This is a genomic window from Candidatus Symbiopectobacterium sp. 'North America' (assembly GCF_015762685.1).
Lineage (GTDB): Bacteria > Pseudomonadota > Gammaproteobacteria > Enterobacterales > Enterobacteriaceae > Symbiopectobacterium.
Window position 1 is genome coordinate 1 of sequence record NZ_PEHF01000073.1, and the last position, 57,671, is coordinate 57,671.

Below are 57,671 nucleotides of genomic sequence, written 5' to 3' on the forward strand. Positions count from 1 at the left end.
CTCTCCTGAAAGAAAAACACCCTGTCAGCGTACCGCTACAGGGTGGGGGTGACCATCTCATTAGCTCTCAATGTTGAGGGCTTTTTCCTATTTCCATTTAGATGCTGTTAATCATCCAGGAAGCTGCGCAACACTTCGGAACGGCTTGGGTGACGCAGCTTGCGCAGCGCCTTGGCCTCAATCTGACGAATACGTTCACGCGTCACGTCAAACTGTTTGCCCACCTCTTCCAGCGTGTGGTCGGTGTTCATGTCGATGCCGAAACGCATACGCAGTACTTTGGCTTCGCGCGCCGTCAGGCCAGCCAGCACATCGTGCGTGGCTGAACGCAGGCTCTCTGACGTTGCAGAGTCCAGCGGCAGCTCCAGCGTGGTGTCCTCGATGAAGTCGCCCAGATGTGAATCTTCATCATCACCGATCGGTGTTTCCATGGAGATCGGCTCTTTGGCGATCTTCAGCACCTTGCGGATTTTGTCTTCCGGCATCAGCATGCGTTCGGCAAGTTCCTCTGGTGTCGGCTCACGGCCCATTTCCTGCAACATCTGACGCGAAATACGGTTCAGCTTGTTAATCGTTTCGATCATGTGAACAGGAATACGGATGGTACGCGCCTGATCGGCGATAGAACGGGTGATCGCCTGACGGATCCACCAGGTGGCATAAGTAGAAAACTTATAGCCACGACGGTATTCAAACTTGTCTACGGCCTTCATCAGGCCGATGTTACCTTCCTGAATCAGATCCAGGAATTGCAGACCGCGGTTGGTGTACTTCTTGGCGATAGAAATCACCAGACGCAGGTTCGCCTCGACCATCTCTTTCTTGGCGCGGCGTGCCTTGGCTTCACCGATCGACATGCGACGGTTGATGTCTTTCACTTGCTCGATAGTCAAGCCGGTTTCTTCTTCGATCTGATGCAGCTTCTGCAAACTGCGCTGCACGTCTTCTTCCACTTCAACCAGCTTCTCGCTCCAGGGCTTGTTCATGGCCTTGGCGGCGGAGAACCAGGTGTCATTGGTTTCGTTACCAGTGAACAGCGTGACGAAGTTTTTCTTCGGCATTTTGCACTGCTCAACGCACAGCTTCATGATCAAACGCTCTTGCGTGCGAACGCGATCCATCATGGTACGCATGCTGTTGACCAGGAAATCGAACTGCTTCGGCACCAAACGGAATTGCTTGAAAATATCAGAGAGCTTCAGGATCTCTTCCGCGGCCTTAGCGTGGTTACGGCCATGGGCTTTGATCGTTTGACGTGTGACTTCGTACTGTTCACGCAGCTCGGTAAATTTCTGACGTGCCAGCTCTGGATCGATGCTGTTGTCTTCTTCTGCATCGTCGTCGTCTTCGCTCTCCTCGTCGTCATCATCATCGTCCATCTCTTCGCTGGACAATTCAGAGCCGACGTGGGTTGCGGTAGGCGCAAGATCTTCTTCGGCGTTAGGATCGACAAACCCGGTGATCAGATCGAAAAGGCGGCTTTCTTCGGCCTCGACGCGATCGTATTGTTCCAACAGGTAAGTGATCGCTTCAGGATATTCGGCAACAGAACACTGAACCTGGTTTATACCGTCTTCGATCCGCTTGGCGATGTCGATTTCACCTTCGCGGGTGAGCAACTCAACGGTGCCCATTTCACGCATGTACATGCGCACCGGGTCGGTAGTACGCCCAATTTCGGACTCTACGCTTGAGAGCACCTGAGCAGCGGCTTCTGCGGCATCTTCATCGGTGTCAGACGTAGTTTCTGCCAACAGCAGGTCATCCGCATCCGGTGCTTCTTCCATCACCTGGATGCCCATGTCATTAATCATCTGGATGATGTCTTCGATCTGATCGGAATCGATGATATCTTCCGGCAGATGGTCATTGACCTCAGCATAGGTCAGGTAGCCTTGCTCCTTACCACGGGTGACAAGTAGCTTCAGCTGTGACTGCGGGTTTTGCTCCATAAGACGGTATCCACACTTCAGAGTATTAGGTTGGTGTCGGTCAGCATAATTATACCGGTCATCTTTCACGATGCAGGTGCCTTTCGTTCGCCTGTTCGCTGAAAGCTATTGGGTATAGCCAACAATAACATTCGGGGTCTTTCTTCTTCTCGCCGCAGCCCCTTCTAGCGGCTTTGGCAGGGCTTCACCCTGCTGGTTATCGGCAATTAAGCCTCTGTAATCAGTTCTTTCTTGTAAGCGCCTGGTTCAGCATGTGCACTTCGTTACGTTCTTCTGCGGTCAACCCCCGCAAACGTGACTGTGCTATCAATGCTTCCAGCCGCTCCTCTAAGATATGGTTATATAGGGTAGTCAGGGTATCGATAAACGTCTCTTCTACCTTGTCCTCAACGATCATGTGGTTCCAGGTTGCCATGGTTTCAAGCTGTGGGCCTGATTTATTCTCCCGGTAAAGCTCCAGAAGCTGCCCCGTTGTCAAACCGGGCTGCGTATGGCACGTTTTCACCAGCTCAATAAACAGTGGCACACCGGCCATCTTCGATGCTGCCAACCCCTCAGGGGTCGTCACCAATGCTGCCAACTGCGGATTTTGTACCAGCAACCCTATTAGTATACGCATAGTTGTGCGTTTTAGTTGGGGTGGCTGGTAAGGCTGCGCCTGTTCTGCCGTTTTTGGCAGCAGTTTATCCAGTTGGCGATCGTCAAGAATCCCCAGTTTGTTGCCGAGCTGTTGACGTAGATACAGCCGCAGGGTTTCTCCCGGCACCTGACCAATCAACGGCAATGCATCTCTTCCGAGCTTGGTTCTGCCCTCGGGAGAGCTCATATCCACTTGCTGTTGCAGGGTATCAAACAAGAACGTGGAGAGCGGTAGTGCCTGCTCCATCCTCTGTTCAAACGCTTGTTTACCCTCTTTACGCACCAGAGTATCCGGATCCTCTCCATCAGGGAGAAACATAAAGCGCAACTGACGACCATCATTCAAATAGGGTAGCGCCGTTTCCAGGGCGCGCCAGGCGGCATCTCGGCCTGCGCGGTCACCGTCATAGCAGCAAATCACCTGATCGGTAACGTGGAACATCATTTGAATATGGTCCGCGGTCGTGGCGGTGCCCAGTGACGCGACGGCATAATCAATACCGAATTGCGCCAGCGCCACCACGTCCATATAACCTTCAACCACAAGAAGACGTTTTAGTTCCGTGTGATTTTGTTGCGCTTCGTAAAGGCCATACAATTGGCGGCCTTTATGAAAGATTTCAGTTTCCGGCGAGTTCAGGTATTTGGGCAATCCGTCTCCCAGCACGCGCCCGCCAAAGGCGATAACGCGGCCGCGCTTATCGCGGATCGGGAACATGACGCGCTCACGGAAGCGGTCATAGGTACGTCCTTGCTCATTTTTAACCAGCATTCCCGCATCGCTCAGGGTTTCACGATCTTCATCGTGACGACCAAAGCGCTTTAATACGTTGTCCCACCCGGCAGGAGCGAAGCCGATAGCGAAGTGGCGAATCACTTCCGCACTCATGCCGCGTTGTGCCAGATAACCTTGGGCAGCGGCTGCCGTTGGCTGGTTTAACGCCTGTTGATAAAACTCGCTCAGTTGCCCCATCAGTTCATACAGGCTTTGACGCTGATGGCGTTCAAGCGCTGTGGTGCCAGTGCCGGATTCATAAGGCACTTCCAGACTGTGCATGGATGCCAATTCTTCGATACTTTCAACGAACTCCAAGCGATCGTAGTTCATTAAAAAATCGATGGCATTGCCGTGCGCGCCGCAGCCGAAGCAATGGTAAAACTGCTTATCACCGTTTACGGTGAAAGACGGGGTTTTCTCATGGTGAAACGGACAGCACGCGTGAAAGTTCTTGCCCTGCTTTTTGAGCTTCACTCGCGCGTCGATCAGATCGACGATATCAGTGCGTGCCAGCAGGTCATTGATAAAGACGCGTGGGATTCGTCCAGCCATAAGCTCCTGTTTTTAATACAAATAAACGATAGCTTATAAAAGACAACAAGCCGCGCTTCCTTTCGGAAAGCACGGCCTTCGTATGCAACTGCTAAGTCTGCGGATTAATCACGCGGTGGAGGCCAGGCCTCCAGAAATTAATACAGACGAGTGCGGCGTGCGTTTTCTCGAGCCAGTTTCTTCGCGTGACGTTTCACAGCAGAAGCTTTAGCGCGTTTACGTTCGGTTGTCGGTTTTTCATAGAACTCACGACGACGAACTTCAGCCAGAACACCCGCTTTTTCACATGAACGTTTGAAGCGACGCAGCGCTACATCGAACGGCTCGTTTTCACGTACTTTAATTACCGGCATGTGCCTCTCACCTTAATAATTCGGTATGTGCTGGCCTTGTGCCAGCCTTTTCAAAATGGTGCGGAATTCTACTGCAAACGTGATGCGCTTGTAAAGCATCGCGGCGATCATAAAACACCCAACGCGCACGCAGAGCAGAAAATCCAAATCGATAATGGTAGACTATCTGTTGTATGAAGCAAGTGGCAAGTGGATGTCAGCTTGCGTGGCAACGAACGTTAGGTAGAACGATGCGCATATTGGGTATTGAAACCTCCTGTGATGAAACCGGGGTGGCAATTTATGACACGGATGCCGGGTTATTGGCTAACCAACTGTATAGCCAGGTAAAACTACATGCTGATTATGGCGGTGTCGTGCCAGAGCTGGCCTCGCGCGATCACGAGCGTAAAACGGTTCCTCTGATTCAGGCTGCCCTGAAAGAGGCGGACCTGTCCGCATCAGGCATCGATGGTGTGGCCTATACTGCCGGCCCTGGACTGGTGGGCGCATTGTTGGTCGGCGCAACGGTCGGGCGTGCGCTGGCATTTGCCTGGGGCGTGCCGGCGATTCCAGTTCACCACATGGAAGGGCATTTGCTGGCCCCGATGCTGGAAGATAATCCGCCGGAATTTCCTTTCGTAGCGCTATTGGTTTCTGGCGGTCACACGCAGTTAATCAGTGTCACTGGCATCGGTGAATACCGGTTGCTGGGAGAATCGGTTGACGATGCCGCCGGTGAAGCCTTTGATAAAACGGCAAAGCTGCTGGGACTGGATTACCCGGGAGGCCCGATGTTGTCCAAACTGGCACAGCGTGGGGATGCCTCACGTTTTACCTTTCCTCGCCCGATGACCGACAGACAAGGGCTGGATTTTAGCTTTTCCGGTTTGAAAACCTTTGCCGCCAATACTATTCGTGCCAATGGCAATGATGATCAAACCCGTTCTGATATTGCGCGCGCGTTTGAAGATGCGGTGGTTGATACGTTAGCGATAAAATGTCGCCGAGCGTTGGATGAGACCGGCTTTAAACGTCTGGTGATGGCTGGCGGCGTCAGTGCCAACCGCACGCTGCGCGCTCGCCTGACAGAGATCATAGCTAAACGGGGTGGGGCGGTGTTTTATGCGCGGCCTGAGTTTTGTACCGATAATGGCGCGATGATTGCCTATGCGGGCAGTGTGAGGCTGTTACACAATCAAAGTCAGGAATTGGACGTGAGCGTGCGTCCACGTTGGCCATTGGCGGAGTTGCCTGCCGTTTGACCCAACCCCACGCCAGATACCCTAATCTGGCGTGAGTCACTGCGTCAGCACCCCTGGCGGGTCACTACAGTTCCTGTTCGAACAGCGTCAAAATGGCGTCGAACAACTGCTTAACGCTAAAGCCGCGTGCTGGCGTGGTGAAAATGGTGTCATCCCCGGCAATAGTGCCCAGAATCCCTTCTGATTTCCCCAGTGAGTCCAGCAACCTAGCGATCAATTGCGCAGCACCCGGACTGGTGTGAATAACCACAACCGCATCGTTATAATCGACATCCAGCACCAGATTTTTCAGTGGGCTGGTGGTGGTGGGTACACCCAGTTCCGCGGGTAGGCAATAGACCATCTCCATTTTGGCATTGCGCGTGCGCACTGCGCCAAATTTAGTCAGCATGCGTGATACTTTTGATTGATTTATATTTTCAAAACCGTCGTCTTGTAACGCCAACACGATCTCGCTTTGAGAACTAAACTTCTCTTCCTTTAACAGAACCTTGAACGCCTTGACCAAATCTTCCTGTTTCGTGGAGTTACGCATTCTGCACCGTGTGTTGTGATCGTTGATGTGTGCATTATGCAGTTGGGTGAATTTTTATGCAATATGGGCGCTTAAAGAAGTGACTCGGTAGGGTTCAGTACGATAATCGCACTAAAATGTTTAAACGACGTAAGTGATGAAAAAAAAATGAGCGTTTAGTCACATAAAAGTAAATAAAATGTTATCAAAATGAGGTTGTTTACTGGCTGCAGTTCGGTGTAATGTAGCCGCCATCGTACTGAACGTGATGCACGCTGCATTATTTACTCACTTACTTATAACTTTACTTATCTTACAAATCACTCGGCAGATTTTGATTTATTATTAATCACATAGTTTTTTCTTTTCCATGACCTGATATCGAGGTCTCGGCATTGCCGACATCCGTTCGGTAAACCGTTCAAACCTCCTGATTTTATTCATGTCTGGCGGTTTATTGCACAAATTCACGGCATTTTTACTTTTACGATAATAAGGAGTTTAGGATGAAAGTTGCAGTTCTCGGAGCAGCAGGCGGTATCGGTCAGGCTCTCGCGCTCCTGCTCAAAACCCAGCTTCCTTCAGGTTCAGAATTATCTCTTTATGACATTGCTCCGGTAACGCCGGGCGTCGCCGTTGATCTGAGCCATATCCCTACAGCAGTATCCATCAAAGGCTTTTGCGGTGAAGACGCCACCCCTGCGCTGGTCGGCGCGGACATCGTTCTGATCTCGGCCGGCGTCGCTCGCAAGCCGGGCATGGACCGCTCCGACCTGTTCAATGTGAATGCGGGGATCGTGCGCAATCTGGTTGAACAGATTGCCCGCACCAGCCCGAAAGCCTGCATTGGTATCATTACCAACCCGGTTAATACGACGGTGGCGATCGCCGCGGACGTACTGAAAAAAGACGGTGTGTACGATAAGAACAAGCTGTTTGGCGTAACCACGCTGGATATTATCCGCTCCAACACCTTTGTGGCGGAACTGAAAGGCAAGCTGCCGCAACAGGTTGAAGTACCTGTGATTGGCGGGCACTCTGGTGTGATGATCCTTCCCCTGTTATCACAAATTCCAGGCGTAACGTTCAGCGAGCAGGAAGTGGCGGATCTTACCAAGCGTATCCAGAACGCGGGTACGGAAGTGGTGGAAGCCAAGGCCGGTGGCGGATCGGCAACTCTCTCCATGGGGCAGGCGGCGGCGCGTTTTGGGTTGTCTCTGGTACGCGCTCTGCAAGGCGACGAAGGGGTAGTGGAATGTGCCTATGTGGAAGGTGACGGCGAGCATGCCCGTTTCTTCGCACAGCCGCTGTTGCTGGGCAAATCCGGCATCATTGAACGTAAGTCCATTGGCGCACTGAGCCCGTTTGAAAAACAGGCTCTGGATAACATGCTGGGCACCCTGAGACAGGATATCGAATTGGGTGAATCCTTTGTGAGTGGCTCAGTACGTGGTTAATCGGTGTCTTAACGCCAGATGGTGATAAGCCGGAGAGAAGGTGCTCTGGCTTTTTTATATCAGGATTTTGGGTGAGGATCGTCAGGTCTGATAAGTTTTTTCCTATCAATCAGCATGTTACTTTTCGGATCGTAGTAACGGCTGGGCCAGATTTCAGCAGGGTGAATGTTGATTGCCTCGGCGATGAGCCATTCTCCTTTGGGCCAGGGGCGTGATATCGCATTGGCTAGAGTGGAGGAGCTTAACCCCGCTTTTCGTGAGACTGCCGCCAGCGTGGTGCCTTTTTTACGGAGTGCGGCAATGATATCGGCAGGGTGCCATCGTGTTTCCTTGCGCTCATAATCTTTCCTTCTTGCTACAAGATAATGGTCCAGTGGTGGTATAAATAACGCTCGTCAGTTAAACGCATGGAATGCGTGAACGGAATTAGGAAAAAATATAGCATGATATTTCCAATAATCTCCTTAACGTAATCACTAATAAATTAAATTTTGTAATGCATCGCACTATCAGGATGAAAGGCTATGAAAAAAGAGTGGTTCACCACTGCTGAATTGCTGGGGATGGCGGGATTGCCTAAAACACGGCAAGGCGTAAATAAACGTGCTCGGGAAGACGGGTGGGAAAAACGCGGCCATAAAGGGGTTCAAGGGCGCGGCGTTGAATACTCCCTTTATAGCCTGCCAGAACTGGTGCAGCATTCGCTTTCACTGCAAGAAACCCCCCTCATCCTAAGCAGTACGTCAGGCCGATATGCTGGCCGTCTGGATTCAGATCTATCAACAGTGCTCTGAGCAAGAAAGAGAGGCGCTGATCGCGCATATCTTGCGTTACGGTATGGACTCTGTGTTGTCTCAGTTGCGGATTTCATCGTCAGATGACGCAGCGCCTGATGACCCCTCTGCTGCCTGAATCTATACTGATGCCCTATTTTTGCGGATAGTGTACACCCCGCTTGCCTGCCACTTTTTTCCCTTCTTTGTTCAGTTCTCGTTTCAAAGTCAGTGCGCGTTTTAGTCCAATATATAACACCTAATCGCTAATTTAATCGGTAACGGTTACGCGTTATTAGGAGATTTATTGTTGCTTATGTTTTCATTATTGAAAACCAAGGTTGCGGTATGGATCATCGACCGTCACCTTGGCGTGCGTTAATGCCTTTTATGGAGGATGTTACGAATGGAAAAAGCATGGTTGACGCCCCTGGAACTACTGGGTATAGCAGGTTTGCCAAAATCGAGACAGGGCCTTAACAAACGCGCAAGAGAAGAAGGCTGGGAAAAACGTAAACGAAAAGGGGTGCAAGGGCGGGCCGTTGAATATGCGCGAGAGAGTTTACCGCAGGAGGTGCGCAAGCGACTCCAGATTCGTGAGATGGCGGAAATGTCACCGCCAGCTTATACGACGCTTGCCAAACCGCTGCTGGCTTCCTGGATTCAGATATTTGAAAAACTCTCGATCAACGAGCAGGAAGCGTTGATCGATTTTGTGCTGCGCGAAGGCGCGATTGCCATGTTGTCACGCCTCGAGATCGCAAGCGATCCCAACGCATCGACAACATAGCGTACGGACGCATTAATAATCGCGTTGAACGGCAATATGTGCCAGGCCTTCCAGTGCCTCACGGAAGGGACTTGGCGGCAGCGCTTGAAGCGCGGAAATCGCTTTATCCGCCTCTTGCTCTGCACGCTGTCGGGTGTATTCCAGCGAGCCGCAATGCTGCATGGCAGCAAGCACCGGTTCCAGAAGATGGCGACCATTGCCCTCTTCGATCGCCTTGCGGATCATCGCACATTGCTCGCTATTGCCGTTACGCATAGCGTGTAACAGCGGCAGCGTGGGTTTGCCTTCGTTCAGGTCGTCACCGGTATTTTTACCTAAGGTTTTTCCATCGGCGCTGTAATCCAGCAGATCGTCAATCAGTTGGAATGCCGTGCCGAGATAACGCCCATATTCCTGCAACGCTTTTTCCTGCTCATCGGTGGCGCCCGCCAGAATCCCAGATGCTTGCGCTGCGGCTTCGAACAGGCGCGCTGTCTTGCTGTAAATGACGCGCATGTAACTCTCTTCGGTGATATCCGGATCGTTACAGTTCATCAGTTGCAGCACTTCGCCTTCAGCGATGACGTTGACCGCCTCAGACATTAGAGCCAGCACGCGCAGCGAGCCCAGGCTGGTCATCATCTGGAACGCGCGCGTATAGATGAAATCCCCAACCAGTACACTGGCCGCATTGCCGAAGGCGGCATTGGCCGTTTCCTTGCCACGACGCATATCTGATTCATCCACCACATCGTCATGCAGCAGCGTGGCGGTGTGGATAAATTCAATCAATGCTGCGACTGTCACATGTTTATCACCTTCATATGTCAGCGCGCGGGCGGCCAGCACGGCTATCATGGGACGAATACGTTTCCCGCCACCAACGATAATGTAATTGCCAATTTGGTTGATAAGTACAACATCTGAATTGAGTTGTGCCAGAATAACGCCATTGACGTCGTTCATATCATGGGCAGCTAATGCTGTGATCTGTTCTAGATTCATATCTGTGCCAGTGCTTTTTCTGTACGCCGTGGTTAGGGTCGGTTTCATAACGGCTTTAATGGTTATTGTGGACTGATTGTACTTGAAAAATGGCACAGATAAATGGTCGTGAAGAACCTGTACTCTTTTTCTTCAATTCTTTCGAATCTGCACTTGTCATCGGTAGGTTTTTTGCGTAGAATTTTCGCCCTATTGTGAATATTTATAGCGTGCTCGAATAATCAATATGAGTACGCGGAAAGCGGAGTTTTATATGTACGCAGTTTTCCAAAGTGGTGGCAAACAACACCGAGTAAGCGAAGGTCAAACCGTTCGCTTGGAAAAGCTGGACATCGCAACTGGTGAAGTTGTTGAATTTGAACAGGTTCTGATGGTTGCTGATGGTGAAGAAATCAAAATCGGCGTTCCTTTCGTCGATGGTGGCAAGATCAAGGCAGAAGTTGTTGCTCATGGTCGCGGTGAGAAAGTAACGATCGTTAAATTCCGTCGCCGTAAACACTACCGTAAGCAAGCGGGCCATCGTCAGTGGTTCACTGACGTGAAAATCACTGGCATCAGCGCTTAAGACTTAGGAGAGCGGATTAAATGGCACACAAAAAAGCTGGCGGCTCGACTCGTAACGGCCGCGATTCCAACGCACAATGCCTGGGCGTAAAACGTTTCGGCGGTGAAAGTGTTCTGGCTGGCAACATCATCGTTCGTCAACGTGGTACTAAATTCCACGCGGGCACCAACGTAGGTTGCGGTAAAGACCACACTCTGTTTGCTTTGGCTGACGGTAAAGTTCAGTTTGAAGTTAAAGGCCCGAAAAACCGTAAATACATCAGCATCTTAGCTGAGTAATTTTCGAGTTAGGTCTTACAGATATAAAGCCCCGCAATTCGTTGCGGGGCTTTTTACATTTCCATATCCCTTCACCACCCGCAATAAACTGAGAGAACCATGCAGACGAAACAGCAGGCTGGCATCGGGCTGAGCCTGGCCTTGACGACAGCAGTATGCTGGGGTGCACTACCCATTGCCATGAAGCAGGTGCTTGTTGTGATGGAACCCTATACCGTGGTGTGGTATCGGTTTTTTATGGCCTCGATCGGACTTGGGATCATTCTTTTCTCTCGTGGTCAGCTACCACCGTTGCGTTTTTTTTGCCATCGGCGCTGGTGGGTGTTGTTGTTGATTGCCACTGGCGGGTTGCTGGGTAACTTTGTGCTGTTCCGTTCCTCACTCAAGTTTTTAAGCCCGACCACATCGCAAGTGATTGGACAACTTTCCCCGGTGGGGATAATGTTCGCCAGCGTGCTTATTCTGAAAGAGAAAATGCGTGGCACGCAGATTATTGGTGCCACGATGTTGTTGTGCGGTATGTTGCTGTTTTTCAACGCTAGTCTGATCGAGATTTTTACCCGACTGACGGATTACACCCTTGGCGTGTTGTTGGGAATGGGCGCCGCTATGGTGTGGGTGAGTTACGGCGTGGCACAAAAAGTATTGCTGCGCCGCTTGGCCTCACAACAGATTTTACTGCTGCTGTATGTCCTGTGCGTATTGTGCATTACGCCGTGGGCGCACCCTGAGACCATCTTTCAACTGACCCGCTGGCAGTTGATTTGTCTGCTTTTTTGTGGCCTGAATACACTGGTTGGCTATGGTGCATTGGCTGAGGCGATGGCGCGCTGGCAGGCGGCCCAGGTGAGTGCCATTATTACATTGACGCCGCTGTTCACGCTGTTGTTCTCTGACCTGCTGGCAATCCTGTGGCCGCTCTATTTTGCCACACCGGCGTTGAATCTTGTTGGTTATATAGGTGCGTTTGTGGTGGTCTCCGGGGCCATGTTTTCCGCGATTGGGCACCGTTTTTTTCCAGGAAGAAAACTCGATAATGTCATACCGGTGCCAAAGTAACGCGCGCTAGCCTGACGCTATCGATGGTTGTGTGCACTGTTTATTTTTAATACAGATGAAATCCACGAGGGAAGCGGGTACAATGCCGCTCCCTTGCTAGGCAGGTTCTGTTACGTTCCGTTTTTTGCATGATGCGCGGCGATCATTTCCTCGTCATGCCATGAAAGCATCACGTCATAGAGAACCGACAATGTCCTGATGCATGGTGTCTGATGATAGGTGATCTCTATAGGTTATTGCGGAGAGAGTGAATGAAGTTTGTAGATGAAGCGACCATTCTGGTGGTGGCTGGTGACGGCGGTAATGGCTGTGTTAGCTTCCGTCGTGAAAAATATATCCCCAATGGTGGTCCGGACGGCAGCGACGGCGGCGACGGCGGTGACGTTTATCTGTTGGCGGATGAGAGCCTGAATACGCTGATCGATTTTCGCTTCGAGAAATCTTATCGCGCAGAGCGCGGTCAGAACGGGCAAAGCCGTGATTGTACCGGCAAGCGTGGTAAAGATATCACCATCAAGGTGCCGATTGGTACGCGCGTGTTGGACGAAAGCACCGGAGAGGTGCTGGGCGATATGACGCGTCACGAGCAGCGTTTGATGGTGGCGAAGGGTGGCTGGCACGGGCTGGGTAATACTCGTTTCAAATCGTCGGTTAACCGTGCACCACGCCAGAAAACCAGCGGTACAGCAGGCGAAGAGCGTTCTCTGATGCTGGAATTGTTGCTGCTGGCAGATGTCGGGATGCTGGGGTTGCCGAATGCCGGTAAATCGACGTTTATTCGCGCGGTGTCTGCCGCTAAGCCCAAGGTGGCGGATTATCCCTTCACCACACTGGTGCCTAGCCTGGGCGTAGTGCGCATGGACAGTGAGAAAAGCTTCGTCGTGGCCGATATTCCTGGGCTGATCGAAGGCGCTTCCGAAGGCGCAGGTCTGGGGATTCGTTTTCTCAAACATCTGGAACGCTGTCGCGTGCTGCTGCACCTGATCGACCTTGCGCCGATCGACGAATCCGATCCGGTAGAGAATGCCAAAGTGATCGTCAATGAGTTGCAGCAATACAGTGCTTCTCTGGCGGAAAAACCGCGTTGGTTGGTGTTCAACAAGGTCGATCTGATCGAGAAAGAGGAAGCAGAGCAGCGCGCTAAAGCGATTGCCGAAGCATTAGGTTGGGAAGGTAAATACTACCGGATCTCTGCTGCTAACCGTTCTGGTGTCAACGCACTGTGCTGGGATGTGATGAACTTCCTGGAAACACAGCCAAAAGCCATGGCTATCGAAGAGAAAGGGCCTGAAAAAGTCGAGTTCATGTGGGACGATTACCACCGTGAACAGCTGGCCGCCGTGGAAAATGAAGCCGAAGAAGAGTGGGATGACGACTGGGACTAAGATGACGATGAAGGCGTCGAGATCATTTACCAGAAGTAATTCTCGTGCCGCGATCCTCTTGTGACGGAGAATGTTGCTGACACATGTACCTAAAACAGTCATTCTCACCTCCGTCATTCCCGCGAAGGCGGGAATCTCTTGCAGAAGAAACGTGTTTATTCTCGCAGAGATCCCCGACTTTCGCCGAGGATGACAAAGAGTCAAGTGACTTTATCTGCCATCTGGGCACGATCCCTTTTTAGGGATCGTTCTTTTTTTACCTCAATTGTTCTGATAAAGATCTTTGTACAGACGACTTTCAAAGCGCGCCAGCGGTACACGGCGGGCACGCTGATCTTCAGGTGGCACCGCATAGCCCGATAGAAATTGCACGAAAGCCATGCGCTGGCCGCTGGCCGTGGTGATAAAGCCCGCGAGGTTATACACCCCTTGCAGTGCACCGGTTTTCGCAGAAACTTTGCCGTCAACGCCGGCTTCATGTAATCCGGCACGGTACTGTAAGGTACCGTTGTAACCTGCCAAAGGCAGCATCTCGATGAACTTCAATTCGTTATCGTGCTGGGCAATGTATTGCAGCGCTTGCATCATGGTGGCGGGTGAAATCAGGTTATGGCGCGACAGGCCAGAGCCGTCAACGACAATGCTGTTATCCAGATTGACGCCCGCTTTTTGTCGCAGTACCTGACGTACCGCATCGGCTCCGGCGCGCCAGGTGCCTGGCACGCTGAAGCGCTCATGTCCGATGGTGCGAAAAACGGTATCAGCAATCATGTTGTCTGATTTTTTCAGCATGATAGTGAGAAGGTCATGCAGCGGTGAGGATTGCGTCTGAGCCAGTACAGTGCCCGCGGGGCTTGATAGTGTCTGACGGCGTAAGCTGCCTGTGATACGGATATCCGTTTGTAAAAGCTCATCTTTAACGATGGCACCATCCTGAATAGCGAAAGCCAACGGTAACGGTTCGGCGCGTTGCATCAGACAGCCGGTCAGTGTGAAATGGTTTAATTCGCCCGGCACCACATCCAGTTCGCAATATTGTGCGTCAGACGAGCCTTTGGCTAGTGTGCGCACTTCGCTGAACATCTGGACCGGTAGTAGGAGGCAACGCGAATAAACGCGTTGTCGCCCGCTTTAGGCGCGCTGTAGAGGGAGACGGAAAAGCAGTTGCGATCGACAATGGCTGCGCCCGGCGGTGCGCTAAAGCACTGTGTCATATCGTTCCACGGCCAGCCCGGGGCTAATGAGATGGTCACCCCCTCCCCTTGCGTGGAGGTCACCACCAGCAACAGCGTTTCCTGCGCGATTTGCTTAAATTTATAATCGCCTGCATTCACCAGAGTGACCGCAAGCTTGGCAGCCAGCAAATCGTCACGCAGTTGTTCCGCTACACGGCGGGCATTGCCCGTTTGCGATGCGGAGATAAGGGTGATGCTTTGGGCAGGCGCAGCGGCACTGGCCGGGAGCGACACGGCCGACACGGCACCGCTCTGAGCCCCATTGCCCTGCGCGACGCCCCAAAAATAGCCTGACAGCCAGGCCAGCTGCGCTGGAGAGAAATCCCCCGTGGCGCTCTGCAAACGCGCAAGCTGCTCGGCACTAAGCGGCAGCAACGAAACCGGAGTGGTCATCGTGATTTCAGTGTCCTTGTAAGTCGTCCCGCCATATAGAGATATTTATGCAATCTAAAGTTGTATGGAATATAAGGTTACCTATCCAACGCGCAACAATTAAAGACGCGATGGCAATATTTAATAACCAAAATGCCTAAATGGTTTTTTTGATAATCCTTAACGCTTAAAGCGTTATAGGCCTCCTGATCAGATGAACACCCTATCAATCAGATTATTCTTCGACCAGATGTGCTTCAAGGACGACTTTCCGGTAGTATGCGACGGCTTTTGTTTACGCTCGTTTATCCCTTAAGGAACGTTGTTATGGTCACTACCCTATTTAAAGATTTTCAGTTTGAAGCCGCCCATCACCTACCGCACGTGCCGGAAGGGCACAAATGTGGCCGTTTGCACGGGCATTCCTTTATGGTGAGACTGGAAATCACCGGTGAAGTCGACCCGCATACCGGCTGGGTGATGGATTTCGCAGACTTGAAAGCAGTATTCAATCCGGTTGGGCAGCAGTTGGATCACCACTGCCTCAATGAAATTCCCGGCTTGGAAAACCCCACCAGCGAAGTGCTGGCGCACTGGATCTGGCAGCAGTTAAAACCCACACTGCCTCTGCTGAGCGCCGTGATGGTGAAAGAAACCTGCACGGCGGGCTGCGTTTATCGCGGTGAATAAAAGGTTCGGCCTGCCATCAGGCGATATTCAGATACTTGTGCGTCTGCATCGACAGACGCCAATTACGCGCGATACAGGTTTCGATACAGAGCTTGGTCGCCGCGTCTTTCTGGCTGATGGGCTGTAGGGCGATAATCCGTGCTTTGTCATCGTGTAAACGCGCCAGCAGAGCATCCAGCGCCTCAATGTCTTTCTCTCTCGCCACAGGATGCTTGATTTCATCAGCGCGCACTAATGCCTGATCGAGCACCACCATGCCGCCGCGCATATTCACTTTGGGTGAGACCGTGACCCAGGTTTGCGGCGAACAGCGCACATCATGGGTGCCGCTGGTTTCTATCTGGCAGCGATAGCCGTTGTGCTCGAGATAGTCGCTTAGCGGCGTCAAATCATGGATACAAGGCTCTCCCCCGGTGATAACGATATGCCGGGCGCTATACCCCTCTTGCTGGATGCGCGCCAGAATCGCTTCCGGGCTGGTCGGTGCCCAGGCATCGCTCTCCTGCGTCTTTACCAGAATATTCTCCAGCGTGGTTTCACGCTCAGCAAACTTATCCCAGGTGTGTTTGGTATCGAACCAACTGCAACCCACCGGACACCCTTGCAGACGTACAAAAATCGCCGGAACACCGGTAAAAAAACCTTCGCCTTGCAGGGTTTGAAACATCTCATTTATTGGGTACAGCATAACATCCTATCACTTAACTATCGGGTGCCAGCCCGGGCAGGCTGGTAAACCGCTATTATCGCAGATTGCCTGTGGTGCGCCAAACCCCACATTGCGTGACAGCGCCAGATAACCGTTGCATTATAACGTTATGATCGGGGTGATAACATTTGAGGAATGTTGCAGTTCGGTTAATAATCAAGGGGATTGCCCATTTCTTTTTCACGGTGTTTACGACAAGGAACGATACGATGAAACCTTTGAAAGCGGCGTGCCTGATAGCGATGACAGCATTCGGCCTCCCCGATGTCGCAGTGGCTGAAGCCACGACGCAAGTCAAAACCCAACCCGGGCACTACCGGCAGTTGTTGGGGCAATATGAAATCACCGCGCTTTCAGATGGCACCAACGCTATGCCGATGGACAAACTGCTCACGCGCACCGATCCCAACACCATTCGCCAGTTGCTGGCAGAGAAATCCTTACCCCCCACGGTTGAAACTTCCATCAATGCGTTTCTAGTCAACACGGGTAAAAATCTGGTGTTGATTGATACCGGCAGCGGCACTCAAGCCAACAGCAACGTCGGAAAAGTGCAGAAAAACCTATTGGCGGCAGGCTATCGCCCCAAACAGGTCGATACTATCCTGATGACCCACCTGCACGGCGACCATTTTGGCGGTCTGGTGCAAAACGGCAAGCTCGCCTACCCGAATGCGACCGTTTACGTTTCGCAAAAAGAGTATGATTTCTGGTTGGATCCGCAGCATCTGGCGCAAGCTGCCCCTGAACGCAAGCCCGCTTTCCAACGGGTTCAGGGCGTCTTTAAGATCCTGGCGGCAGCAAATAAAGTGAAAACCTTCAGCGTTGATGCCCCACTGCTGCCTGGCATTACGCCAGTGTTTGCGCCAGGCCATACACCGGGGCATACCGCCTATAGCATCGTCAGTGACGGCAATAAATTGCTGGCATGGGGCGATATCGTGCACGCCGAAGCAGTGCAAATGCCGATACCGGAAACCACCATCAGTTTCGATTCAGATATGGATCAGGCTACCAAAACCCGCGAAGCCCTGTTTGCTCAGGCAGCCAGTGAAGGCTATCTGGTGGCGGGCGCACACCTGCCGTTCCCGGGCATCGGCCATATAAATACCCGTGTGGAACGCAACGGCACCACCAACGGTTATCGCTGGATCCCGGTGAATTACAGCCTGAACGGACTGAAATAACGCCAAACCCCGCGAAGCAACGTAGTGCTTTCGCGGAGCAATCTTCGGTTTATCGCTTACAGATAGACGCGCAGATACTCAGATAGGCACAGGATTGCCATCGCCTGACCGTAAGGCATGGAGGTCAGCGGGATCTGGCGGTAGTAATCCAGATCGCGGCCCATCGCCTTACCAAACGACACATTGACCAGTTCGCCTTGCGGATTGATATTGGCAATCACGCCGCGAATCGCTTTTTCCGCCATCTCGGCATAGCGCTTATCCACATAGCGTTTGCGCACCGCTTTCAGAATGCCATAGGCAAACCCGGCGGTGGCGGAGCTTTCCACGTAAGAGTTGGCGTCATCCAGCAGTGTATGCCATAGACCACTGTCATCCTGATACTGCGCCAGCGCTTCAATCTGGCTTTCCAGCACCTGCAACAGGAAGCGGCGCGTTGCATTTCCTTCAGGCAATTCCAGCAGCTCGATAAACTCAGGAATGGCGACCATCAGCCAGCTATTGCCGCGCGCCCAACGCGCTTCGGCAAAATTGTGCTTACCATCAAACGTCCAGTCGTGGAACCACAGGCTGCTGTATCGATCCATCAGATACTGCACGTGCAGTAAGAACTGGTAGGTCGCCTCTTCGATAAACTCGGGACGGTTGAGCAGTTTGCCGATTTTTGCCAGCGGCAGCACGCTCATCATCAGGGTGTCGTCCCACAGTTGATCGGTGTTTTCACTGTTGTAGACGATATGCTGCAAACCGTTTTTCTGGGTGCGCGGCATGTCGTACATCACCCACTCCGCCCAGCGCTCCAGATAAGGCACCCAACGGGCATCACGCGTCTCTTCATAGCGATAGGCTAGCGTCAGGAACGGGCAGACCGTGTTGACGTTTTTGGTAGGCGTACCTTCCGCCAGACGCGCCTCGAACCAATCATCAATGATGGCTCTCATCTGGTCATCACCCGTCTGTTGGTAATATTGGTAAATGCCGTACAAGCCAATACCGTGCGTCCACTCCCACCCGGCCCAGCCCTTGGTATCGATGACACGACCATCATCCAACCGCAGCAGAAACTCACCGGTTTCATCCTTGATATTGACCAGATTATCGGTAATGCGGCAGATCAGCGCCTTCAGATCGTCGCGAGAGATAAAGTGCTCAGGCTGACGCAGCAGCGGGCTATGTTTAACACTGAATACGGTCATAGATTATCATCCACTCTTATCGTTAATGCGTTAATGCTGGGTCACCTGGGTTGCTGAATGCGCCGGTTGTTTATGGCGATTCAGGTAACCGATATTGTTGTTGCCCCATAGCGATTCATAAGACATGCCAGAGAGCATTTCCACCACCTGACGCGCCTGTGGCGTGATGCGTTCCGGCACCGGACGTCCGTCTTCACGCATTTTTAGCGTCTCTTCACGCAGTGTCTGGTGCGTTTGCAGGTTCAGTTTAAACCGTAATGAGACCAGAAAACCTAACGCCAGCACGCAGACTGTGCCGACACTGAGCACCATCAGGATGGTATGACTTACGCCCGGTGCCTGTACACTCTGCCCTGAAACAAACCCCGACAGTTGCAACACCACGCCCACCAGCATCACCGCGCCGGCCTGAGAAGCCTTGCGAGTCAGCGTCATGATCCCAGCAAAGATCCCTTCACGACGTTGTGCGGTGATCACTTCATCCACATCGGCAATGTAGGTGTAAGTATTCCACGGTACGTAATTGATACCACCACGCCCCAACCCCGCCAACGCAGAGATCAGCAACAGTAAAGAGAACACATCGTGCAGGCCGCTGTAATAGAGCACGCCGTAAGACATCTCCGCCAGACCGAACAGGCAAAACACTAAGCGGTAAGAGGGGGACGGTCCGAAGCGAATGCACAGCGGGATCATGCCAATCACCGCCAGGAATTGCAGGATAGCCATGGTGCCCATCAGGTTGGAAGCCACCGTGGGGCTTTGCATCAGCACAAAGACGACGTCCGCGTTAAACACGTCCTGTGCAATGTAGCCGCCGAGGTACATCCCGAGATGTTGACGGAAAATACGAATGCGCAGTGTGGAAGAGAGTTCGACGCTCAGGCGCTTCAGGCTTTGTCCCAGCGTCAGTGACTGGCGTTCCTTTTCTGCCTGTAGCGACTCCGCTGACATCTCTTCGCGCGGCCGTTCCCAGGTAAAGAAATAGACCAGCGTCAGCACCGTGGCGCAAATCACCGAGAACACCAGGCTTGAGTAGAAGAAGGAAATGGCGTTGTCTTTGCCAAAGTGACTGAGCAGAATACCTGGCAGGAACGCCGCCAGAATGGCAGAAAGCTGTGCCAGCGCGATACGCGCACCGGAGAATTTAGTTTTCTGTTTAAAATCATCGGTCATTTCCGGTACCAGCGTTTCATACGGTACCAGAATCATGGTGTAGACCACATCAAACACCAGATAGGTCAGCAAATAGTACCAGTATCCCATGTCACCCACCCATATAAAGCTGTAGCTGAACACACAGGGAATACCAAGCAAAATAAAGAATTTACGGCGGCCAAAGCGTTTACCCAATCGGGTTGAGCCAAAGTTGTCCGTCAGGAACCCCATCAGTGGGCTGACGATGGCATCCAGTACTCTGGCCAATGGCGAAAATAAACGTGGCTTCAATGGGCGTCAAGCCACAAAACGTGGTGTAAAAATAGAGCAACCACGCCGCCGTTAGCGCCGTGGTTCCCGCACCGAGAAAATCACCTGAGCCGTAAGCCAAATAGTTGGCCAGCCCAATTTTACGCGTTTTCATTTGCCATCCTTCCTGTGTCATTGTCTTTATGAAGGTAATGCGGCAGGGTAGAAACCCTTTACTGCCGGGACGTTGGGAAAACCTTTGCACCGTTGCCACGCCCCGAGCGGGATTGGCATCCCAGGGAAGAACGTGACGATCGACCTCAAGCTTTTTATAAAAAGTAATTTTAAAATAATGAAATCGGTGGTTCGTTTATGGCGATCACAGGGTAGTAAGCACAGGAGTAGATAGGGATACGGACGTGGAAGGGATAATCACAGAGAACAAAAATAATAAAACCCGGAAACGCTTACGCGTTTCCGGGCTTCGATAGCCGGGCGAAAAGGCCCGGCAGCAGACAGGCGATTACGCCTGGCCTTTCACTTCTTTCAGACCGTTGAATGCAGCACGGCCAGCCAGTGCTTCTTCGATACGGATCAGTTGGTTGTACTTGGCAACGCGATCAGAACGGCTCATGGAACCGGTTTTGATCTGACCAGCCGCAGTACCTACCGCCAGATCGGCGATGGTAGCGTCTTCGGTTTCGCCAGAACGGTGAGAGATAACGGCAGTGTAGCCCGCATCTTTCGCCATCTTGATAGCAGCCAGAGTTTCGGACAGAGAACCGATCTGGTTAAATTTGATCAGGATGGAGTTAGCGATGCCTTTCTCGATGCCTTCTTTCAGGATCTTGGTGTTGGTTACGAACAGGTCGTCACCCACCAGTTGGATTTTGTCGCCCAGTACTTTGGTCTGGTAAACAAAACCGTCCCAATCAGATTCGTCCAGACCGTCTTCGATAGAAACGATCGGGTACTCTTTGGTCAGGCCTTCCATATAGTGAGTGAACTCTTGAGAAGTGAAGGTTTTGCCTTCGCCTTTCAGTTCGTAGTTGCCGGTTTCTTTGTTGTAGAACTCAGAGGCGGCACAGTCCATCGCCAGCGTAACGTCTTTGCCCAGCACATAACCGGTATTTTTTACCGCTTCAGCGATAACAGCCAGTGCTTCTGCGTTGGAACCCAGGTTCGGCGCGTAGCCGCCTTCGTCGCCAACAGCGGTGTTCAGGCCTTTGCCTTTCAGCACTTTCGCCAGGTGATGGAACACTTCAGAACCGATACGGATCGCTTCTTTCACCGTTTTCGCGCCAACCGGCTGAATCATGAACTCTTGAATATCAACGTTGTTGTCAGCATGTTCGCCACCGTTGATGATATTCATCATCGGCAGAGGCATAGAGAATTTGCCCGGGGTGCCGTTCAGTTCAGCGATGTGTTCGTATAGCGGTTGACCTTTGGACGCAGCTGCTGCTTTGGCGTTAGCCAGAGACACCGCCAGAATGGCGTTAGCACCAAAGTTGGATTTGTTGTCAGTACCGTCCAGGTCGATCATTACCTGGTCAATGGTAGCCTGATCTTTGGCATCTTTGCCCAGAATGGCCTGCGCCAGCGGTCCGTTCACAGCGGCAACGGCTTTGGTTACGCCTTTGCCCAGGAAACGGAATTTGTCGCCATCACGCAGTTCCAGCGCTTCGCGAGAGCCTGTGGAAGCGCCTGACGGAGCAGCAGCCAGACCAACGAAACCACCTTCCAGGTGCACTTCCGCTTCAACGGTCGGGTTTCCGCGTGAGTCGATGATTTCACGGCCAATGACTTTAACGATTTTGGACATTAGATTTTCCTCAGTACAAGTTAAACTAAAACCGATTCTGTATATAAAACCGAGCCTTAAACTAAAACCTTAGACGAACAATGCGCGGTACTGGACCGCGCGTTGCTGAAAAACCCTTACTTCACTTGACGCTTTTGATACGCGCCAGCGGCTTTAACAAAACCGGCAAACAGGGGATGCCCATCTCGTGGCGTCGACGTAAATTCCGGATGGAACTGACAGGCCACGAACCACGGATGCTCAGGGAGTTCAACAATTTCCACCAGCTTGCGGTCGGCGGAAAGACCAGCAACACGCAATCCCGCCGCTTCAATTTGTTTCAACAGCATGTTGTTCACTTCGTAGCGGTGACGGTGGCGTTCAATAATGGTTGCCTCACCGTACATCTCGCGCACCAGACTGCCTTCCGCCAGGTGGCACGGTTGACCGCCCACGCGCATGGTGCCACCCAGGTCGCTCTCTTCGCTGCGCACCTCAAGGTTACCGTCTTCATCACGCCATTCGGTGATCAGCGCAACAACCGGGTACTTACAGTCTGGCACAAATTCCGTAGAGTTTGCCGCTTCCATGCCCACAACGTTACGGGCAAATTCCATCAAAGCGACCTGCATTCCCAGGCAAATGCCCAGATAAGGGATGCTATTCTCACGGGCGTAACGCGCCGCCATGATTTTACCCTCAACACCGCGGTAGCCGAACCCCCCTGGGATCAAGATAGCATCAAGATCTTTGAGAATTTCAACGCCGCGGGTTTCTACATCCTGCGAATCGATCAGCTTGATGTTGACGGTCAGGCGATTTTTCAGCCCGCCGTGCTTCAGCGCTTCGATCACCGACTTGTAGGCATCCGGCAGTGCAACATATTTGCCGACCATGCCAATGGTGACTTCGCCACCCGGATTGGCTTCCTGATAAACAACCTGTTCCCATTCGGACAGGTCTGCTTCGGCGCAACTCAAGCTGAATCGTTTACAAATATAATCGTCCAATCCCTGCGATTTCAAGAGCGCCGGGATTTTATAAATCGAATCAATATCTTTTAAGGAGATTACTGCTTTTTCCGGCACATTACAGAATAAAGCAATCTTTGCACGCTCGTTGGCGGGCACGGTGCGATCGGAACGGCAAATCAGCACGTCCGGCTGAATACCGATAGAAAGCAGCTCTTTTACCGAGTGCTGAGTCGGCTTGGTTTTCACTTCGCCTGCTGCCGCCAGGTATGGCACCAGCGTCAGGTGCATGAACAGCGTATGCTCGCGGCCCACTTCCACCGCCATCTGCCGAATCGCTTCAAGGAACGGCAGAGATTCGATATCGCCGACGGTACCGCCGATTTCCACCAGCACCACGTCATGGCCTTCACCGCCTTCAATGATGCGTTCTTTGATGGCATTGGTGATGTGCGGAATCACCTGAATGGTTGCACCCAGGTAGTCGCCACGGCGCTCTTTGCGCAGCACATCAGAGTAGATACGGCCGGTGGTGAAGTTGTTGCGGCGCGTCATTTTAGTACGGATAAAGCGTTCGTAGTGGCCCAAGTCAAGATCGGTTTCCGCGCCGTCTTCAGTGACAAACACTTCACCGTGCTGCGTCGGGCTCATCGTGCCCGGATCCACGTTGATGTACGGGTCCAGTTTCATGATGGTAACGTTGAGGCCACGGGCTTCGAGAATAGCCGCCAGAGAGGCTGCTGCAATGCCTTTACCCAGAGAGGATACGACCCCGCCGGTCACAAAAATATAATTAGTTGTCATGCTGAACCTGAGAGTTTAGGTTTATTTACCCAAAATAATTCGTGTTGCGGGAAGGCGGCAAGCAAACGAATCCCTAGGAGCTTACTCAGGTAAGTGACTAGGGTGAGCGAGCGCAGCCAACGCACCTGCAACGTGAAGTATGACGGGTATAACGATTATGACGGGTATAACAATGGAGTACCATGAGGGAAAAGTAGTATACCTGAACCTGATGAAGGCTACAAATGTTGCTTTTCATCATTGTGGCGATCGTAACGTCGTGGCTAAACCGATGTATCACGCACAAACAGCATGAAACATCGGATTAAAAATCATAAAGATAAATAACAAAACCACCAGAAAAATACAGTAATACGATTAAAATATCTTAACCGGCCTTTTCCTGACGTTTTACCTGTTCCCAGGCCGCATCTATTTCCTCAAGTGTCGCCTGTTCAACTGTTTTTCCCGAGGCGATAACAATTTGTTCTACCTGACGGAAACGGAGGCTGAATTTGCGGTTTGCCGCCTGAAGCGCGTTTTCGGCTTTCTGACCAAGATGGCGTGAGAGATTGACCGTAGCGAACAATAAATCGCCCACTTCTTCGGCCAGCTTTTCTTCATCTACTACTGCCTGCCTGGCTTCATGCATCACTTCATCAATCTCTTCATACACTTTGTCGACCACTGGCCCCAGGCTGTTCCAGTCGAAACCGACTGACGCGCAACGCTGCTGGATTTTGTGCGCTTTCATCAAGGCGGGCAACGCGTCAGGAATATCGTCCAACGCCGAGTATCGGGCTTTTTAAGCGCGCTCCTGGGCTTTGGTTTGCTCCCAGTTGGCAAGCACCGCGTCGCTGTCGGTGAGCGTTGCATTGCCAAAAATATGCGGATGTCGCCGTTCCAGTTTGTCGCTTATCGCGTCGCACACCGCAGAAAAATCGAACAACCCCTGCTCTTGCGCCATCTGGGCGTAAAATACCACCTGAAACAACAGATCGCCCAATTCGCTGCGCAGATCGTCGAAATCCTGACGCGCAATAGCATCCAGCACTTCGTAGGTCTCTTCCAACGTGTAGGGCGCGATAGTGTCAAAGGTTTGCTTGCGATCCCACGGGCAACCGTTTTCCGGATCGCGCAATGTGTTCATAATGGAAAGAAGACGTTCAATAGGCGCTGCTGTCATGCCTGATTCCTGAATCAATAAAAATCGCGTGTCGTCCTTGGCGCAGGCCGGGGACCTCTTACTGGAGAAGCGAATTTAGCCTGTAGAGATCCCCGCTTGCGCGGGGATGACAAAGTGAGGACCTGCGTAAAAAATTATGCCCCTTGCTGGCGACGCGCGTCGATGACATCCGGCAGTTGGTTGAGCTTCGCCAGCACCCGTCCCAATACCTGAAGGTTGTAGATCTCGATCTCCATATCGATCACCGCGATCTGCTGTTTGGTATCACTGCGACTGGACACGCCCAGCACGTTCACCTTTTCGTTCGCCAGAATGGTGGTGATATCACGCAGTAACCCACTGCGATCGTTGGCGGTTACGCGCACCGTCAGCGAATAGCCGCTGGAGTAGCTTTCGCCCCAGACGGCATCGACAATCCGCTCAGGCGCATGGCTGCGCAGATCATCCAACTGCTCACAGTCCGCGCGGTGGATAGAGATACCACGTCCGCGTGTAATGAAACCGATGATCTCATCGCCCGGGATCGGCTGGCAGCACCGCGCGATATGATGCATCAGATTACCAACCCCTTCTACCACAATACGACCGCTGTCTTTGCGGCTGTTCTGCGGTGGCGCTTTCTGCTGGGTGAGCTGACGCAGCGCTTCGCGATCCTGCTCTTCGGCGCTGGGCTGATTGAGCTGCGCCTGAAGGAAGTTCACCATCTGGTTAAGGCGAATATCCCCGCCGCCAATACCGGCCAGCAGTTCATCAAGCGAGTTGATGTTATAGCGCGGCAGCAGCAGCTTCTCTGCCGCTTTGAGGCTGATCCCCAAATGTTCCAGCTCGTTATCCAGAATCTGGCGCCCTGCCAGGATATTCTTGTCACGATCTTGCTTGCGGAACCAGTTATGGATCTTGGAACGGCCACGGCTGGTTGTGATATAACCCAGGTTCGGGTTCAACCAATCGCGGCTCGGGTTCGGCTGCTTCTGGGTGATGATTTCAATCTGATCGCCCATCTGCAACTGGTAGGTAAAGGGCACAATGCGCCCGCCAATTTTGGCCCCGATGCAGCGATGCCCAATATCGCTATGAATGTGGTAGGCAAAATCCAGCGGCGTAGAGCCGGTCGGCAGATCGACCACGTCGCCTTTTGGCGTAAACACGTAGACACGATCGTCGAACACCTGGCTGCGCACTTCGTCCAGCATTTCGTCTGAATCGGCCATCTCTTCTTGCCAGGTGAGCAGCTTGCGCAGCCAGGCAATGCGCCCTTCGTAACCGGAGCGTCCCCCCGCAACCGCGCCCTCCTTGTATTTCCAGTGCGCAGCAACGCCCAATTCTGCATCTTCATGCATCTGTTTGGTGCGAATCTGGATTTCAAGGGTTTTGCCCCTCGGCCCCAACACCACCGTGTGGATGGACTGGTAGCCATTGGGTTTCGGGTTTGCTACGTAGTCGTCGAACTCGTCGGGCAGATGACGGTAGTGGGTGTGAACGATACCGAGCGCCGCATAGCAATCCTGCAAGCGTTCAACCACAATACGCACGGCGCGCACATCAAACAATTCATCAAACGACAGGGATTTTTTCTGCATCTTGCGCCAGATGCTGTAGATATGCTTGGGTCGGCCATAGACTTCAGCCTTGACGCCTTCGCCCGCCATCGCGGTGCGCAGGGTTTTGACAAAATCGTCAATGTACTGTTCACGGTCAATTCGTCGCTCGTGCAACAGTTTGGCGATTTTTTTGTATTCATCCGGATGCAGATAACGGAAACAGAAATCTTCCAGCTCCCACTTGAGCTGGCCGATACCGAGGCGGTTCGCCAAAGGCGCGTAGATGTTGGTACACTCCTTGGCCGCCAGCACGCGCTCTTCTTCCGGCGCATCTTTCACTTCACGCAGGTGCGCAATGCGCTCCGCCAGTTTGATCACCACGCAGCGGAAATCTTCCACCATCGCCAGCAGCATACGGCGAATATTGTCTACCTGCTCGGAGGCAACGGAATCGTGTTGCGTCGCCTTCAGTTGACGAATCGCATCCATATCGCGCACACCGTGCACTAAATCGACGATATTCTTGCCAAAGGCGTCTCGCAGTGTGTCTTCATCCACCACGCCGGAGTCAGCCAATGGGAACAGCATCGCCGCACGCATGCTGTCGTTATCCATGCTAAGGGTGGAGAGGATCTCCACCATTTCAATGCCGCGCCATAACAGCAACATCGCATCGGGATGCCCCTGCGTGTGCTGTTCACAATAGCGCCAGGTCTCGGCTAAGCGTTCACACGACTGCTGATTATTGATGCCCAACGATGCAATCCAGGCATCTGGCACAAACTCGCCGTCCGTATTCAAATGCGCACTTCTTACCGCAACCATAAATTCTCCCTACAATGCCGCTTTGCCAGAGCGTGCCGCCTTACCAGAACGCTGCAAAAACAGTGCCATCGATTCAAGGTGGCCGGTGTGAGGAAACATATCCAACATGGCGACCTGCGCCAACGTGTAACCTGCGGCCAACAGCACTTTACTGTCCCGCGCCAACGTGGTGGGGCTACACGAAACATAGACCACACGCTGTGGTGCAAGTTTAACAATTTGCGGCATCACTTCCACCGCCCCGGCGCTTGCCGGGTCTAGCAGTATCTTATCAAATCCCTGGGCACTCCAGGACTGTTGCGCAACATCCTCGTCGAGATTTTGGTGAGAAAATGTGACGTTAGACAAGCCGTTACGGCGCGCATTCTCCCGTCCGTTCTCCACCAGCGCTGGCATACCTTCGACGCCGACCACCTCTGCCGCACGCGTTGCCAGCGGCAGCGTGAAATTGCCCATGCCGCAAAACAGATCCAGAATACGGTCTTGCGGCTGCACATCCAGCCACGCCAGCGCCTGTGCCACCATCTGCTGATTCACCGCGTCATTGACCTGAATAAAGTCGCGCGGGCTGAATGCGAGCGTCATGTCGTTCACACGATAAACCGGTGTGTCGCCCGTCAGAGGGGTGACGACATCAGACTCCGGTGCCAGATAGATAGCCACCTGATGTACCGTGGAAAACGCGCGCAACGCATCGGTATCCGCCGCACTCAGGGCATCAAGATGGCGCAGCACCAACAGCGGACCGTTATCCGCCAGCACCAGTTCCACATGGCCAAGCCGTTTCACCCCTTGCAACTGGCTGAGGCAGTGACGCAGTGGGGTTAACAATGCATCCAGTTCCGGTGCTAACACCGTGCAGGTCGCGATATCCACCACATCGTGCGATTGCCCCTGGCGGTATCCCATGCACAAACCCGACGCGGGTTGAGACACTGATTTGACGCGGGCTGATGCTTTTCCGCCCGCTGACGCCGGTTTGTCTCCCGTCAAAAAGTATAACGCAAGACGCGCACGTCGACGGTAACCATAGGCCGGCCCCGCAATCAGTCCAATATCCGTCAGCGTTTGTCCGGTTTCTCGCGTCATCAGCTTTTGCAGCGCAGCCGATTTGCTGCGCTGTTGCAACGCGACATCGGCATGCTGCTGCTGGCAGCCACCGCACACGCCAAAGTGCGGACAGCGAGGTTCCACACGTTGCGCACTGCGCGTCAGCAGCCGTTTAAGTTCAGCGCGCGCATACTGACGTTTATCCTCGGTCAGTCGGACTTCCGCCTGCTCATCCGGCAGCACGCCGGGCACGAAAATTGTTTTGCCTTGATGACGCGCTACACCCTGTCCGAAGGGATCGAGATCGGTCACGTTAATGGTTTGCCGGGTCGTCACACGCCGGTTTGGAGAGTAGAATTGCGCCATAGTTTGCTATTGTGTCTTTAAGCTGAACGTCTGGGCCTAATTCTCCCACATTGGAACCTCATGACCAAATACAGTCTGCGTGCCCGCATGATGATACTGATTCTGGCTCCGACATTGATTATCGGGTTGCTGCTCAGTACCTTCTTCGTTATTCACCGCAGCAATCAGTTGCAGGACCAGCTTGCCAGCGCGGGGCCAGTATTATTGAGCCGCTTTCCGCCGTCGCTGCCTATTCGATGGTAGCCAACCAGCAGGAGATGATTCAGCCGCTGATCAATATGCTGCATCGGCGTCATTCCGACATTGTACGCGCCATTATCATCACTAACGCACAACATCAGGTGTTGTTCAGCACCGATTCACGCCATATTACCCAACTGATTGATGCGGTAAAACAACAGTCGATGCCGTCAGGGCTACATTCTCACCAGGTTGATGACAAGCTGATACTGCATATGCCTATCACCATCGGCCCGGAATTCACCCGTCATGCGGGCAAGGTCGAGCGCCCCGGCGCGACCGTGGGGTATGTGTTGCTAGAGCTGGATACCGACTCCATCATGCTACAACAGTATCAGGAGACTTTTATCGCCACGCTGTTGATGCTGCTGTGCATGGGGATTGCCGGTCTGTTCGCCTATCGTCTGGTGCGCGATGTCACCATGCCGATACGCAATATGGTGGATACCGTCGATCGTATCCGTCACGGTCAATTGGACAGTCGTGCAGAAGGGTGCATGCTGGGCGAGCTGGATATGCTGAAAAACGGCATCAACGCCATGGCGATGTCCCTGACGGCCTGCCACGAGGAGATGCAGCAAAACATCGATCAGGCCACTTATGATCTGAGAGAGACGCTGGAACAGATGAAGATCCAGAACGTCGAGCTGGATTTGGCGAAAAAGCGGGCGCAAGAGGCCGCGCGTATCAAGTCCGAGTTTTTAGCCAACATGTCGCACGAGCTGCGCACCCCGCTTAACGGCGTGATCGGTTTCACCCGTCAAACGCTGAAAACCACGTTAACCGCCACCCAGACCGGCTATTTGCGCACTATCGAGCGTTCTGCCAACAACCTGCTGACCATCATCAATGACGTGCTGGATTTCTCCAAGCTAGAAGCGGGCAAACTGGTGTTGGAAAACATCCCGTTCTCACTGCATAACACGCTGGATGATGTCATCACGCTCTTGGCGCACACAGCCCACGAGAAAGGGTTAGAGCTGACGCTCAACATTCAGCCCAGCGTACCCGAACGTTTTATCGGCGATCCGATGCGTCTGCAACAGGTGATCACCAACCTGCTGGGCAATGCCATCAAATTCAACGAAAAGGGCAATATCGATATCCGCATTGAACGCCACCGTCAAAGCCATAAACAACTGGAATTGGAAATTCAGATCCGAGATACCGGTATTGGCATCGCCGAAGGACAGCAGGCACAGTTGTTTCAGGCATTTCGGCAGGCAGATACCAGCATTTCCCGCCGCCACGGCGGCACCGGGCTGGGGCTGGTTATCACCCAGCGGCTGGTGAAAGAGACGGGCGGCGATATTCGCTTCCAAGGCACGGTAAACCAAGGCTCCACCTTTTGGTTCCACATTACGCTAACCTGCGATCCGCACAGCAACATGACAGAGAACAATCTCTCCGTGCTGCAAGGACACAGCATTGCCTATGTGGAAGCCAACGCCTCCGCCGCGCAAGCCGGGTTAGATATTCTGGGGCAAGCGCCGTTGCAGGTGCACTTTAGCCCTACCCTTGAACAGCTACCGCCGCAACATTTCGATATTTTGCTGCTCGGCGTTCCCGTCCGGCATCGTAATAACTTGCTGGATTACACCTCACAGTTGCGCGACATGAGCCGCAAAGCAGCCTGTGTTATTTTGGCCTTGCCCAGTCTGGCGCAAATGGATGCTGAACAGTTGAAATCCTTCGGTATCCACGCCTGTCTGAGCAAACCCCTTTCCTCGGTACGCCTGTTGCCCTTAATACAGGAAGGTCTGTTGATCCAGCAGCTATCGTTGCTGCCAGTAACGCAACCAGCAACGCTGCCCACACCGCGCTTGCCGCTGTGTGTGATGGCGGTGGATGACAATCCGGCCAACCTGAAACTGATCGGTACTCTGTTGGAAGAGTAGGTGGAAAACACCCTGCTGTGCGACAGCGGTGAAGAAGCTATCGCGCAGGCGGCAATGCAAGATATCGGCGTCATCCTGATGGATATCCAAATGCCCGGCATGGATGGCATTCGCGCCAGCGAGCACATCCGTCAGCTTTCCCGCCACGCTACCACGCCGATTATTGCGGTCAGCGCCCATTCGCTGAGTGACGAGCGTAAATCATTGCTGCAAGCGGGGATGGATGGTTATCTGGCTAAACCGATTGATGAGCAGATGCTGGCATCGGTATTGGCGCGTTATACCCAACAACCGGTTATAACGATTGAGAGCGAGAACGGCAGCATGGCGCAATTGCTGGCGGAACATGATGACAGCCAGCTCTCGCTCGACTGGTCGCTGGCAACGCGTCAGGCAGCGAATAAACCCGATCTGGCGCGATCTGCTGCAAATGCTGCTGGATTCCCTGCCCGACGTACAGCAACACATCGAAACACTGTTGGCGGGCCACCCGGTGGCAGACACACTGCCGCTGATTCATAAACTGCACGGCAGTTGCGGCTACAGCGGCGTGCCACGCTTGAAGCAACTGTGTTACACGCTGGAAACCGCACTGCGTAAGGGAACGGACGTGCTTGAACTGGAGCCGGAATGGTTGTAGTTGCTCGACGAAATCGCCAATGTACGACGGGCTGCGCAGCTCGGCTGACGCCCATGGCTCACCGCCCTGATGCGGCGACGACCTTTTTTAGCTCGGCCAGCACCAGAGGAAATTCGGTAAAGCCATCACTTGCCAGAAAGTGGTTACCCTGCTCAACCGTAATGAACCTGGCGTCGAGGGATTTCGCCAACGCCTGACTGAATCGGTAAGGCACCACGTTATCATCAGGTGCAGCGATGACAACCCGGGTGCTTGCCCTCTGCACCAGCTTGCCATAATCAATATCAGGTTTTATGAAGCGGTCGAGCTGCGGAAGCGTCGACAGGCGCTCATTGAAGCCGGAAACCAGAATATAGCCACCGATGGGAGCGTTGGCCGGGTGTTTTTCAAGGAACCTCAACAGCGTAATGCTGCCAAGGCTGTGCGCGACAAAATAGGTGTTGTTATCCAGCGATGTCACCTGTGTCTCGAGGGCCCGCTGCCACGCCTGCGGCTGGGGATCGTCAGGGGTGGGTAAATCAATGATCGACACCGTGGCTCCCGTTTTCTCCATCTCGCTTTTCAACCACGCGAACCAATGCTCTGACGGTGAAGCGCCGTATCCGTGAACAATGTAGATGTGCCTGTTCGACTGCTGTGTGCTTGATGATGAGCAGCCAGACAATACGGCTGCCATCGTCAGAAGTAGACCGATAAGTTTATTCATTTTCCCTCACTGAATGGGCTGTAAAGTCAGATATTGTCGATAGACCTGAATCTTAGTGCTTCAAGTTCAATAGCACAGAGGGTGTTAGCGTCAGTGACAGAAAAATGAATGGATTTTGGATCTTTGATGACGCGTCGCCCCCGGCACCAGCGCGGGGACGACGAAGAAAGGAGCCGCCAGAAAAAATCGGCAAAGAGAGCATTATTGGAGCGTTTGCGCCAGCTTGATGGTTGCCGCGACGTTACGTGCCGTCATGCGCACGTTGGCTGCCGCGTTGTCCAACGCTTCCTCCAGAGAACAGATGTTGTAAAGCACGCTGAATACTGCATCCAGGCCGTGTTCGTGCACCACGTCCACATCCGCTGTCAGGCTGCCCGCAATCCCGACCACCGGTTTGTTGTAACGCTTCGCCACGCGCGCCACGCCAATCGGCACTTTACCGTGCACCGTCTGGCTATCGATGCGCCCTTCACCGGTGATCACCAGCGACGCATCCCGCACCAGTTCATCCAGTCCCAGCGCTTCGGTGACAATCTCAATACCCTGACGCAGTTCCGCACCTCAGAAGGCCAATAACGCAGCCCCCATGCCACCGGCCGCCCCAGAGCCCGGCACCTGATCCACATCGATATCCAGGCTGTGACGGATCACCTCAGCGTAGTGCTTGAGGGCGTTATCTAACTGCACAATCATCGCCGGGGTCGCCCCTTTTTGCGATCCGAACACCGCAGAAGCCCCCAGCTTACCGGTCAGCGGGTTCGTCACATCGCACGCCACTTCAAAACGGCAACTTTTAATGCGTTGATCCAGTTCGCTGGCGTCAACACGTGTAAGCGTATCCAGCGCACCGCCGCCAAAACCGATCGACTCACCCTGCGCATCCAGCAGTTTTGCCCCTAACGCCTGCGCCATGCCCGCGCCGCCGTCATTGGTGGCGCTGCCGCCAATACCGATAATGCAGTGTTTTACCCCATGGTCCAGCGCGCTGCGAATCAACTCGCCCGTACCATAACTGGTGATCAGCAGCGGATTACGCTGCGCGGATGGCACTCGCTCCAAGCCGCTGGCCGCCGCCATTTCGATAAAGGCGGTTTTTTCATCACCCGACAGGCCCAAATCGCCCGGTTGCAGAATGAGTCATCGGAGAGTAAACAGCAGCAGGCGGCATCCACGTCTACGGCTCAAGAGGAAGGCGTTAACAAGCCGACCGAAGAGAATAAAATCAACATCTACGTGTAGCCGTTCAGCCACACGCATTCGCGGTGCTGCTTTTAACGCTGCTTGAGCGGCGTCACCAACCCTTGCAGCCCTTCAATCTTGATGGTCAGCGTCAGTTGCATCAAATCGCCCAGTCGCCCTTTGGGAAACGCATCCTTGCGGGCAAACCACAGCAAATACTCCTCAGGCAAATCGATCAGTACACGGCCCTGATACTTGCCAAACGGCATTTGTTGGGTGGCGATGGCGATCAAATCCTCTTTTTCCATCGGTTAGGCTCCGAGCAGGCGGATCATCTCAGCTTCATCAATCACCGGGATATTCAACTCTTGTGCTTTGGCCAGCTTGGAGCCCGCGGCTTCCCCGGCAATCACCATATCGGTTTTCTTGGACACGCTGCCGCTCACTTTCGCGCCCAGCGCCGTCAGGCGATCCTTGGCTTCATCACGGGATAGCTGGCTCAACGACCCCGTCAGCACAATGGTCTTACCGGCAAACGGGTTATCGAGCGTCGCAACATCCACCCTTTCGATGTCAGGCCAATGGATATTGATGCCTTCAGGATTGATAAGCTCGCGAATCACTTGCTGGTTGTGCGCTTCTTGCAAGAAATGGCGCACATGCTTCGCCACGATAGGCCCCACATCCGCCACTTCCAGCAGCGCTTCTTCATCCGCCGCTAGCAGGTTATCCAGGGTGGCAAAATGCTGTGCCAGGTTGCCTGCGGTCGCCTCCCCTACGTCACGGATACCCAGCGCAAACAGGAAACGGGTAAAGGTGGTGGATTTGGCTTTTTCCAGCGCATTGACCAGATTCTGCGCCGACTTCGGCCCCATACGATCCAGCCCAGTCAGAATGCCAGCGGTAAGTTTGAACAGGTCGGCGGGGGTTTTGACGTACTCTTTTTCCACCAGTTGGTCGATAACCTTGTCACCCATACCTTCTACGTCCAGCGCACGACGGGAAACAAAGTGCTTTAACGCTTCCTTACGCTGTGCGCCGCAGATCAACCCGCCAGTGCAGCGCGTCACCGCCTCACCGTCGACGCGCTCCACCTCGGAACCGCACACCGGACATTGCTCAGGAAAGTCGATAGCACGCGCATCCGCAGGACGTTCTGCTTCCACTACCCCAACGATCTGCGGAATAACATCGCCTGCGCGACGCACGATAACGCGATCGCCTATCTGTATGCCGAGACGTTCAATCTCATCGCGGTTATGCAAGGTGGCATTGCTCACCATCACCCCGGCAACGGCAACCGGCTCAAGGCGTGCCACTGGCGTAATGGCACCAGTGCGCCCTACCTGAAAATCAACGCCGTGCAGCCAGGTCAGTTGTTCCTGCGCCGGGAATTTAAAGGCCACCGCCCAGCGCGGCGCGCGCGCCACAAACCCGAGCCGCTCTTGCAATGCCAAGTCGTCAACTTTGACCACCACGCCGTCTATATCGAAGCCGAGCGTAGCGCGCTCTTGCTCCACCTGACGATAAAATGCCAGCACGCCTGCACTGCCAGTGCACAAACGAATACGATCGCTAACCGGCAATCCCCAGGCTTTAAATTGCTTCAGGCGTGCCAGATGGCTGGCTGGCAAGGTTCCGCCTTCCAACAGGCCAACGCCATAACAGAAGAACGTCAGGGGACGTTTGGCCGTAATGCGCGGATCGAGCTGACGCAACGACCCCGCCGCCGCATTGCGCGGATTGGCAAAAATCTTGGCACCAGTTCGCCGCGCTTCATCATTCATCTTTTCAAAGCCACGGTGTTTCATAAACACTTCGCCACGCACTTCAACGCGCGTAGGGATGTTATCACCGTGCAACCGCAGCGGAATGGCACCGATAGTACGGATATTGGCGGTAATGTTTTCCCCTGTCGTGCCATCGCCGCGCGTGGCGGCCTGCATCAGCAGGCCGTTTTCATACAGTAGGCTTACCGCCAAACCATCGAGCTTCAGCTCACAACAGAAGTTCAGTTCCTCACCGCTTTTCAAGCGATCCTGCACGCGTTTGTAAAACGCCAGATAGCTTTCATCATCGAATACGTTATCCAACGACAGCATCGGCACCTCATGGCGCACGGACTTGAACGCCGACAGGGGGGCCGCGCCAACGCGCTGCGTGGGCGAATCTGGCGTAATCAGTTCAGGATGTTCCGCTTCGATCGCCTTGAGCTCATTCATCAGGCGGTCATATTCCACGTCAGGAATTTCCGGCGCATCTTCAACATGATATTTATATTCATGGTGGCGCAATTGCGCGTGCAGCTCGGCCACACGCGATGTCAGATGTTCAACTGTCACTGGATGGTTACCCGTACTCTTTTGGTTTATCGCGGCGTATTGGCTTTGATGGCACTAATAATGTTAGTGGTAGAATAGCCATCTTCAAAGTTCATCACCTGGACGTCACCTCCGTTGGCCCACACCTCTTTACTGCCTGCGATATCTTCCGGCTTGTAGTCACCGCCTTTGACCAGAATATCCGGCAAAATGCCAGCAATCAGGCGCTGCGGGGTATCCTCTTCAAACGGCACCACCCAATCCACCGCGCCGAGGGCGCTTAACACTGCCATACGTTGCGCCAGGGCATTGACCGGACGCGTGGGGCCTTTCAAGCGGCTGGTGGAGTCATCGCTGTTCACCGCCACAATCAAGCGATCGCCCAGCCTGCGTGCGTTCGCCAGATAAGAGACGTGACCGGCATGTAGAATATCGAACACGCCGTTGGTCATGACAATTTTTTCACCGCGCAGGCGCGCCTGCGCGACAGCCGCTTTCAGTTGCGCTTCATCCATCGCACCAAAACCGCTGTCAGCGCGACCACGAATGGCATTTTCCAGCTCGATAGGCGTGACGGTAGAGGTTCCCAGCTTGCCCACCACCACACCCGCTGCGGCGTTCGCCAGGAAACAGGCATCTTCCAGTGAATTTCCCGCCGCCAGCGCCGCTGCCAATACGCCAATCACGGTATCGCCCGCACCGGTCACATCGTAGACTTCCTGAGCCGGTGTCGGCAGATTCAGCGGCGCTTTGCCCGGCTGAAGCAGCGTCATACCCTGTTCGGAACGGGTGATCAGCAGTGCGGAAAGATCAAAATCGGCAATCATTTTCTCGCCACGCGCTACCAGTTCTTCTTCGGTTTTGCTGCGTCCGGCAATCGCTTCAAACTCGGACAGGTTCGGGGTCAGCAAGGTGGCACCGCGATAGCGCGCGAAATCGGTCCCTTTTGGGTCAATAAGTACCGGCACACCCGCCGCATTGGCGGTTTGAATCATCGCCTGCACATGAGCCAGAGCGCCCTTCGCGTAGTCTGACAGCACCAGCGCGCCGATTTTCGGCAACGACTGCGCAATGCATTCCAACATCGGCTGCGGATCAACGCCGTCAAAACCTTCTTCGAAATCCAGGCGAATCAACTGCTGGTTGCGCGACAACACACGCAGTTTGGTGATGGTAGGGTGCGTCGGGACGGAAACAAAATCGTACTTGACGTTCACATCGCTCAGTTTGGCGCTCAGTGCGCGTGCGGCATCATCGATGCCCGTCAACCCGACCAGACGGGAGTTGGCACCCAGCGCCGCAATGTTCATGGCCACGTTGGCCGCACCGCCGGGACGTTCTTCAATGGTATCGACTTTGACTACCGGTACAGGCGCTTCTGGCGAAATACGGCTGGTAGGACCGTACCAGTAGCGATCCAGCATCACATCCCCTACCACCAGCACGCCAGCCTGACGAAAATCAGGTAATGAAACTTTCATGCACCTACTCCAAGATGTTTTTTGTCATACAGTTGGCCGCGATAATAGCACAGCCCCCGCAGCCCTTCGAAACAACATTCGTTGCCTACTACGCCCCGGCACCCAGCCATATCTCCCAGCTGGTTTTCACCTGTTGACGCTCGGTCAAAAAGCTTTCAGCGCTTACACGCGCCGACTGTTCCTGCAACGCCAAATGATGCAACGCACCGCGCAGGGTGATGTACGCCAACGTCAAAGCCCGCGCTTCTACCTCGTCCATCACGCCGCACTGGGCCATCAGCTCCAGAATGCGCACGTTATCAGGCCAGCGCGTCAGGCGTGGCTCCTGTGCCGCATAACGCAGTACCAGATACTGCACGATAAATTCGATATCGGTGATACCGCCCTCATCGGTTTTCAGATCAAACAGAGCGGGGTCTTTATTGGCCAAATGCTGACGCATCTTCTCGCGCATTTCGCGCACTTTTGCACGCAGCGTCTCCGGCTCGCGTTCCTGACATAAAATCTGACGCCGTATCGCCTCAAACTGCGCCTGTACGCCACGCTCACCGTAGACCATGCGCGCACGCACCAGCGCCTGATGTTCCCAGGTCCAGGCTTCATGTTGTTGATAATCGCCGAAAGCCCCGACGGTGCTGACCAGCATTCCCGCCGCCCCATACGGGCGCAGGCGAGCATCGACTTCGTACAGAATGCCCGAGGAGATGCGCGTACTGAACAGGTGCATCACACGCTGCGCCAGACGGAGATAGAACTGGCGGCCATCGATACTGCGCTCACCGTCGGTTACTACCTCATCCGGGCAGTCCAGCAGGAACACCAGATCGAGATCGGAGCTGTAGCCCAGTTCCCAACCGCCCAATTTGCCATAACCAATCACCGCAAAGCCGCGTCCTTCGCGCTGGTGCAGGTGCGTCGGTTGCCCATAGCGCGCTACCATCTGCGTTCAGGCTTGCTGCACTACGGCGGCGATGATGGCTTCTACCAGATAGGTTAAGTGATCGCTCACTTTCATCACCGGCATCACGCCTGCAATGTCGCCAGCGGCAATGCGCAACTGCTGCGCCTGTTTGAACTGCCTCACCTCTTCCAGTTGCTGCTCTTCGTCTTCCTCAGGCACGCGCATCAGGTATTGGCGCAGTTCATCGTGATAGGCTTCCGGCGCCAGCGGGTGGTAGAGCGTCGCCGGATCGAGCAATTCATCCAGCAGCAGCGGATAACGCGCCAACTGGCTTGCCACCATCGGCGAGGCAGCACACAGACGGACCAATTGAATCAACGCAGGGCGCGATTCCAGCAGCAGTTCCAGATAGGTGGTGCGCGTCACGATACCGAGCAACAACGGTGTCAGGCGTGGCAAAATAAGCTCAGCCTGCTGGTGAGCACACACTTCGGCCAGCAGCAGCGGTATAAGATGATCGAGCACGTCACGTCCGCGTGGGCCAATGGTACGTTTGACCAAATCATGACGAAAATCGGTAATGGCGCGCAGTAGCTCGTTACGTGCCCCTTCGCTGAGGTGAGGCATTAACGCCCCCATATCCACCTCATCGGGCGCGTCCAGCCATACGCTGTTGTAACCGCTGCACTCCGGCGCATCCTGCCCGTCCTGCGCATCATCGCCAATCAGGTCGTTAAACACCCGGCGCACCGACAGCATATGGTTTTGTAAGGCATCGTTTAACGCTTCCCAGCCGTCAAACCCCATGCCCCACGCCAGACGCTGCTGATTCAGCGATTCTTGCGGCAAGGTTTGCGTCTGCTCATCGGCAATCGCTTGCAACAGGTTTTCCAGCCGCCGTAAAAACAGATAGGCATTGCTCAGTTCGTCCACCTGCTGCGGCGAGAGCGGTCCCAAACTACCGGTGTGCTGCAACGTCGGCAGCAGTTCCCGGCCTTGCAATCCTGGTTCACGTCCACCGCGAATCAGTTGGAAAACCTGGGTGATAAACTCAATTTCGCGAATACCACCCGCGCCCAGCTTGATGTTGTTACGCAGATCGCGTCGCCGTACTTCGCGGGCAATCATGCTCTTCATGTTACGCAGTGATTGGATCACACTGAAATCGATATAACGGGGGAACACAAACGGACGCAGCAACGCGCGCAGTTCCTGACTGTAGGCATCTTCCATGCCGCCCATCAAACGCGCTTTCACCATGGCGTAGCGCTCCCAATCGCTCCCCTGCTCCTGATAATACTCTTCCATCGCAGCAAAGCTGAGCACCAGTGGACCGCTGTCGCCAAACGGGCGTAAACGCATATCGACACGGTAGACAAAGCCGTCCACTGTCATCTGATCCAGCGCTTTGATCAGGCGCTGCCCCAGCCGGGTAAAGAATTGCGCATTATCCAATTCGCGCCCGTCCCCCGCGCGTTTGGCCGTTTTCCGGATAGACAAATATCAGGTCGATATCAGAGGAGAAGTTCAGTTCACCGCCCCCCAGCTTGCCCATGCCCAATATCAGCAGCGGCTGCGGCTCCCCTTGCGCATTACAGGGCGTGCCCCACTCGCGGCAGCAGGCGTCATACAACCAACCGCGCGCCGCCACAATCAATGTCTCAGCCAATTCGCTCAGTTGACGCAGCGTTTGCGGCGTGGTGCTGGTGGCGAGTGATTGCGACCAGGCAATACGTACCAGCATCCGGCGACAAAACTCGCGCAGCACGCGCATCAGCGTCGCCTCATCGCTCACCGCCTCCAGCGCTTGTGCCAACCATTGCCCATAATGCTGCCACTCATTCGGCTGCGGCGGTTGCTGATTCAATGCCTCCCACCAATCGGGATAGCGCGCCAGCGCCTCGCTGACAAAGTCACTGGAAGCCAGCACCGCCAGATCCTCTGGCGCGATGGACGCAGGGAGCATCATGCTCTCTTGCAGGCGGGATAACACACGCTGCGCCTGCTCCGCCAGCAGCGGCGGCAACGCAGAGGAGAATGGCGAATTCGACATGGCAACTCCCTGATAATCCCGGCACTCCGGGAAGCAATAATACGTTACACGCTGGCGCTGCTTAACCAATACGGCGTTTGTTCCACCGCCTGACGGCGCGTATTTTCCAGCACGCTGTCCACGCCCGAAGCGGGAAGATGCTTGATACCGTGCTCTACCGCACGCCACTGCGCGATAAAGGATTCGACGGTGGTTTCCGGATAGGCACTGGAGAGCAGCAGGAACGCATTGATGTTGCGTTGCAAACGCGCCAACTGCTGCTGGTAGTGATCCGCATCCAGAGGGTGACTAAATACGGAGCGCAATTCCGCCATGGAGCGATCCAGCATCACGTCACAAAAGCGTTTATACGAGCCCATTAGGCGCATACGGCTTTTGTTATCCATATGTTCACGCCAACTGCTGTTAACCAACCATGAAGTGAGCACTAACTTACTGTTCAGATAGTTGGCGTCATAACACACCTTCTCAGCATCCGTTTCACGTGCGACCTGCTCTTCCAGATGGGTGAGCGCCGCGCGGAACAGCGTGGTCACTTTGCGCGGCACCGCGCCGCCCACCAGCACCAGCATTTCACGCATCAACGCACCGGGTTCCAGCAATTGCAAACGCGCTTTGCGTTCACCGCGAGCCCACAGCTCTTCATGATATTGCGAGTGGGCCAGCGCATGCTCCAGCGCAGCGCCAATCGCCTGATCGATAGTGCTCTTTGCAGGCAGCGTCAGCATACGTAGCGCCCGACATTCGCGCGGCACCGCACCTTGAGCCAGATGATAACCGCGGGCAGCTTTGCTCAGGCTGCCCTGGCGCATTCCGCCCCACTCCGCCAGCTCTTGCGACAGCGCCAGCAAATCATCGGTTTGCCCGGCTTTCAATTCCATCTCCAATTCCAAAATGGGCTCACTCAATTCACCAGCGGCAACTTCCCCCTGATCGAAGGTAATCTCAATCAAACTTTGGTGATAAGCGATAACCCACTGCTCACGCTGAAAATGGGTGCTAAACAGCGGATACAGCGCCTGAGCAAGTGCTTCAACATCGCATTCTGGCGGCCAGACGTCTGCGGGTAGCAACCGGATATCCAGATTGGCATTCGCCAGCGGCACATTGTATTCAGGATGCTGATGCAGCCCGCCGATCACCGTACCAGCGGTTTTCAGCGTCATTTCGTGCTGGCCGTTTTCACCGCGCACACGCAGCCCCATACCGAACTGACGCAGCGTGTTATCCGCCGTTTCATAATAGGTGTTGCTAAGCAGCCGCCCTTCCAGATGCTCGCTGTGGCTGTAGTCAGTTTGCCAGGCGGTCAGTTTGCGCGGCAGGGTAGCCGCCATGTCTGGGTGCACAATAAACTTCAGTTCGATCTCTTCACTCATCATCATTTCAATCTAAAAAGCATGACCCTGCGGGTTGGATGCTGACAGCCACTCATCAGCGACGGAAAATATGGATGTTTGTTATACCCTAAATAATTCGAGTTGCAGGACAAAACGTTTACGTTTTGAACAGCGCTTGCGCTGGCCCTTTAGGGCGAGGCTCATTTATGAGTCTCGTAACGCGGCAAGAGAAGGAGTCCCGATGAGCTTACTCAGGTAAGTGATTCGGGTGACTGAACGCAGCCAACGCACCTGCAACTTGAAGTATGACGGGTATATATTACACCACCTTACCCCTAACATCTGCGGCAGAAAAAACCTACCGGGCAGCGATGACAGGTAACGCGGCGTGGGTAATAGGAGTGTTCTCATTTCGGTTTACCCATTGCCTCGTCAGACTTATGCCTCTACTATCACCCAACCATTCGCACAACATGATGAAATTATGAAGAAATTAGGCCTCGCTTGTTTCACCTTTATCAGCCTCACACTGAGTTGGGCGAGTCACGCAGAAGATAAACGCTACATCTCCGATGAGCTGTCGACCTATATTCATACCGGCCCTGGCACCCAGTACCGCATCATTGGCACGCTTAATGCCGGTGAGGAAGTCACCGTGCTCAGCGTGAATGAAAATGCTGGCTATGCCCAAATTCGCGATAGCAAAGATCGCACCAGTTGGCTGCCGCTCAATCAACTGAGTCAAACGCCCAGCCTGCGCGTGCCGGAACTGGAAAAGCAGGTTTCCGACCTCACCGCGCGGTTAGGCAATATCGATCAGGAATGGAACCAGCGTACCGCCGATATGCAGCAAAAAGTGTCTGCCAGCGACAATATCATCACCGCGCTGCGTAACGAAAATCAGGATTTAAAAAATCAGCTGATTGTCGCGCAAAAGAAGGTCGATGCCGCCAATGTGCAACTGGATGACAAGCAACGGGAAATCATTTTGCAATGGTTCCTGTACGGCGGTGGCGTGGCGGGTATCGGCTTGCTGATCGGTTTGCTGCTACCGCACCTGATCCCCAGCAGAAAGAAAAACGATCGCTGGATGCGCTGAGGCGTAAGCCACATCATCAATCACATTGGCTTGCGGCATAGATTGCGGCAGGCCGATGGGTATGTAACTATTAACCTTATGTTAACGTAGTGCTCCCGTCATCCTCGGCGCAGGCCGGGGACCTCTTACAGAAGGAATGCGTTTGGCCTGTAAGAGATTCCCGCTTACGCGGGAATGATCGGATGAGTAAAGCCAGGAGTGTGTATTGAAGAGTTATCTGGTTGGCGGCGCAGTGCGGGACGCCTTACTCGATCTCCCAGTGTCAGAACGTGACTGGGTTGTGGTGGGTGCCACACCGGGACAGATGTTAGCGCTTGGCTACCAACAGGTCGGGCGGGATTTTCCCGTCTTTTTGCACCCGGAAAGCAAAGAAGAGTATGCGCTGGCGCGTACTGAACGCAAATCGGGTAACGGCTATACCGGCTTTATTTGCCATGCCGCACCCGATGTTACGCTGGAAGCGGATCTGCTGCGGCGCGATCTGACCATCAACGCCATCGCCCAAACCGCAGAGGGTGAGCTGGTTGATCCCTATCTCGGTCGGTACGATCTGCAACAGCGTCTACTGCGCCATGTCTCTCCAGCCTTTCAGGAAGATCCGCTGCGCGTACTGCGCGTGGCACGCTTTGCCGCGCGTTTTGCCCATCTCGGTTTTCACATCGCGGAGGAAACGCTGGCGCTGATGCAATTTATGACGCGCGAGGGCGAGTTGGCTTTTCTGACGCCCGAACGGGTGTGGAAAGAGACGGAAAAGGCGCTAGCAACCCGTTCGCCTCACGTCTATTTTCAGGTGCTGCGCGACTGCGGAGCGCTGGCGGTGTTGTTTCCCGAAATCGACAATCTGTACGGCGTACCGGCTCCAGCACAATGGCACCCGGAAATCGACAGCGGTGTTCATACCCTGATGACCCTGATGATTGCCGCTCGCCTCACCCCCGAGATCGATGTACGTTTTGCCACGCTGTGCCACGATGTGGGAAAAGCGCTGACGCCGCCCGCGCTCTGGCCGCGTCACCACGGACACGGCCCAGCGGGCGTGAAACTGGTGGAGCAACTGTGCCAGCGCTTACGCGTACCTAATGCGCTGCGCGACCTGGCTAAGCTGGTAGCGGAATATCATGACCTGGCGCATACCGTAACGGTATTGCAGCCCAAAACGCTGATGAAACTGTTTGATGCGCTGGACGTGTGGCGCAAGCCGGAACGACTGGAAAAGCTGGTGCTCACCAGTGAAACGGATGCCCGTGGCCGCACCGGGTTTGAGGAATCACCCTATCCGCAAGGCGACTACCTGCGCGAAGCATTCACCGTTGCCAGCGCGGTCACCAGTAGCGCAGTCGTGGCCGACGGCTTTCAGGGTATTGGCGTGCGCGATGAACTGCACCGGCGCCGTATTGCTGCACTTACCGCGTGGAAAGCGCAGAAAATTCCCGCGTCGACCCCGTAAGCGGCTTATTTCGTGCTACAGACCGCAATATAGTTAAGCTGGTCCCGGTAGCGGCGGAAGGTGCGAAACAGCCGAAGGAAGGTTGCGCGATTTTCCGCCTTCAACGCGTTGCGCACAATCTTTGCCGCGCCGCCCCAACCTTCATCGTAAATCATGCCAGACGGCGTCATCAACGTCATCGCGCCCTGCGCGTTCTCCACCTGGTTGAAACCACTATCAAGAAACAGGTTGCGCCACCCCACCAGCGTTAACGGCTGAACGTTAACATTGATTGCCGCGCGCATCTGCGCCGTGACGTCACCTGACGCCTGCGGCAGCAGCATGATGTCATGGGTCAGCAGCCTCCCTCCGGGTTTTAGCACGCGTAAATATTCCTGAATCAGCGGGCGCTTGGCTTTGTCGGCGTACATGGTGAGCATCGCTTCGTTAATCACCACGTCAAAGTGGTTATCGGGGAACGGTAACGCTAAGGCATTCGCTTCCATCACCGTCACCCGTCCTTCAACACCCGCGGCCAGAATGTTGTGCCGTGCTTGCTGTAATGCCGCCTTGTCCATATCCACCCCGACGATAGCGCACCCGTAACGCTGCGCCATCTCAATGGAGGTGGTGCCCATATTACACGCCACTTCCAGAACACGGGTTGATGGCGTCAACGCGCCCTGCTGCATCAACCACTCGGTAGCCGCACGCCCACCGGGGCGCAGGCGTTTTTTCCCCAACCGCGCCAGAAATTTATGTCCCGCCAGTTTCTCTGACATGCTTGCATCCTCCTCGCGATTACCGTGCTCAGATGCTTGCTGAAAACAAGCAAATGATTATTATTTCTGTTTGATTGCCAGACACTTTAGAACCCCGTGAGTGAGACGCCAATGACGTTTGTCAAAATACCCCTACCGACAGAGGAACATTGCGAGGTGCTGTTTTCCCATCAGTGGCTACGCAACGAGCCTGAAGACGTGGTGCACGCCTTACAGCGCGCGTGCTGTCGTATCCGCTTTCAGGCAGGGGAAACGCTGTTTCGCGAAGGGGATAAGATGCGCTACTGTCCGCTGGTGGAACAGGGTGAACTAAAGGCGTTTCGTCATACCTATCAGGCGGGGATGACAAGGTGTTCGGGCAGTTTGTACGCGGCGAATGGGTAGCGCTCGCCGCCGTGTTTATGGAGCACGGCCGATTCCCGATGAACATTCGGGCACTCAGCGCAGGACAGGCAGTGTTGATCCCACGAGAGACGCTGCACCAGTTTTGTCTGCAACGCCCGACGCTGGCGCTGCAACTGCTGGGCAACCTCAGCCAGAAGCTTTACGCCACCATCAACCAGATCGATTGGCTGACCTCCAGTTCGGCGGGCGAACGGTTGGCGGATTACCTGCTGCGTCTACATCCTTCCCAGCAAGATACCCAGCCAAACGCGCAGGTTCGGCTACCGCTCAATCGCGGACAGTTAGCAACAAAGTTGGGTATCCGCGCAGAAACTTTGAGCCGCCTGATGGCGGAGTGGCAGCGGCAGGGTTACATCACCTGCCGCGCCAGTTACATCACGTTATGCAATCTGGACTACCTGCGCGCGTTGGCCGCGCAGGCACAGCGCCCGTTCTGAGTCAGAAGAACACCAGATAGACAACGCCCGCCACGAAGAAGCGATAAATCGCGAACGGGACAAACGAAATGCGTTTGATCAGTTTCAGGAAGGTTTTGATAGCGACCAGCGCAACCAGAAACGCGGTGATAAAGCCCACGGCGAACATCGGCCAGCGACAGGAAATGCCAGCTTTTATACAGATCCAGCACCGTCGCCCCCATCATCATTGGCACCGCCAAAATAAAGGAGAACTCAGAAGCGGCGTAACGGCTGACACCCACCAGCATCCCGCCGGAAATGGTCGCGCCCGAACGGGAGAATCCCGGCCACAGCGCCAGACATTGAAAACAGCCAATCATAAATGCCTGACGATAGGTGATATCATCCAATCCGCTGGCACGCGGCGTCTTCGGCTTCAGCCACTCCGCCGCCAGCAGCAGGAAACCGCCAACAATCAAGGCGTACATCACATTCTGCCGATTAAACAGCGACTTGATAGTGCTGTGAAACACCAACCCCAACACCACCGCCGGGATCATCGCCAGCAGAATATGCCCCAGCTTCAGACGATCGTTACTGCGTCCTTCATGGGGCACGGCACCAAAGTGGATACCGATCAACCCAAACAGACGACGCCAAAACATCACAACGACCGCCAGGATAGAGCCCAATTGGATAATGACTTCGAAGGTTTTCGCCTTATCATCATCAAACCCCAACCAACTGCCAACAATAATCATATGCTCCGTCGATGACACGGGCAAAAACTCCGTTAACCCTTCAACAACCCCAAGAATAAATGCCACCACCAGCGTGTGGAGATCTGCCATGCTCGCTCCCTGCCTTTCCGAACCGAAATAAAAGAAGCACTCATAAAAAAAGTGGCTACGCTGTCCGCGTGCGCCACTTTAAACACCACCACAATAGACTAAAAAACGCGATGTTAGTTTCACTGACAAAAAAGATTCATAAAAAAAACCACATGTGCAAACCCGTGCGCATTTATCGTGTGCCGCGCTCGATCACTACGCCCACCTGGCGTGCCTGCGCGACGACCCCCGGCTTGCTCACTTTGATACGCAGCCAGGGGATGGCAAAGCGCTGCATCAGCAATTGCGCCACCTCTTCCGCCACGCGCTCGACCAGCGCAAACGGCTGACTGGAGACATGGGCAATCACAGCTTCACTGACATCGGCATAGCTGAGGCAGTAGTTTACATCGTCGCTTGCGGCAGCCTTGCGGTTATCCCAGCCCATTTCGATATCGAGCACCAGCTTTTGCGAAATGGTTTGTTCCCAGTCGTAAACGCCAATAGTGGCAATCACGGTAAGTTCTTCTATAAATACAATATCCATCACGTCATTCTCTGTTTTTGGCGCTGTTTGGTATCACTTCCGCCGGAATATGCGTATTATCCACGGATGGCAACTGTAAAACGACCTTTATTCAACGGAACCGCGTTATGAGTGCTACCGCGCTTGGCATGATAATTTTCGCGTATCTGTGCGGCTCCATCTCCAGTGCGATTCTGGTGTGCCGCATCGCGGGTCTGCCCGATCCACGCCAGCATGGTTCAGGAAATCCCGGCGCGACTAACATATTACGTATCGGTGGCAAAGCCGCCGCCGCTACCGTGTTGGTGTTTGACGTGCTGAAAGGCATGTTACCGGTCTGGGGCGCTTATGCGCTTGGCGTCACACCGCTTTATCTTGGTATTACCGCGATTGCGGCCTGTTTGGGCCATATCTATCCGGTGTTTTTCCGTTTTCGCGGCGGGAAAGGTGTGGCAACCGCGTTTGGTGCCATCGCACCTGTCGGCTGGGATCTGACCGGTGTGATGACCGTCACCTGGCTGCTTACCGTACTGCTTAGCGGCTATTCCTCCCTCGGGGCCATTGTGAGTGCGCTGATTGCGCCCTTCTATGTGTGGTGGTTCAAACCTCAATTCACCTTTCCGGTGGCCATGCTCTCTTGCCTGATCCTGATGCGACATCATGACAATATTCAACGTCTGTGGCGCGGGCAGGAAAGCAAGATTTGGAAGCGCCGTAGCAAAGAAGAAACCCCTCCGAACGATGACGCTGACTAAACGCCACTGAGATTGAAAAACCGCAGCACTTTACCAATGGGTTGGCTATAATCGCCGCCACTCCATTTCTGACGTTAGAAAAAAGGAAACAGACATGAGTTTGATCAACGTCCCGGCGGGCAAATCACTGCCGGATGATATCTATGTAATCATTGAGATCCCGGCCAACGCTGACCCCATCAAGTACGAAGTCGATAAAGAAACCGGTGCCCTGTTTGTAGACCGTTTCATGGCAACTGCCATGTTCTACCCGTGCAACTACGGCTACATCAACAACACCCTGTCTCTGGACGGTGACCCGGTTGACGTACTGGTGCCGACCCCTTATCCTCTGCAACCCGGTTCAGTGATCCGCTGCCGTCCGGTTGGCGTACTGAAAATGACCGACGAATCCGGTGAAGATGCCAAAGTGGTTGCCGTGCCGCACACCAAGCTGAGCAAAGAATACGATCACATCAAGGATGTGAACGACCTGCCGGAACTGCTGCGTGGCCAAATCGCCCACTTCTTCGAGCAATACAAAGCGCTGGAAAAAAGCAAATGGGTGAAAGTAGAAGGTTGGGAAAACGTGAAAGCGGCCAAAGCCGAGATCGTTGCCTCCTTCGAACGCGCGAAAAAATAAGCGTGTAGCGCACTGCGCAATCTATGTTACGGCGAGGATCTCCTCGCCGTTTTCTTTTCAGCGTGCAGTCAAAGATCGCGCTGCCGTTCGCGGCTCCAGTAAGCCATAAACGTGATGATATCGCGTGGCACCTGACGTTCACCGGACAAGTAACGCCGCAGGTTTTTCACCACCGAAGATTCCGACGCCACCCAGCCAAAAAATTGGCCGTGCGTCTGGCTGGCCGACTCCCACAGCAGCTCACCTTCTGCCACCTTGTGCAATTCGGTAATCTCTGCTTCCGGGCGAATATCCGGCAAGCGTACATGCGCTTGCACGCTATGCAGCAGTCGTTCACCGTAAGAGGCCCCCTGCGGCTTACGCGGCAGCCAGTGCACCTCGGCAAAGGCAAACGCGCTCATATCCACGCAGTCGGCCTCCAGCGGCACTTCGATAAACGCCTGCACCTGCACGGGATTCAACTGCTGCGCCAGTTGTTCCAGAATGCCCTTGATAGCAGACAATGCAGTTTCATCGCCAATTAACAAGGCATGGGTCATTTCCGCTGGCGCAAGCCACTCATAGCCGCCGCTATCACCTTCATCATCTCCCACGCACGGCGCAACAATGCGCAATGCATCCCCCGGTTGTGCCTGTATTGCCCAGGCAGATGCTGGTCCTTCGGTGCCATGAACAACAAACTCTACCGCCATTTCACCGTTAGCCGCATCCACGTCGCGTAGGGTATAGGTGCGCATCACCGGCCGCTGCGCCTTGGGCAGCGCCAGCCACTGACGGTACCACTCATCACTGTAAGGCAATTCGGGGAAAACGCCATCGGCGGGAGGAAGCAGCAGCTTGATGCGTTGATCCGGAGCATCCATTTTCATCTGATGCACCGACTCACCGGAGAACACACAGCGCATCAGGGAAGGTGTCAGGTAAGTCTTATGCGCCAGCACGACGTTAAAAATGCGGTATTTCTGTTTTTCTGCCATGACCTTTCTCATCTTATCCCGCAGGGGCGACCAGAATAGCCCCACATCGGGCCCAAAGGGGCGTTTACCTTAGCATTTGGGATTGATAATGAGAAACATTATTGTTAATGAAAGGATAACAGAATGGCGTGGTAACGGATGGTGCAAGGAAAGTGAATCGTAACCGACACCGCGCCGGTTACGCTTTTATTTACAAACTACCCAGTACCATTACTGCTCGCGCGTCAGCCAATCGCCATTGTCGATACGCGGCAACCCTGTTACCGAGTGTTGATACAGATAGATCCACGCACTCCCGAGCGGGGTGCTGATTAACTCGCGCTTGTATTCGTGACCATCACGCTTTAGCGCATCGAGTTCTGTCAGGATAGATGAGCTTATGCGATAAACTTCGCAAAAAATTTCCCCCTCCCCGACTACCACCGCAGGATAATGGCCAAGGTCATACATCTCATAACCACCGAGTTGACAATCCCCTAGCCACTGTGCGTTCGTCATCCAGTGACTGTTTCCCTGTTTGCGTCGTAAACTGCCATAAACAATAATTCGCATCGCTAAAACTCGAACTGATAGAGCACATTCAGTGCCTGATCGAGACCAGACACCGCTTCCAAATAGAGTCTTGGCATTAACCGATAACGCAACGTCAACGTTGCTAAAGAGTCAAATATGCCAATGCCGTATCTGACCTGAAGGCCAGGGAGGACGTAACCGCTGACCACAACTTGAGATTCCTCGCCAGCGCCCTGTGTATCCAGAGCTAAATCACTTACGCCAAAGGCCTCGCCGATTTTACCCACAACTTGACCACTTTGCGCAACCCCTAACCCTACTAAGGCCTAGGTCATCATATTACTGTCTGAACCGGTGCTGTCCAGCCCTTGACCCCGTAACAGGTAAGATAATGCTTCTTGCTGCGATAATGTCGGTGTGGAAAACACCTCGATGTGCGGCGCGCTCGCCGCACCGGTGATGAGCACACCCGCCGTCACACCATCCGCCGTATTATCAGGATTGCGCACCGCTTCGATGTTCAAATTCGGTTCGGCTGGTGGCCCGGAAAACACCAGAATCCCTTTTTGCAGGATCAAATCCTGCCCGTAGGCCTTGAAACGCCCGGTAGGGATGTTGATCTGGCCATTCAGCCCCAAACCACGCTCGTCCTGCACCATTTTCAGGTCGCCTTGCAAACTGGCACGCAGGCCAAAGGCATCAAGGCGCACATCGTCACCCACGCGAATGGTCAGGTTACTGTTGATAGGGATCGCAACGTTGTTACGAGCTAGCGGCTGGCGTTGTTCGTCCAACAGCACTTCATCCGAGGAGACATCCACCGGATTTTCCGGCATCTCTTGTACGGTAATACGCGCCCATGGCACCCTGACCGAACCATTGAGCGTGAAAAGTTGCGGCGTGGCTTCAAACTCAATATCCGGGGAAACATCAAGTCGCACCGTCGGCAGCAACGTCACCCGCACCCGATCGCCCTTCGCCGCAATACGTGCCCGCCATGCTTCCGGCTGATGCCAATCCGCATCACCGTTAAGATTAAGCTGCCCTTGCGTGGTTTTCAGAAAGCCCTGTAGCGTAGAACTCATGCCATTGAAGTTCACCGCCAAACGGCTATCTGTCAGATCGACCGGCATCCAGTGACCGTCGATATCCAGCCCTTCCAGCGCCAGTTGTCCGTTCAACTGCGGCTGACGCACATTCCCCCCATACGCAACGCGCCGTTCAGCATGCCCGCCGCTTTTTCGCCCCGACTTAACACCGGATTCATCAGCGCAAGGGAGATTTTGTCGATGGCGATATCGCCTCCCAGTTCGCGTCGCCCCTGCGGGTCCGTCACCTGAATATCACCCCGGAACTGGCCGTTATTGTGAATAGCGATGAGCCATCCCAGCGTCGCGCGGCCACGATCGACGCCCGCGTTCAACGTGAAAGTGTCAAAATCGACGGGCAGCGTGTTGCCGTTCATCTGCTGATGCAGTGCAACCTTGTTCCCAGTGAGCGCGATTTTTGCCTGTGGCAACCCACCGCCCGGCTGCCAGGCTACGTCAGCACGACCGGTAAATACGCCGCTCAGCGCAGTGTCTGCGCCCAAAAACGGTTCCAGCATCTTCAAATCAAAACGGTTTAACACCACGCTGGCCTGTCCGCTCGGGCCAATGTCGACCGCACGCGGCACGCACAGCTCGGCATTCGGGTTTTGCCAACAGTGTGCACCGAGCGTGATACGCGCCAGCGCTTGCTGATAATCCAGCGACATTGAGGGTGACAAACGCCATTCCCCCACTGGGGTAGTGAACTGAGTTTGATCCAGCGTACCGCGCCAACGCTGCTGTGCTCTGTCGAAGTGCCCGGTCACGGTCAGATGTCCGGCGACAGGTTCCCCTTCCACGTTCAAGCGCAACTGATGCTGCTGCTCATTGCCTTGCGCATTCAGTGTCAGCAGAGAAACCTTCACACCTTCCTGTTGCAATTGCTCAACGCGCAACGCCATTCGGCCATTGACCTGTGCATCCGAGCGCACATCGCTTTCCAGCGTCAGGAGATTGATGGATAACCCCTGCCAGCGCAGCCCTGTGGCGTTGAGATCCGCCAATAGCTGCGGTGCGGTGTGATTCGCGCAGCCGCACCGTGCCAGCGACGCGGCCCGCAAGCCCCGGCAAGTCACCGTTTAACGCAGGGGCGTCAATGACGCCGTCCAGTTTCCATTGCTGATCTAAATCGCCTTTAACATCAAGCTGGTTACGCCCCAATGCCAGGTTGATGCCGGGAATGTGCCACTGGCCTGCGGCATTGCCGTTCGACGAGCCTTGCGCCGTCAGTTTGTTTTGCTTGATATTGCCGTTCAGGCGCAGTTCGGTCACCGCCACCTGCCAGTTACCACCGTACAGCCTGCCGCGCGTACTGATCTTGCCATCAATGCGCGCTGGCCATTTCGGCCATTGCTTCGCCGTATTAATGCCATCGAGCACCAGTTTGCTGCGCCAACTGATGGCCTTGCTTCAGTCCACCAGTGCGCGCAATTCAGTGGTGCCTTGCAACGCAGAGAGTCGTAGCGGACTTATATCAAACTGTTGCAAATTGCCTTTGCCTTCCAACGCCAGCGTGGCGGGTGGCACGGTGCTACCGCGAATATCACCGTTGATCTTCAAGGCATAATCCGTGGCCTTACCGGTCAGACTTAACGCCAGATTATTAAACTGATACTCCGCCTCTCCCGTTAACGGCCAGGCGAGACGCTCGGACTGCACGGTCAGCGCCAACGGCAGTTCAGGCTGGGCCAACTGCGCTTTCAGGGTAAGCAGCGCACGCTGCGGCCCGGACAGGTTAAGCGTGGTATTCAGCCAGTCATGCAGGCTGCCCTCCACCGTCAGTTTGATCTTCTCGCCTTTCAACGGCGAGGTATTCACCACCCCGTTCAGAACAAAAGACAGCGGCCAGTTATCCCTGAGCGTGGCCTCACCCGCCGCATGCAGGGCACCTTGCGGTGACTGGATTGCCAGTTTGTCCAACTGAATATGTTGTTGTTGGGTAGCGGCTTTAAGTTGCAGCGTGGTGAGGGTGATATCTTGATCGCCGGTCAGTCGCAGTTGTTCACCACGCAAATCGCTGATGTCTATATCAAGCGGTAGCGTGGACGCGGGTAACGCCGGCAACAGCGGCTTGGCAAACAGCGCCTGTAGCTGCTCGCCCAATGCGGGTGGCATCGCCACTTTTTCCGGTGCGGGTGGCGTTACTTCAAGTTGCGGTGCGACAGCAGCCTGCGCCGTAGCGGAGGCGATATCACCCACTTCAGAAGCGGTGACTTTGCCATCTTCGGTGGCCACCAACGTACTTTCTGCAACGGTAGATGCTGGTTTGGTTTTCGGCAGTGCCACCAGCAGCGCATTGATTTGTGTCGGCAGCAAGGTCAACGCGCGCCCTTCCCAGTGCATGCCGGTGTGCAGTTCACCCAGCGAGATAGCGGTATCATCCAGCGTGACGCGGATATTGTTGAGCGTGAGCTGGCTAAGACGTATCGGGAACGGAGCCGTCAGTTCGCCCACTGGCGCACTGGGGGCAGGCGTCTCCGCAGGCGGCGGCATGGCGCTGCTGTCGATGACGACATAAAGATCGCGTAGCGCAATATCATTGATGCAAATTTGACTGCGCGTCAGGTAGCCCAGCTCCAACGTGAGGTGCAGTTCACCGGCGTTGAGCGTGATACCTGGCGCTTGATAACCGACACCGCGCAGTGTTAGATCGCGCCAACCGCCTTGCACCTCGGCGATCTCCAACCCCGGCACCCAACGCGCCGCGCCATTAAGCAGCAGATGCAACCCCGGCGTGGTAAACAGTAGTCCCGCCAGCGTGATGAGCAACAGCAACAAAAATGCGATGACCCCAATGGCTATTTTCTTTATCAGGCTCATAGCTCAGGCCCCAAACCAATATAGAACTGGAGATCGTTACGTTTCTCGGAATCATTCACCGGAACGGCAAAATCGAATTTGACCGGCCCCACCGGCGAGGCCCAGCGAATCCCGACACCGGCACCGGTTTTCAGGTCGTTGATCCTGAGATCGTTTACCGCATCACCGGTATCGACAAACACCGCCCCCCACCAGCGCCCGGTAAAGTTGTACTGGTATTCCAGAGAACCGGTTAGCAATTTTGACGCACCGGTCAGTTTGCCTTCGTCATCGCGCGGTGAGATAGAGCGGAACTTATAGCCGCGAATGCTGCGATCGCCCCCGGCAAAGAAGCGCAGCGACGGCGGCACGCGGGAAAAGCTGTTGGTTTCAATCCAACCGACGTTGCCACGCGCGACAAAACGGTGCTTATCCTCAAACGTACGGATCCAGACATTCTGCGCCTTGTATCACCGCAAAATCGATATCCGAGCCCCAGGTGGTATCTGAGATATCCAGCGAATAGCGCTGTGAATCCCCCCAGGTGGGCATAGTCCCGCCGCTCTGTCGCGTGCGATTCAGCGTCAGGCCGGGATAGAGCAGCATGGTGGTATCGGTGACACTGCCCTGAGTAAAGTGATCGAGACTCCAGCGCAGGTTGATGGAGCGCTGCCAACCGCGATTAAGCGTCCAGAAGCGCGCCACGTTGAGCATGGTGCCGTCTGATTTGGTGTCATTCAGATCTTCGCGTTTAAAACCGGCTTGCAACAAATAGAACTGCTCCAGCGGACTTCTCAGCAAGGGAATTTTGTAACTGAAATCCAGCGACTGTTCCGGCGCAGAGACGCTCAGGCTGCTTTCCAGACTGTGCCCACGCTCGTTGATCCACGGTCTGCGCCACGTGGTCTGAAAGCACGGCCCCACGTCGGTGGAATATCCCACCCCGTTTTCCAGTAAATTGCGCGCGCGGTGTAACGACCGCATCCAGCGGCAGGATTTTATCGGTTTTTCCCGCCGCGAAATTGGGGGAAACTACTGCCGAGGTGAACCATCCAGTGGCAGACAAACGCCGGTTAAATTCGCCCAGATCTTCGCTGGTATACTCATCGCCACGCTTAAACGGGATCAGATTGCGCGGATAGGCTTCATCAATTTGACTGCCCTGAAAGTGCACGTCACCGAAACGGTAACGGGTGCCGCCGTCATAATCGATATCCCAGAACGCTTCCCGCGTTTCGCGGATCACGCCCAGCTGGCTTTTGTAGTAATGCGCATCAAAATACCCTTTACGCAGCGCCAGGTTATTTAATGAACGCTTAAAATCATCATAGTCGCCGTGGTTCAGCACGCTGCGGCGTCGCAGTTGGAGGAAATCGCTGTCGCTGCTCGCATCGCCCTGCAGCAGAACATCGGTGCCCGCGATTTTGACCGGCTCGCCCGGCGTCACCGTCACCAACAGCAGCGGGCGTCCGCCGTTTTCTGCCAGGCGGTACTCAAAATTGATTTGCGGATCGTAATATCCCAGCGCCCGTAACCCGCGCCGGATCGCATCATCAACCCGGGCACGAAAGCGCCCCTCGGCGCTGACCTCATCAGGGCCGATGGTAGATAGCCGCGCACGCACGTTGCGCTGTAATTCCCCTTCTAATCCGACCACTTGCAAACGCACGTTCGCTGCATAGGACGATGCAGTTGCCAACAGGCACACAAAAAGCAAAGTACGGTATCGTGACACGCCAACTCCCCACGTTCGTTTATATTGTTCTACACAGGCGTGTGTTGAAAATCATGTCAAAAACAATCCCACTCAACATCCTCATCTACACCCACTCTAAAGTGTAATGAGTAATTTCAAAAATGCAGGTTGCGCAACACCTTAACCTTAAACGGGCTTGAACCATAAAGACAGCGTGAACTTTCTTAGTTATTCTGTTACCTATGAATAACATGGATTATCGTGGGAGTAACAACGTGGTACAGCACAGTGATAAAAACCAACGTATCCGTCAATCAGAAGCGCTGCCGGGGCGAGGCACGCCTGAACGTTGTCAGCCAACATTCCATGACTCACGTTCCTGACAACATGGACGTTGCGCTGTTCGCCATGGGCTGTTTTTGGGGAGTGGAACGCTTGTTCTGGCAACAGGAGGGCGTATACAGTACCGCAGCAGGCTACACGGGAGGCTTTACGCCCAATCCCACCTACCGTGAAGTCTGTAGCGGGCTGACCGATCACGCCGAAGCGGTGCGCATCGTCTACGATCCGGCTGTCATCAGCTACGATCACCTGCTACAACTATTTTGGGAAAATCACGATCCGGCGCAGGGCATGCGTCAGGGTAACGATCTCGGTACGCAGTATCGCTCAGCCATCTACACGCTCACCGCAGAACAGATGACGTTGGCGAAGGCCAGTCTGGCGCGTTTCCAGCAAGCCATGCTCGCCAGCGGTAATGCACGCACCATCAGCACAGAAATCGTCCAGGCGGGCTCCTTTTATTACGCGGAAGATGAACACCAGCAATACCTGCACAAGAATCACGGCGGATATTGCGGATTGGCGGGCATCGGCCTGTGTTTGCCGCCCAACGCCTGATAAATTACTAATATTTTACGCCATGCTTGCCAAATGGCCCATCAACACCGTTATAATACTTGTGCCGCCTGACATTCGTTACGGCGGCGTTATTCATTCTGTCATCTAATGCGATTATTACTATTCATGCATTCATGACCTTCCTGAGGATCTGGCCACGACGGCCGGAAAACATATGTTAAACAGTTTATTACTTATAGTTCTTCTGATCGCGCTCAGTGCGTTTTTCTCGTTGTCCGAGATATCACTGGCCGCTTCACGCAAAATTAAACTTAAACAGATGGCCGATGAGGGCAATCTCAACGCCGCTATGGTATTAAAGCTCCAGGAAACGCCCGGTATCTTTTTTACCGTTATTCAAATCGGCATTAACGCCGTGGCCATTCTGGCCGGTATCATCGGCGATCAAGCGTTCTCTCCCTATTTCACCGTGTTTTTCCAACGCTTTATGACGCCAGAAATGGCCGATTCCGTCAGTTTTGCCTGTTCCTTTGTACTGGTAACCAGTCTGTTTATTCTGTTGGGTGACTTGACGCCGAAACGCATTGGCATGACGACACCGGAAGCCGTTGCTATCCGGATTATCAATCCCATGCGCTTCTGCCTGTTCTTTTTCCGTCCGTTGGTGTGGTTTTTTAACGGCCTGTCGAATGTGATCTTTCGTTTGCTCAAACTGCCTATGGTACGCAACGACGACATCACCTCCGATGACATTTACACAGTGGTGGAAGCTGGGGCACTGGCGTGCGTGCTGCGTAAGCAAGAGCATGAATTGATTGAAAACGTCTTTGAGCTGGAATCTTGCACGGTGCCCTCGTCGATGACATCGCGGGAAAGCGTGGTGTTTTTCGATCTGCACGAAGACGAAGCGCAAATAAAAGAGAAGATTGCCCAACAACCGCACTCCAAGTTTCTGGTGTGCAACGGCAATATCGACCAGGTCGTCGGTTATGTTGACTCCAAGGATCTGCTCAACCGCGTTTTGGGCAACCAGAGCCTGGCGCTCAACGGCGGTATTCAAATCCTCACCGCGCTGATCGTGCCCGATACGCTGACACTGTCGGAAGCGCTGGAAAGCTTTAAAGCGGCGGGCGAAGATTTCGCGGTGATCCTGAACGAATATGCGCTGGTGGTCGGCATTATCACCCTGAACGATGTGATGACCACACTGATGGGCGATCTGGTTGGTCAGGGCATGGAAGAACAGATTGTGGAGCGTGATGAAAACTCGTGACTCATCGATGGCGGCACACCGATTGAAGACGTGATGCGGGCGCTGGATATCGACGATTTTCCCCATTCGGACAATTACGAAACCATCGGCGGATTTATTATGTATACGCTGCGCAAGATTCCGAAACGCACCGATTCTGTCCGCTTTGCAGGTTACAAATTTGAAGTGGTGGATATCGACAGCTACAAGATTGACCAGTTGCTGGTCACTCGTCTTGAAG

The 57,671-nt window shown here is 54.1% G+C and carries 36 protein-coding genes and 13 pseudogenes (1 of these 49 running past the window's edge); 19 read left to right on the plus strand and 30 right to left on the minus strand.

The features are described from left to right. Positions 1–107 precede the first annotated feature (107 nt). The 3 genes from rpoD to rpsU all read right to left on the minus strand — a co-directional run bounded on the left by rpoD (position 108) and on the right by rpsU (position 4,274). Complete coding sequence (gene rpoD / locus CS369_RS15115; protein WP_196907759.1) at positions 108–1,952, minus strand: RNA polymerase sigma factor RpoD; 1,845 nt, start codon at positions 1,950–1,952, stop codon at positions 108–110. A 220-nt stretch (positions 1,953–2,172) separates the two neighbouring features. Beyond that, positions 2,173–3,921 carry a DNA primase gene (gene dnaG / locus CS369_RS15120; RefSeq protein WP_196907760.1) on the minus strand — a complete coding sequence of 583 codons (1,749 nt, stop codon included), beginning with the start codon at positions 3,919–3,921 and terminating at the stop codon, positions 2,173–2,175. Between the two features lie 137 nt (positions 3,922–4,058). After that, positions 4,059–4,274, minus strand: a complete 216-nt coding sequence (gene rpsU / locus CS369_RS15125; protein WP_001144069.1) for a 30S ribosomal protein S21 — start codon at positions 4,272–4,274, stop codon at positions 4,059–4,061. 230 nt (positions 4,275–4,504) lie between these two features. On the opposite strand from rpsU, the gene tsaD reads away from it, so the two are divergent. Next, on the plus strand, positions 4,505–5,518 hold the full coding sequence (gene tsaD / locus CS369_RS15130; RefSeq protein WP_196907761.1) for a tRNA (adenosine(37)-N6)-threonylcarbamoyltransferase complex transferase subunit TsaD: 1,014 nt from the start codon (positions 4,505–4,507) through the stop codon (positions 5,516–5,518). Positions 5,519–5,582: 64 nt separating this feature from the next. Here tsaD and argR read toward each other — a convergent pair whose 3' ends face one another. Beyond that, positions 5,583–6,053 carry a transcriptional regulator ArgR gene (gene argR / locus CS369_RS15135; protein ID WP_196907762.1) on the minus strand — a complete coding sequence of 157 codons (471 nt, stop codon included), beginning with the start codon at positions 6,051–6,053 and terminating at the stop codon, positions 5,583–5,585. A gap of 485 nt (positions 6,054–6,538) precedes the next feature. Here argR and mdh point away from each other — a divergent pair, with 485 nt between their 5' ends. Further along, positions 6,539–7,489, plus strand: a complete 951-nt coding sequence (gene mdh / locus CS369_RS15140; RefSeq protein WP_196907763.1) for a malate dehydrogenase — start codon at positions 6,539–6,541, stop codon at positions 7,487–7,489. A gap of 59 nt (positions 7,490–7,548) precedes the next feature. On the opposite strand, the gene CS369_RS15145 is transcribed toward mdh, so the two are convergent. Further along, positions 7,549–7,863, minus strand: coding sequence for a helix-turn-helix transcriptional regulator (locus CS369_RS15145; RefSeq protein WP_196907819.1), 315 nt, complete (start codon positions 7,861–7,863; stop codon positions 7,549–7,551). 150 nt (positions 7,864–8,013) lie between these two features. On the opposite strand from CS369_RS15145, the pseudogene CS369_RS15150 reads away from it, so the two are divergent. Both CS369_RS15150 and CS369_RS15155 read left to right on the plus strand, forming a co-directional pair. Further along, a pseudogene (locus tag CS369_RS15150) lies at positions 8,014–8,401 on the plus strand (DNA-binding protein). 267 nt (positions 8,402–8,668) lie between these two features. Continuing rightward, positions 8,669–9,052 (plus strand): DNA-binding protein, encoded by a 384-nt coding sequence (locus CS369_RS15155; RefSeq protein WP_196907764.1) that lies wholly within the window; start codon positions 8,669–8,671, stop codon positions 9,050–9,052. A gap of 12 nt (positions 9,053–9,064) precedes the next feature. On the opposite strand, the gene ispB is transcribed toward CS369_RS15155, so the two are convergent. Continuing rightward, positions 9,065–10,036, minus strand: coding sequence for an octaprenyl diphosphate synthase (gene ispB / locus CS369_RS15160; protein WP_196907765.1), 972 nt, complete (start codon positions 10,034–10,036; stop codon positions 9,065–9,067). A 253-nt stretch (positions 10,037–10,289) separates the two neighbouring features. Between ispB and rplU the strand changes: the two genes are divergently transcribed. The 4 genes from rplU (at position 10,290) to cgtA (ending at position 13,323) form a co-directional block, all read left to right on the plus strand. Continuing rightward, a complete protein-coding gene (gene rplU / locus CS369_RS15165; protein ID WP_196907766.1) occupies positions 10,290–10,601 on the plus strand; it encodes a 50S ribosomal protein L21 in 312 nt (103 codons plus the stop codon). 20 nt (positions 10,602–10,621) lie between these two features. Then, complete coding sequence (rpmA, locus tag CS369_RS15170; protein ID WP_196907767.1) at positions 10,622–10,879, plus strand: 50S ribosomal protein L27; 258 nt, start codon at positions 10,622–10,624, stop codon at positions 10,877–10,879. A 99-nt stretch (positions 10,880–10,978) separates the two neighbouring features. Next, positions 10,979–11,938 carry a DMT family transporter gene (locus tag CS369_RS15175; protein WP_196907768.1) on the plus strand — a complete coding sequence of 320 codons (960 nt, stop codon included), beginning with the start codon at positions 10,979–10,981 and terminating at the stop codon, positions 11,936–11,938. Between the two features lie 251 nt (positions 11,939–12,189). Beyond that, positions 12,190–13,323: an Obg family GTPase CgtA gene (gene cgtA / locus CS369_RS15180; RefSeq protein ID WP_196907769.1), complete on the plus strand. Its 1,134-nt coding sequence runs from the start codon at positions 12,190–12,192 to the stop codon at positions 13,321–13,323. Between the two features lie 261 nt (positions 13,324–13,584). Here the strand turns inward: cgtA and dacB are convergent. Continuing rightward, a pseudogene (gene dacB / locus CS369_RS15185) lies at positions 13,585–14,561 on the minus strand (serine-type D-Ala-D-Ala carboxypeptidase); the annotation flags it as partial. Between the two features lie 15 nt (positions 14,562–14,576). Beyond that, a pseudogene (locus CS369_RS15190) lies at positions 14,577–14,951 on the minus strand (flavodoxin domain-containing protein); the annotation flags it as partial. Positions 14,952–15,257: 306 nt separating this feature from the next. Between CS369_RS15190 and queD the strand changes: the two are divergent. Next, the gene (gene queD, locus CS369_RS15195) at positions 15,258–15,620 is read left to right on the plus strand and encodes a 6-carboxytetrahydropterin synthase QueD (protein WP_196907770.1); all 363 of its coding nucleotides are present in this window, start codon (positions 15,258–15,260) and stop codon (positions 15,618–15,620) included. Positions 15,621–15,636: 16 nt separating this feature from the next. Here the strand turns inward: queD and queE are convergent, their stop codons facing one another. Then, entirely contained in the window at positions 15,637–16,308 is a 672-nt protein-coding gene (queE, locus tag CS369_RS15200) for a 7-carboxy-7-deazaguanine synthase QueE (RefSeq protein ID WP_196907771.1), read from the minus strand. A 230-nt stretch (positions 16,309–16,538) separates the two neighbouring features. Here queE and CS369_RS15205 point away from each other — a divergent pair, with 230 nt between their 5' ends. After that, positions 16,539–17,516, plus strand: coding sequence for an MBL fold metallo-hydrolase (locus CS369_RS15205; RefSeq protein ID WP_196907772.1), 978 nt, complete (start codon positions 16,539–16,541; stop codon positions 17,514–17,516). Between the two features lie 56 nt (positions 17,517–17,572). Here CS369_RS15205 and CS369_RS15210 read toward each other — a convergent pair whose 3' ends face one another. From CS369_RS15210 to rlmD, 7 genes and pseudogenes are all read right to left on the minus strand, one after another. Then, the gene (locus CS369_RS15210) at positions 17,573–18,712 is read right to left on the minus strand and encodes a glycoside hydrolase family 105 protein (RefSeq protein WP_196907773.1); all 1,140 of its coding nucleotides are present in this window, start codon (positions 18,710–18,712) and stop codon (positions 17,573–17,575) included. A 30-nt stretch (positions 18,713–18,742) separates the two neighbouring features. Then, positions 18,743–20,294: pseudogene (locus CS369_RS15215) on the minus strand (MFS transporter). 348 nt (positions 20,295–20,642) lie between these two features. Further along, the gene (gene eno / locus CS369_RS15220; protein ID WP_196907774.1) at positions 20,643–21,944 is read right to left on the minus strand and encodes a phosphopyruvate hydratase; all 1,302 of its coding nucleotides are present in this window, start codon (positions 21,942–21,944) and stop codon (positions 20,643–20,645) included. A 116-nt stretch (positions 21,945–22,060) separates the two neighbouring features. Next, complete coding sequence (pyrG, locus tag CS369_RS15225; protein ID WP_196907775.1) at positions 22,061–23,698, minus strand: glutamine hydrolyzing CTP synthase; 1,638 nt, start codon at positions 23,696–23,698, stop codon at positions 22,061–22,063. A 367-nt stretch (positions 23,699–24,065) separates the two neighbouring features. Continuing rightward, positions 24,066–24,863 (minus strand): annotated as a pseudogene (mazG, locus tag CS369_RS15230) (nucleoside triphosphate pyrophosphohydrolase). Between the two features lie 134 nt (positions 24,864–24,997). Then, positions 24,998–27,229 carry a GTP diphosphokinase gene (relA, locus tag CS369_RS15235; protein ID WP_196907776.1) on the minus strand — a complete coding sequence of 744 codons (2,232 nt, stop codon included), beginning with the start codon at positions 27,227–27,229 and terminating at the stop codon, positions 24,998–25,000. Between the two features lie 9 nt (positions 27,230–27,238). Further along, a complete protein-coding gene (gene rlmD, locus CS369_RS15240; protein WP_196907777.1) occupies positions 27,239–28,645 on the minus strand; it encodes a 23S rRNA (uracil(1939)-C(5))-methyltransferase RlmD in 1,407 nt (468 codons plus the stop codon). 60 nt (positions 28,646–28,705) lie between these two features. Between rlmD and barA the strand changes: the two are divergent. Further along, a pseudogene (gene barA / locus CS369_RS15245) lies at positions 28,706–31,423 on the plus strand (two-component sensor histidine kinase BarA). Positions 31,424–31,481: 58 nt separating this feature from the next. On the opposite strand, the gene CS369_RS15250 reads toward barA, so the two are convergent. The 7 genes and pseudogenes from CS369_RS15250 to CS369_RS15280 all read right to left on the minus strand — a co-directional run bounded on the left by CS369_RS15250 (position 31,482) and on the right by CS369_RS15280 (position 41,440). Further along, positions 31,482–32,129 (minus strand): alpha/beta hydrolase, encoded by a 648-nt coding sequence (locus tag CS369_RS15250; protein WP_196907778.1) that lies wholly within the window; start codon positions 32,127–32,129, stop codon positions 31,482–31,484. 201 nt (positions 32,130–32,330) lie between these two features. Continuing rightward, a pseudogene (locus CS369_RS15255) lies at positions 32,331–33,242 on the minus strand (glycerate kinase); the annotation flags it as partial. Positions 33,243–33,400: 158 nt separating this feature from the next. Beyond that, complete coding sequence (locus tag CS369_RS15260) at positions 33,401–33,616, minus strand: DUF3820 family protein (RefSeq protein WP_196907779.1); 216 nt, start codon at positions 33,614–33,616, stop codon at positions 33,401–33,403. A gap of 3 nt (positions 33,617–33,619) precedes the next feature. After that, complete coding sequence (gene ligA, locus CS369_RS15265; protein ID WP_196907780.1) at positions 33,620–35,650, minus strand: NAD-dependent DNA ligase LigA; 2,031 nt, start codon at positions 35,648–35,650, stop codon at positions 33,620–33,622. Positions 35,651–35,676: 26 nt separating this feature from the next. After that, positions 35,677–37,110 (minus strand): bifunctional D-glycero-beta-D-manno-heptose-7-phosphate kinase/D-glycero-beta-D-manno-heptose 1-phosphate adenylyltransferase HldE, encoded by a 1,434-nt coding sequence (gene hldE / locus CS369_RS15270; RefSeq protein ID WP_196907781.1) that lies wholly within the window; start codon positions 37,108–37,110, stop codon positions 35,677–35,679. Positions 37,111–37,198: 88 nt separating this feature from the next. Beyond that, positions 37,199–40,064 (minus strand): annotated as a pseudogene (gene glnE, locus CS369_RS15275) (bifunctional [glutamate--ammonia ligase]-adenylyl-L-tyrosine phosphorylase/[glutamate--ammonia-ligase] adenylyltransferase). Between the two features lie 44 nt (positions 40,065–40,108). Next, on the minus strand, positions 40,109–41,440 hold the full coding sequence (locus tag CS369_RS15280) for an inorganic triphosphatase (protein WP_196907820.1): 1,332 nt from the start codon (positions 41,438–41,440) through the stop codon (positions 40,109–40,111). Between the two features lie 445 nt (positions 41,441–41,885). Here CS369_RS15280 and CS369_RS15285 point away from each other — a divergent pair, with 445 nt between their 5' ends. Beyond that, positions 41,886–42,500, plus strand: a complete 615-nt coding sequence (locus CS369_RS15285) for a TIGR04211 family SH3 domain-containing protein (protein ID WP_196907782.1) — start codon at positions 41,886–41,888, stop codon at positions 42,498–42,500. Positions 42,501–42,705: 205 nt separating this feature from the next. Next, positions 42,706–43,947, plus strand: a complete 1,242-nt coding sequence (locus tag CS369_RS15290) for a multifunctional CCA addition/repair protein (RefSeq protein ID WP_196907783.1) — start codon at positions 42,706–42,708, stop codon at positions 43,945–43,947. 5 nt (positions 43,948–43,952) lie between these two features. Here CS369_RS15290 and CS369_RS15295 read toward each other — a convergent pair whose 3' ends face one another. Then, positions 43,953–44,708: a class I SAM-dependent methyltransferase gene (locus CS369_RS15295; protein WP_196907784.1), complete on the minus strand. Its 756-nt coding sequence runs from the start codon at positions 44,706–44,708 to the stop codon at positions 43,953–43,955. A 111-nt stretch (positions 44,709–44,819) separates the two neighbouring features. Here CS369_RS15295 and CS369_RS23845 point away from each other — a divergent pair, with 111 nt between their 5' ends. Both CS369_RS23845 and CS369_RS15300 read left to right on the plus strand, forming a co-directional pair. Continuing rightward, entirely contained in the window at positions 44,820–45,092 is a 273-nt protein-coding gene (locus tag CS369_RS23845; RefSeq protein ID WP_244665041.1) for a hypothetical protein, read from the plus strand. After that, positions 45,059–45,550: a Crp/Fnr family transcriptional regulator gene (locus CS369_RS15300; RefSeq protein ID WP_244665042.1), complete on the plus strand. Its 492-nt coding sequence runs from the start codon at positions 45,059–45,061 to the stop codon at positions 45,548–45,550. Before CS369_RS23845 ends, CS369_RS15300 begins: the two co-directional genes overlap by 34 nt. Before the next feature lies 1 nt (position 45,551). On the opposite strand, the pseudogene bacA reads toward CS369_RS15300, so the two are convergent. Both bacA and folB read right to left on the minus strand, forming a co-directional pair. Further along, positions 45,552–46,362, minus strand: a pseudogene (gene bacA / locus CS369_RS15305) (undecaprenyl-diphosphate phosphatase). Positions 46,363–46,534: 172 nt separating this feature from the next. Beyond that, positions 46,535–46,888 (minus strand): bifunctional dihydroneopterin aldolase/7,8-dihydroneopterin epimerase, encoded by a 354-nt coding sequence (gene folB / locus CS369_RS15310; protein ID WP_196907821.1) that lies wholly within the window; start codon positions 46,886–46,888, stop codon positions 46,535–46,537. Between the two features lie 107 nt (positions 46,889–46,995). On the opposite strand from folB, the gene plsY reads away from it, so the two are divergent. Both plsY and ppa read left to right on the plus strand, forming a co-directional pair. Beyond that, the gene (gene plsY, locus CS369_RS15315) at positions 46,996–47,622 is read left to right on the plus strand and encodes a glycerol-3-phosphate 1-O-acyltransferase PlsY (RefSeq protein ID WP_196907785.1); all 627 of its coding nucleotides are present in this window, start codon (positions 46,996–46,998) and stop codon (positions 47,620–47,622) included. 94 nt (positions 47,623–47,716) lie between these two features. Continuing rightward, positions 47,717–48,244: an inorganic diphosphatase gene (gene ppa, locus CS369_RS15320; RefSeq protein WP_196907786.1), complete on the plus strand. Its 528-nt coding sequence runs from the start codon at positions 47,717–47,719 to the stop codon at positions 48,242–48,244. A gap of 68 nt (positions 48,245–48,312) precedes the next feature. Here ppa and CS369_RS15325 read toward each other — a convergent pair whose 3' ends face one another. The 4 genes and pseudogenes from CS369_RS15325 to CS369_RS15340 form a co-directional block, all read right to left on the minus strand. Continuing rightward, positions 48,313–49,221, minus strand: a complete 909-nt coding sequence (locus CS369_RS15325) for a siderophore-interacting protein (protein WP_196907787.1) — start codon at positions 49,219–49,221, stop codon at positions 48,313–48,315. Between the two features lie 210 nt (positions 49,222–49,431). Continuing rightward, the gene (locus tag CS369_RS15330; protein ID WP_196907788.1) at positions 49,432–49,773 is read right to left on the minus strand and encodes a gamma-glutamylcyclotransferase; all 342 of its coding nucleotides are present in this window, start codon (positions 49,771–49,773) and stop codon (positions 49,432–49,434) included. A gap of 2 nt (positions 49,774–49,775) precedes the next feature. After that, positions 49,776–53,642, minus strand: a pseudogene (locus CS369_RS15335) (translocation/assembly module TamB domain-containing protein). After that, a pseudogene (locus tag CS369_RS15340) lies at positions 53,639–55,356 on the minus strand (autotransporter assembly complex family protein). The pseudogenes CS369_RS15335 and CS369_RS15340 overlap by 4 nt, the downstream one beginning before the upstream one ends. A gap of 212 nt (positions 55,357–55,568) precedes the next feature. Between CS369_RS15340 and msrA the strand changes: the two are divergent. Together msrA and CS369_RS15350 are read left to right on the plus strand one after the other, a co-directional pair. Continuing rightward, positions 55,569–56,217 (plus strand): annotated as a pseudogene (gene msrA / locus CS369_RS15345) (peptide-methionine (S)-S-oxide reductase MsrA). A 175-nt stretch (positions 56,218–56,392) separates the two neighbouring features. Next, a pseudogene (locus CS369_RS15350) lies at positions 56,393–57,671 on the plus strand (hemolysin family protein) (it continues 62 nt past the right edge of the window).

What these genes read in the sequence shown, in the direction of transcription:
- plsY (WP_196907785.1), top strand. Translation starts at nt 46,996, where the DNA reads ATGAGTGCTACCGCGCTTGGCATGATAATTTTCGCGTATCTGTGCGGC.
- CS369_RS23845 (WP_244665041.1), top strand. Translation starts at nt 44,820, where the DNA reads ATGACGTTTGTCAAAATACCCCTACCGACAGAGGAACATTGCGAGGTG.
- CS369_RS15280 (WP_196907820.1), bottom strand. Translation starts at nt 41,440, where the DNA reads ATGAGTGAAGAGATCGAACTGAAGTTTATTGTGCACCCAGACATGGCG.
- dnaG (WP_196907760.1), bottom strand. Translation starts at nt 3,921, where the DNA reads ATGGCTGGACGAATCCCACGCGTCTTTATCAATGACCTGCTGGCACGC.
- relA (WP_196907776.1), bottom strand. Translation starts at nt 27,229, where the DNA reads ATGGTTGCGGTAAGAAGTGCGCATTTGAATACGGACGGCGAGTTTGTG.
- CS369_RS15175 (WP_196907768.1), top strand. Translation starts at nt 10,979, where the DNA reads ATGCAGACGAAACAGCAGGCTGGCATCGGGCTGAGCCTGGCCTTGACG.
- ispB (WP_196907765.1), bottom strand. Translation starts at nt 10,036, where the DNA reads ATGAATCTAGAACAGATCACAGCATTAGCTGCCCATGATATGAACGAC.
- ppa (WP_196907786.1), top strand. Translation starts at nt 47,717, where the DNA reads ATGAGTTTGATCAACGTCCCGGCGGGCAAATCACTGCCGGATGATATC.
- rpmA (WP_196907767.1), top strand. Translation starts at nt 10,622, where the DNA reads ATGGCACACAAAAAAGCTGGCGGCTCGACTCGTAACGGCCGCGATTCC.
- pyrG (WP_196907775.1), bottom strand. Translation starts at nt 23,698, where the DNA reads ATGACAACTAATTATATTTTTGTGACCGGCGGGGTCGTATCCTCTCTG.
- eno (WP_196907774.1), bottom strand. Translation starts at nt 21,944, where the DNA reads ATGTCCAAAATCGTTAAAGTCATTGGCCGTGAAATCATCGACTCACGC.
- CS369_RS15330 (WP_196907788.1), bottom strand. Translation starts at nt 49,773, where the DNA reads ATGCGAATTATTGTTTATGGCAGTTTACGACGCAAACAGGGAAACAGT.
- mdh (WP_196907763.1), top strand. Translation starts at nt 6,539, where the DNA reads ATGAAAGTTGCAGTTCTCGGAGCAGCAGGCGGTATCGGTCAGGCTCTC.
- rlmD (WP_196907777.1), bottom strand. Translation starts at nt 28,645, where the DNA reads ATGGCGCAATTCTACTCTCCAAACCGGCGTGTGACGACCCGGCAAACC.
- CS369_RS15285 (WP_196907782.1), top strand. Translation starts at nt 41,886, where the DNA reads ATGAAGAAATTAGGCCTCGCTTGTTTCACCTTTATCAGCCTCACACTG.
- CS369_RS15250 (WP_196907778.1), bottom strand. Translation starts at nt 32,129, where the DNA reads ATGAATAAACTTATCGGTCTACTTCTGACGATGGCAGCCGTATTGTCT.
- CS369_RS15205 (WP_196907772.1), top strand. Translation starts at nt 16,539, where the DNA reads ATGAAACCTTTGAAAGCGGCGTGCCTGATAGCGATGACAGCATTCGGC.
- rpoD (WP_196907759.1), bottom strand. Translation starts at nt 1,952, where the DNA reads ATGGAGCAAAACCCGCAGTCACAGCTGAAGCTACTTGTCACCCGTGGT.
- folB (WP_196907821.1), bottom strand. Translation starts at nt 46,888, where the DNA reads ATGGATATTGTATTTATAGAAGAACTTACCGTGATTGCCACTATTGGC.
- queD (WP_196907770.1), top strand. Translation starts at nt 15,258, where the DNA reads ATGGTCACTACCCTATTTAAAGATTTTCAGTTTGAAGCCGCCCATCAC.
- CS369_RS15295 (WP_196907784.1), bottom strand. Translation starts at nt 44,708, where the DNA reads ATGTCAGAGAAACTGGCGGGACATAAATTTCTGGCGCGGTTGGGGAAA.
- hldE (WP_196907781.1), bottom strand. Translation starts at nt 37,110, where the DNA reads ATGAAAGTTTCATTACCTGATTTTCGTCAGGCTGGCGTGCTGGTGGTA.
- argR (WP_196907762.1), bottom strand. Translation starts at nt 6,053, where the DNA reads ATGCGTAACTCCACGAAACAGGAAGATTTGGTCAAGGCGTTCAAGGTT.
- queE (WP_196907771.1), bottom strand. Translation starts at nt 16,308, where the DNA reads ATGCTGTACCCAATAAATGAGATGTTTCAAACCCTGCAAGGCGAAGGT.
- cgtA (WP_196907769.1), top strand. Translation starts at nt 12,190, where the DNA reads ATGAAGTTTGTAGATGAAGCGACCATTCTGGTGGTGGCTGGTGACGGC.
- rplU (WP_196907766.1), top strand. Translation starts at nt 10,290, where the DNA reads ATGTACGCAGTTTTCCAAAGTGGTGGCAAACAACACCGAGTAAGCGAA.
- tsaD (WP_196907761.1), top strand. Translation starts at nt 4,505, where the DNA reads ATGCGCATATTGGGTATTGAAACCTCCTGTGATGAAACCGGGGTGGCA.
- CS369_RS15155 (WP_196907764.1), top strand. Translation starts at nt 8,669, where the DNA reads ATGGAAAAAGCATGGTTGACGCCCCTGGAACTACTGGGTATAGCAGGT.
- CS369_RS15260 (WP_196907779.1), bottom strand. Translation starts at nt 33,616, where the DNA reads ATGGAAAAAGAGGATTTGATCGCCATCGCCACCCAACAAATGCCGTTT.
- CS369_RS15325 (WP_196907787.1), bottom strand. Translation starts at nt 49,221, where the DNA reads ATGGCAGAAAAACAGAAATACCGCATTTTTAACGTCGTGCTGGCGCAT.
- rpsU (WP_001144069.1), bottom strand. Translation starts at nt 4,274, where the DNA reads ATGCCGGTAATTAAAGTACGTGAAAACGAGCCGTTCGATGTAGCGCTG.
- CS369_RS15210 (WP_196907773.1), bottom strand. Translation starts at nt 18,712, where the DNA reads ATGACCGTATTCAGTGTTAAACATAGCCCGCTGCTGCGTCAGCCTGAG.